At 62.5% G+C, this 52,669-nt stretch carries 70 protein-coding genes and 1 pseudogene (2 of these 71 running past the window's edge); 61 read left to right on the forward strand and 10 right to left on the reverse strand.

Features of this window, described 5'->3' with window-relative positions; all coding sequences use genetic code 11:
* The 8 genes in view from BPNPMPFG_RS04370 to BPNPMPFG_RS04405 are tightly spaced (at most 60 nt apart) and all read left to right on the forward strand, a layout consistent with a single transcriptional unit that may run on beyond the window.
* Nucleotides 1-1,023 carry the end of a TnsB C-terminal domain-containing protein gene (locus tag BPNPMPFG_RS04370; protein ID WP_258593393.1) on the forward strand. 1,152 nt of this gene lie to the left of the window's left edge, so 1,023 of the gene's 2,175 nt are visible here — the last part of the coding sequence; its start codon lies beyond the left edge, outside the window; the stop codon is at nt 1,021-1,023.
* 31 nt (nt 1,024-1,054) lie between these two features.
* The gene (locus BPNPMPFG_RS04375) at nt 1,055-1,807 is read left to right on the forward strand and encodes an AAA family ATPase (protein ID WP_258593394.1); all 753 of its coding nucleotides are present in this window, start codon (nt 1,055-1,057) and stop codon (nt 1,805-1,807) included.
* Nucleotides 1,807-2,442 carry a hypothetical protein gene (locus BPNPMPFG_RS04380; protein ID WP_258593395.1) on the forward strand — a complete coding sequence of 212 codons (636 nt, stop codon included), beginning with the start codon at nt 1,807-1,809 and terminating at the stop codon, nt 2,440-2,442. The genes BPNPMPFG_RS04375 and BPNPMPFG_RS04380 overlap by 1 nt, the downstream gene beginning before the upstream one ends.
* A complete protein-coding gene (locus BPNPMPFG_RS04385; protein ID WP_258593396.1) occupies nt 2,439-2,849 on the forward strand; it encodes a MotA/TolQ/ExbB proton channel family protein in 411 nt (136 codons plus the stop codon). The genes BPNPMPFG_RS04380 and BPNPMPFG_RS04385 overlap by 4 nt, the downstream gene beginning before the upstream one ends.
* 60 nt (nt 2,850-2,909) lie before the next feature.
* Nucleotides 2,910-3,230: a hypothetical protein gene (locus BPNPMPFG_RS04390; protein WP_258593397.1), complete on the forward strand. Its 321-nt coding sequence runs from the start codon at nt 2,910-2,912 to the stop codon at nt 3,228-3,230.
* Nucleotides 3,227-3,508 (forward strand): hypothetical protein, encoded by a 282-nt coding sequence (locus tag BPNPMPFG_RS04395; RefSeq protein ID WP_258593398.1) that lies wholly within the window; start codon nt 3,227-3,229, stop codon nt 3,506-3,508. The genes BPNPMPFG_RS04390 and BPNPMPFG_RS04395 overlap by 4 nt, the downstream gene beginning before the upstream one ends.
* Nucleotides 3,495-3,824, forward strand: a complete 330-nt coding sequence (locus BPNPMPFG_RS04400; protein ID WP_258593399.1) for a hypothetical protein — start codon at nt 3,495-3,497, stop codon at nt 3,822-3,824. Before BPNPMPFG_RS04395 ends, BPNPMPFG_RS04400 begins: the two co-directional genes overlap by 14 nt.
* On the forward strand, nt 3,808-4,455 hold the full coding sequence (locus tag BPNPMPFG_RS04405; protein WP_258593400.1) for a DUF3164 family protein: 648 nt from the start codon (nt 3,808-3,810) through the stop codon (nt 4,453-4,455). Before BPNPMPFG_RS04400 ends, BPNPMPFG_RS04405 begins: the two co-directional genes overlap by 17 nt.
* 35 nt (nt 4,456-4,490) lie before the next feature.
* On the opposite strand, the gene BPNPMPFG_RS04410 is transcribed toward BPNPMPFG_RS04405, so the two are convergent.
* Nucleotides 4,491-5,162: a hypothetical protein gene (locus BPNPMPFG_RS04410; protein WP_258593401.1), complete on the reverse strand. Its 672-nt coding sequence runs from the start codon at nt 5,160-5,162 to the stop codon at nt 4,491-4,493.
* Between the two features lie 50 nt (nt 5,163-5,212).
* Between BPNPMPFG_RS04410 and BPNPMPFG_RS04415 the strand changes: the two genes are divergently transcribed.
* From BPNPMPFG_RS04415 to BPNPMPFG_RS04535, 25 genes are all read left to right on the forward strand, one after another.
* On the forward strand, nt 5,213-5,821 hold the full coding sequence (locus BPNPMPFG_RS04415; RefSeq protein ID WP_258593402.1) for a regulatory protein GemA: 609 nt from the start codon (nt 5,213-5,215) through the stop codon (nt 5,819-5,821).
* Complete coding sequence (locus BPNPMPFG_RS04420; protein WP_258593403.1) at nt 5,818-6,063, forward strand: hypothetical protein; 246 nt, start codon at nt 5,818-5,820, stop codon at nt 6,061-6,063. The genes BPNPMPFG_RS04415 and BPNPMPFG_RS04420 overlap by 4 nt, the downstream gene beginning before the upstream one ends.
* Nucleotides 6,060-6,455, forward strand: coding sequence for a helix-turn-helix domain-containing protein (locus tag BPNPMPFG_RS04425; RefSeq protein ID WP_258593404.1), 396 nt, complete (start codon nt 6,060-6,062; stop codon nt 6,453-6,455). The genes BPNPMPFG_RS04420 and BPNPMPFG_RS04425 overlap by 4 nt, the downstream gene beginning before the upstream one ends.
* Before the next feature lie 110 nt (nt 6,456-6,565).
* Nucleotides 6,566-7,336, forward strand: coding sequence for a glycosyl hydrolase 108 family protein (locus BPNPMPFG_RS04430; RefSeq protein ID WP_258593405.1), 771 nt, complete (start codon nt 6,566-6,568; stop codon nt 7,334-7,336).
* Nucleotide 7,337: 1 nt separating this feature from the next.
* A complete protein-coding gene (locus BPNPMPFG_RS04435; RefSeq protein ID WP_258593406.1) occupies nt 7,338-7,865 on the forward strand; it encodes a hypothetical protein in 528 nt (175 codons plus the stop codon).
* Nucleotides 7,862-8,095, forward strand: coding sequence for a TraR/DksA C4-type zinc finger protein (locus BPNPMPFG_RS04440; protein WP_258593407.1), 234 nt, complete (start codon nt 7,862-7,864; stop codon nt 8,093-8,095). The genes BPNPMPFG_RS04435 and BPNPMPFG_RS04440 overlap by 4 nt, the downstream gene beginning before the upstream one ends.
* Nucleotides 8,095-8,466, forward strand: coding sequence for a DUF2730 family protein (locus BPNPMPFG_RS04445; RefSeq protein WP_258593408.1), 372 nt, complete (start codon nt 8,095-8,097; stop codon nt 8,464-8,466). The genes BPNPMPFG_RS04440 and BPNPMPFG_RS04445 overlap by 1 nt, the downstream gene beginning before the upstream one ends.
* The gene (locus BPNPMPFG_RS04450; protein WP_258593409.1) at nt 8,463-8,765 is read left to right on the forward strand and encodes a VpaChn25_0724 family phage protein; all 303 of its coding nucleotides are present in this window, start codon (nt 8,463-8,465) and stop codon (nt 8,763-8,765) included. The genes BPNPMPFG_RS04445 and BPNPMPFG_RS04450 overlap by 4 nt, the downstream gene beginning before the upstream one ends.
* A 1-nt stretch (nt 8,766) precedes the next feature.
* On the forward strand, nt 8,767-9,360 hold the full coding sequence (locus BPNPMPFG_RS04455) for a DUF3486 family protein (RefSeq protein ID WP_258593410.1): 594 nt from the start codon (nt 8,767-8,769) through the stop codon (nt 9,358-9,360).
* 1 nt (nt 9,361) lies between these two features.
* Nucleotides 9,362-11,053 (forward strand): terminase large subunit domain-containing protein, encoded by a 1,692-nt coding sequence (locus BPNPMPFG_RS04460; RefSeq protein ID WP_258593411.1) that lies wholly within the window; start codon nt 9,362-9,364, stop codon nt 11,051-11,053.
* The gene (locus BPNPMPFG_RS04465; RefSeq protein ID WP_258593412.1) at nt 11,053-12,609 is read left to right on the forward strand and encodes a DUF935 domain-containing protein; all 1,557 of its coding nucleotides are present in this window, start codon (nt 11,053-11,055) and stop codon (nt 12,607-12,609) included. The genes BPNPMPFG_RS04460 and BPNPMPFG_RS04465 overlap by 1 nt, the downstream gene beginning before the upstream one ends.
* Before the next feature lie 15 nt (nt 12,610-12,624).
* Entirely contained in the window at nt 12,625-12,777 is a 153-nt protein-coding gene (locus tag BPNPMPFG_RS04470) for a hypothetical protein (protein ID WP_258593413.1), read from the forward strand.
* 3 nt (nt 12,778-12,780) lie between these two features.
* Nucleotides 12,781-13,581 carry a phage head morphogenesis protein gene (locus BPNPMPFG_RS04475; RefSeq protein ID WP_258593414.1) on the forward strand — a complete coding sequence of 267 codons (801 nt, stop codon included), beginning with the start codon at nt 12,781-12,783 and terminating at the stop codon, nt 13,579-13,581.
* A gap of 320 nt (nt 13,582-13,901) precedes the next feature.
* Nucleotides 13,902-15,059 (forward strand): phage protease, encoded by a 1,158-nt coding sequence (locus BPNPMPFG_RS04480; RefSeq protein ID WP_258593415.1) that lies wholly within the window; start codon nt 13,902-13,904, stop codon nt 15,057-15,059.
* A complete protein-coding gene (locus BPNPMPFG_RS04485) occupies nt 15,059-15,469 on the forward strand; it encodes a hypothetical protein (protein ID WP_258593416.1) in 411 nt (136 codons plus the stop codon). Before BPNPMPFG_RS04480 ends, BPNPMPFG_RS04485 begins: the two co-directional genes overlap by 1 nt.
* Nucleotides 15,470-15,477: 8 nt before the next feature.
* The gene (locus BPNPMPFG_RS04490; RefSeq protein WP_258593417.1) at nt 15,478-16,371 is read left to right on the forward strand and encodes a Mu-like prophage major head subunit gpT family protein; all 894 of its coding nucleotides are present in this window, start codon (nt 15,478-15,480) and stop codon (nt 16,369-16,371) included.
* 105 nt (nt 16,372-16,476) lie between these two features.
* On the forward strand, nt 16,477-16,848 hold the full coding sequence (locus BPNPMPFG_RS04495; RefSeq protein ID WP_258593418.1) for an HI1506-related protein: 372 nt from the start codon (nt 16,477-16,479) through the stop codon (nt 16,846-16,848).
* Nucleotides 16,849-16,852: 4 nt separating this feature from the next.
* Nucleotides 16,853-17,284 (forward strand): gp436 family protein, encoded by a 432-nt coding sequence (locus BPNPMPFG_RS04500; protein WP_258593419.1) that lies wholly within the window; start codon nt 16,853-16,855, stop codon nt 17,282-17,284.
* Nucleotides 17,284-17,859 carry a phage virion morphogenesis protein gene (locus BPNPMPFG_RS04505; protein WP_258593420.1) on the forward strand — a complete coding sequence of 192 codons (576 nt, stop codon included), beginning with the start codon at nt 17,284-17,286 and terminating at the stop codon, nt 17,857-17,859. The genes BPNPMPFG_RS04500 and BPNPMPFG_RS04505 overlap by 1 nt, the downstream gene beginning before the upstream one ends.
* Nucleotides 17,856-18,290 (forward strand): phage tail terminator protein, encoded by a 435-nt coding sequence (locus BPNPMPFG_RS04510; protein ID WP_258593421.1) that lies wholly within the window; start codon nt 17,856-17,858, stop codon nt 18,288-18,290. The genes BPNPMPFG_RS04505 and BPNPMPFG_RS04510 overlap by 4 nt, the downstream gene beginning before the upstream one ends.
* 1 nt (nt 18,291) lies before the next feature.
* The gene (locus tag BPNPMPFG_RS04515; RefSeq protein ID WP_258593422.1) at nt 18,292-18,477 is read left to right on the forward strand and encodes a hypothetical protein; all 186 of its coding nucleotides are present in this window, start codon (nt 18,292-18,294) and stop codon (nt 18,475-18,477) included.
* Nucleotides 18,478-18,480: 3 nt separating this feature from the next.
* Nucleotides 18,481-19,413: a phage tail tube protein gene (locus BPNPMPFG_RS04520; protein ID WP_258593423.1), complete on the forward strand. Its 933-nt coding sequence runs from the start codon at nt 18,481-18,483 to the stop codon at nt 19,411-19,413.
* A gap of 51 nt (nt 19,414-19,464) precedes the next feature.
* Nucleotides 19,465-19,839, forward strand: a complete 375-nt coding sequence (locus BPNPMPFG_RS04525) for a hypothetical protein (RefSeq protein ID WP_258593424.1) — start codon at nt 19,465-19,467, stop codon at nt 19,837-19,839.
* Complete coding sequence (locus BPNPMPFG_RS04530) at nt 19,791-20,243, forward strand: DUF1799 domain-containing protein (protein WP_258593425.1); 453 nt, start codon at nt 19,791-19,793, stop codon at nt 20,241-20,243. The genes BPNPMPFG_RS04525 and BPNPMPFG_RS04530 overlap by 49 nt, the downstream gene beginning before the upstream one ends.
* A complete protein-coding gene (locus BPNPMPFG_RS04535) occupies nt 20,240-21,619 on the forward strand; it encodes a phage tail length tape measure family protein (RefSeq protein WP_258593426.1) in 1,380 nt (459 codons plus the stop codon). Before BPNPMPFG_RS04530 ends, BPNPMPFG_RS04535 begins: the two co-directional genes overlap by 4 nt.
* 5 nt (nt 21,620-21,624) lie before the next feature.
* Here BPNPMPFG_RS04535 and BPNPMPFG_RS04540 read toward each other — a convergent pair whose 3' ends face one another.
* Entirely contained in the window at nt 21,625-23,688 is a 2,064-nt protein-coding gene (locus BPNPMPFG_RS04540; protein WP_258593427.1) for a recombinase family protein, read from the reverse strand.
* Nucleotides 23,689-24,061: 373 nt separating this feature from the next.
* Between BPNPMPFG_RS04540 and BPNPMPFG_RS04545 the strand changes: the two genes are divergently transcribed.
* Genes BPNPMPFG_RS04545 through BPNPMPFG_RS04605 form a run of 13 tightly spaced genes read left to right on the forward strand, consistent with a single transcriptional unit; the run spans nt 24,062 to nt 34,169 of the window.
* Nucleotides 24,062-26,071: a hypothetical protein gene (locus BPNPMPFG_RS04545; RefSeq protein WP_258593428.1), complete on the forward strand. Its 2,010-nt coding sequence runs from the start codon at nt 24,062-24,064 to the stop codon at nt 26,069-26,071.
* Nucleotides 26,071-26,724: a hypothetical protein gene (locus tag BPNPMPFG_RS04550; RefSeq protein WP_258593429.1), complete on the forward strand. Its 654-nt coding sequence runs from the start codon at nt 26,071-26,073 to the stop codon at nt 26,722-26,724. The genes BPNPMPFG_RS04545 and BPNPMPFG_RS04550 overlap by 1 nt, the downstream gene beginning before the upstream one ends.
* Entirely contained in the window at nt 26,721-27,335 is a 615-nt protein-coding gene (locus BPNPMPFG_RS04555) for a DUF2163 domain-containing protein (RefSeq protein ID WP_258593430.1), read from the forward strand. Before BPNPMPFG_RS04550 ends, BPNPMPFG_RS04555 begins: the two co-directional genes overlap by 4 nt.
* Nucleotides 27,328-27,738, forward strand: a complete 411-nt coding sequence (locus tag BPNPMPFG_RS04560) for a DUF6950 family protein (protein WP_258593431.1) — start codon at nt 27,328-27,330, stop codon at nt 27,736-27,738. Before BPNPMPFG_RS04555 ends, BPNPMPFG_RS04560 begins: the two co-directional genes overlap by 8 nt.
* Nucleotides 27,735-30,314 (forward strand): phage tail protein, encoded by a 2,580-nt coding sequence (locus BPNPMPFG_RS04565; protein ID WP_258593432.1) that lies wholly within the window; start codon nt 27,735-27,737, stop codon nt 30,312-30,314. The genes BPNPMPFG_RS04560 and BPNPMPFG_RS04565 overlap by 4 nt, the downstream gene beginning before the upstream one ends.
* Complete coding sequence (locus BPNPMPFG_RS04570) at nt 30,314-30,709, forward strand: hypothetical protein (protein ID WP_258593433.1); 396 nt, start codon at nt 30,314-30,316, stop codon at nt 30,707-30,709. The genes BPNPMPFG_RS04565 and BPNPMPFG_RS04570 overlap by 1 nt, the downstream gene beginning before the upstream one ends.
* Nucleotides 30,706-31,101 (forward strand): hypothetical protein, encoded by a 396-nt coding sequence (locus tag BPNPMPFG_RS04575; RefSeq protein WP_258593434.1) that lies wholly within the window; start codon nt 30,706-30,708, stop codon nt 31,099-31,101. Before BPNPMPFG_RS04570 ends, BPNPMPFG_RS04575 begins: the two co-directional genes overlap by 4 nt.
* Nucleotides 31,102-31,548: a hypothetical protein gene (locus BPNPMPFG_RS04580; protein WP_258593435.1), complete on the forward strand. Its 447-nt coding sequence runs from the start codon at nt 31,102-31,104 to the stop codon at nt 31,546-31,548. It abuts the gene before it with no gap.
* Nucleotides 31,549-31,562: 14 nt separating this feature from the next.
* Nucleotides 31,563-31,943: a hypothetical protein gene (locus tag BPNPMPFG_RS04585; RefSeq protein ID WP_258593436.1), complete on the forward strand. Its 381-nt coding sequence runs from the start codon at nt 31,563-31,565 to the stop codon at nt 31,941-31,943.
* Nucleotides 31,924-32,256 carry a hypothetical protein gene (locus BPNPMPFG_RS04590; protein WP_258593437.1) on the forward strand — a complete coding sequence of 111 codons (333 nt, stop codon included), beginning with the start codon at nt 31,924-31,926 and terminating at the stop codon, nt 32,254-32,256. Before BPNPMPFG_RS04585 ends, BPNPMPFG_RS04590 begins: the two co-directional genes overlap by 20 nt.
* Nucleotides 32,253-32,630 (forward strand): hypothetical protein, encoded by a 378-nt coding sequence (locus tag BPNPMPFG_RS04595; protein WP_258593438.1) that lies wholly within the window; start codon nt 32,253-32,255, stop codon nt 32,628-32,630. The genes BPNPMPFG_RS04590 and BPNPMPFG_RS04595 overlap by 4 nt, the downstream gene beginning before the upstream one ends.
* A 2-nt stretch (nt 32,631-32,632) precedes the next feature.
* The gene (locus BPNPMPFG_RS04600; RefSeq protein WP_258593439.1) at nt 32,633-33,550 is read left to right on the forward strand and encodes a hypothetical protein; all 918 of its coding nucleotides are present in this window, start codon (nt 32,633-32,635) and stop codon (nt 33,548-33,550) included.
* Between the two features lie 10 nt (nt 33,551-33,560).
* Nucleotides 33,561-34,169 (forward strand): DUF4376 domain-containing protein, encoded by a 609-nt coding sequence (locus BPNPMPFG_RS04605; protein WP_258593441.1) that lies wholly within the window; start codon nt 33,561-33,563, stop codon nt 34,167-34,169.
* Between the two features lie 13 nt (nt 34,170-34,182).
* On the opposite strand, the gene BPNPMPFG_RS04610 is transcribed toward BPNPMPFG_RS04605, so the two are convergent.
* Together BPNPMPFG_RS04610 and BPNPMPFG_RS04615 are read right to left on the reverse strand one after the other, a co-directional pair.
* A complete protein-coding gene (locus BPNPMPFG_RS04610) occupies nt 34,183-35,748 on the reverse strand; it encodes a glucosyltransferase domain-containing protein (RefSeq protein WP_258593443.1) in 1,566 nt (521 codons plus the stop codon).
* 38 nt (nt 35,749-35,786) lie between these two features.
* Nucleotides 35,787-36,761, reverse strand: coding sequence for a glycosyltransferase family 2 protein (locus tag BPNPMPFG_RS04615; protein WP_258593444.1), 975 nt, complete (start codon nt 36,759-36,761; stop codon nt 35,787-35,789).
* A 98-nt stretch (nt 36,762-36,859) separates the two neighbouring features.
* Here BPNPMPFG_RS04615 and BPNPMPFG_RS04620 point away from each other — a divergent pair, with 98 nt between their 5' ends.
* From BPNPMPFG_RS04620 to BPNPMPFG_RS04630, 3 genes are all read left to right on the forward strand, one after another.
* Entirely contained in the window at nt 36,860-37,561 is a 702-nt protein-coding gene (locus tag BPNPMPFG_RS04620) for a class I SAM-dependent methyltransferase (protein ID WP_258593445.1), read from the forward strand.
* The gene (locus tag BPNPMPFG_RS04625; protein ID WP_258593446.1) at nt 37,562-37,957 is read left to right on the forward strand and encodes a GtrA family protein; all 396 of its coding nucleotides are present in this window, start codon (nt 37,562-37,564) and stop codon (nt 37,955-37,957) included. It begins immediately after the preceding gene.
* A 313-nt stretch (nt 37,958-38,270) separates the two neighbouring features.
* Nucleotides 38,271-38,459, forward strand: coding sequence for a hypothetical protein (locus BPNPMPFG_RS04630; RefSeq protein ID WP_258593448.1), 189 nt, complete (start codon nt 38,271-38,273; stop codon nt 38,457-38,459).
* A gap of 56 nt (nt 38,460-38,515) precedes the next feature.
* Here BPNPMPFG_RS04630 and BPNPMPFG_RS04635 read toward each other — a convergent pair whose 3' ends face one another.
* Nucleotides 38,516-39,040: a DUF982 domain-containing protein gene (locus BPNPMPFG_RS04635; protein ID WP_258593450.1), complete on the reverse strand. Its 525-nt coding sequence runs from the start codon at nt 39,038-39,040 to the stop codon at nt 38,516-38,518.
* Between BPNPMPFG_RS04635 and BPNPMPFG_RS04640 the strand changes: the two genes are divergently transcribed.
* The 4 genes from BPNPMPFG_RS04640 to BPNPMPFG_RS04655 all read left to right on the forward strand — a co-directional run bounded on the left by BPNPMPFG_RS04640 (nt 39,039) and on the right by BPNPMPFG_RS04655 (nt 42,169).
* Nucleotides 39,039-39,296 (forward strand): PepSY domain-containing protein, encoded by a 258-nt coding sequence (locus BPNPMPFG_RS04640; protein ID WP_258593452.1) that lies wholly within the window; start codon nt 39,039-39,041, stop codon nt 39,294-39,296. The two genes, BPNPMPFG_RS04635 and BPNPMPFG_RS04640, sit on opposite strands and share 2 nt — an antisense overlap.
* Nucleotides 39,297-39,575: 279 nt before the next feature.
* Nucleotides 39,576-40,520: an IS110 family RNA-guided transposase gene (locus BPNPMPFG_RS04645; RefSeq protein ID WP_258590634.1), complete on the forward strand. Its 945-nt coding sequence runs from the start codon at nt 39,576-39,578 to the stop codon at nt 40,518-40,520.
* 313 nt (nt 40,521-40,833) lie between these two features.
* A complete protein-coding gene (locus BPNPMPFG_RS04650) occupies nt 40,834-41,571 on the forward strand; it encodes a lysozyme inhibitor LprI family protein (protein WP_258593454.1) in 738 nt (245 codons plus the stop codon).
* A gap of 115 nt (nt 41,572-41,686) precedes the next feature.
* Nucleotides 41,687-42,169, forward strand: a complete 483-nt coding sequence (locus tag BPNPMPFG_RS04655) for a hypothetical protein (RefSeq protein ID WP_258597061.1) — start codon at nt 41,687-41,689, stop codon at nt 42,167-42,169.
* A 23-nt stretch (nt 42,170-42,192) separates the two neighbouring features.
* On the opposite strand, the gene BPNPMPFG_RS04660 is transcribed toward BPNPMPFG_RS04655, so the two are convergent.
* Together BPNPMPFG_RS04660 and BPNPMPFG_RS04665 are read right to left on the reverse strand one after the other, a co-directional pair.
* On the reverse strand, nt 42,193-44,079 hold the full coding sequence (locus tag BPNPMPFG_RS04660) for a L,D-transpeptidase family protein (protein ID WP_258593455.1): 1,887 nt from the start codon (nt 44,077-44,079) through the stop codon (nt 42,193-42,195).
* A gap of 210 nt (nt 44,080-44,289) precedes the next feature.
* Nucleotides 44,290-45,051, reverse strand: a complete 762-nt coding sequence (locus tag BPNPMPFG_RS04665; protein ID WP_258593457.1) for a 3-oxoacyl-ACP reductase family protein — start codon at nt 45,049-45,051, stop codon at nt 44,290-44,292.
* A gap of 99 nt (nt 45,052-45,150) precedes the next feature.
* Here BPNPMPFG_RS04665 and BPNPMPFG_RS04670 point away from each other — a divergent pair, with 99 nt between their 5' ends.
* Nucleotides 45,151-45,765, forward strand: coding sequence for a TetR/AcrR family transcriptional regulator (locus tag BPNPMPFG_RS04670; protein WP_258593458.1), 615 nt, complete (start codon nt 45,151-45,153; stop codon nt 45,763-45,765).
* A gap of 127 nt (nt 45,766-45,892) precedes the next feature.
* Nucleotides 45,893-46,288 (forward strand): rhodanese-like domain-containing protein, encoded by a 396-nt coding sequence (locus BPNPMPFG_RS04675; RefSeq protein ID WP_258593459.1) that lies wholly within the window; start codon nt 45,893-45,895, stop codon nt 46,286-46,288.
* 13 nt (nt 46,289-46,301) lie between these two features.
* On the opposite strand, the gene BPNPMPFG_RS04680 is transcribed toward BPNPMPFG_RS04675, so the two are convergent.
* Nucleotides 46,302-47,213, reverse strand: a complete 912-nt coding sequence (locus BPNPMPFG_RS04680; protein ID WP_258593460.1) for an alpha/beta hydrolase — start codon at nt 47,211-47,213, stop codon at nt 46,302-46,304.
* Nucleotides 47,214-47,260: 47 nt separating this feature from the next.
* On the opposite strand from BPNPMPFG_RS04680, the gene BPNPMPFG_RS04685 reads away from it, so the two are divergent.
* The gene (locus BPNPMPFG_RS04685; RefSeq protein ID WP_136622585.1) at nt 47,261-47,713 is read left to right on the forward strand and encodes a MarR family winged helix-turn-helix transcriptional regulator; all 453 of its coding nucleotides are present in this window, start codon (nt 47,261-47,263) and stop codon (nt 47,711-47,713) included.
* 18 nt (nt 47,714-47,731) lie between these two features.
* On the opposite strand, the gene BPNPMPFG_RS04690 is transcribed toward BPNPMPFG_RS04685, so the two are convergent.
* Both BPNPMPFG_RS04690 and BPNPMPFG_RS04695 read right to left on the reverse strand, forming a co-directional pair.
* Entirely contained in the window at nt 47,732-48,343 is a 612-nt protein-coding gene (locus BPNPMPFG_RS04690) for a pyridoxamine 5'-phosphate oxidase family protein (protein WP_258593462.1), read from the reverse strand.
* Between the two features lie 72 nt (nt 48,344-48,415).
* Nucleotides 48,416-48,769 (reverse strand): gamma-butyrobetaine hydroxylase family protein, encoded by a 354-nt coding sequence (locus BPNPMPFG_RS04695; protein ID WP_258593464.1) that lies wholly within the window; start codon nt 48,767-48,769, stop codon nt 48,416-48,418.
* Between the two features lie 200 nt (nt 48,770-48,969).
* Here BPNPMPFG_RS04695 and moaA point away from each other — a divergent pair, with 200 nt between their 5' ends.
* The 5 genes and pseudogenes from moaA to mobA all read left to right on the forward strand — a co-directional run.
* Nucleotides 48,970-49,965 carry a GTP 3',8-cyclase MoaA gene (gene moaA / locus BPNPMPFG_RS04700; RefSeq protein ID WP_258593465.1) on the forward strand — a complete coding sequence of 332 codons (996 nt, stop codon included), beginning with the start codon at nt 48,970-48,972 and terminating at the stop codon, nt 49,963-49,965.
* A gap of 50 nt (nt 49,966-50,015) precedes the next feature.
* Nucleotides 50,016-50,489, forward strand: a complete 474-nt coding sequence (locus tag BPNPMPFG_RS04705; RefSeq protein WP_258593466.1) for a hypothetical protein — start codon at nt 50,016-50,018, stop codon at nt 50,487-50,489.
* Between the two features lie 118 nt (nt 50,490-50,607).
* Entirely contained in the window at nt 50,608-50,967 is a 360-nt protein-coding gene (locus tag BPNPMPFG_RS04710) for a hypothetical protein (protein ID WP_258593468.1), read from the forward strand.
* Nucleotides 50,968-51,085: 118 nt separating this feature from the next.
* Nucleotides 51,086-52,007, forward strand: a pseudogene (locus BPNPMPFG_RS04715) (DMT family transporter).
* Between the two features lie 176 nt (nt 52,008-52,183).
* Nucleotides 52,184-52,669 carry the 5' portion of a molybdenum cofactor guanylyltransferase MobA gene (gene mobA / locus BPNPMPFG_RS04720; RefSeq protein ID WP_258593470.1) on the forward strand. The gene runs 147 nt beyond the window's last position, so only the first 486 of its 633 coding nucleotides appear in the window; it begins with the start codon at nt 52,184-52,186; the stop codon falls past the right edge of the window.

Consider the following 52,669-nt stretch of genomic DNA (forward strand, 5'->3'; position numbering starts at 1 on the left):
GGCATCGGCACCTTCCAACGCAAGGTCGGCCCGCATCTGCCGGGCTTCATCGGCCATGACGTGACCGACCGCAAAGCGATCGAAAGCAAGAAGGCTTACGCCCAGCGGCTCGGCGAAAGCGACGCCGATACGTTCGGCGTGACGCTCACCGCAAGGGAGCTTCAGGACAAGGTCGATGAATGGGCTGACATCAAGTACCAGAACACTCCGCATGAGGGGCTGGACAGACGCACGCCCTTCCAGGCCGCCCTGGCGTCGACGCGCACGATCCGCAAGGTCGATGAACGCGCCCTTGACCTGCTGCTGATGCCCGTGGCCGGCGGCGGTGGCCGCCGCATCGTCCAGAAGCAGGGCATCGAGATCAACCGCTACCACTACATGCCGGAAAGGATCATGCCCGGCACCGAGGTGCTCGTGCGGATGAACACCGAGGACCTCGGGCGGGTGCATGCCTTCACCCTGGATGGCGGCGAGTATCTCGGCGATGCGATCTGCCCCGAGCTGTCCGGCCTGAACCCCCAACAAGTCGCGGCCCAACGCAAGGCTGCCGCCAAGGCGTTTCATGAGGAAAGCACCGCGCCAATCCGCGCCAAAATGAGACAAATCGATCGCGGCGGCCCGGCGATCGACCGGCTGCTGGAGGTCGCGCGACGCGAAGTGCCGAACGTCATCGCGCTGCCGAAGCGCGAGGAGGTCCACGAGACGCCGCAGATCGTAGCGGCCATCACCGCGATGGAGAGCCGGACGCGGCCGCCCGAGACCAAGCTGTCCGGCCGCGCGGCGGAGATCCATGCCGAGCTTCAGGTCCAGCAGATCGCAGCGCCGCCCGGCGTGACGATGCTGCGCACCGAGGAAACGCCGCAACAGCGCTTTCGCCGCGCGCTCGACATGCGCTCGCGCCTGGAGGCCGGCGAGCGCCTCTCCGATCAGGAGCTGCTCTGGCTGGGCGGCTACGAGGCCGGTCCCGAATTCAAGGGGCTGAAGGCCATGTACGACGACTTTGGCGGCGTCATGAGCATGTGACCGACAATAAGCGAAACGAGGAACCATACGAATGACTTCAAATCATCTGCGCGTCAACCCTTCCGGCACCATCGCGCCGATCAAGAACGTCGCTGCCTGTCGCGCGCTGGTCGAGGCGCTGATCACCGCTCCGGCGCATGTTCCCAATGTCGGCATGTTCTCCGGGTTCTCGGGCTACGGCAAGACCATGGCTGCCGACTATTGCCGCAACACGACCGGCGCGATCATGATCGAGGTGTTCGACAGCTGGACGCGCAAGAAGTTCTGCGCCAGCCTGCTGATCGAACTCGGCGTGCCGAAGCCACGCGGCTCGCTCTCCGACATGATGGATGAAATCGTCGAGCGGCTCGGCGACGATCCGCGCCTGATCATCATCGACGAGGCGCACACGGCCGTCGACCGCTCCATGGTCGAGCTGATCCGGCAGATCAACAAGCTGGCGCATGCACCGATGCTGCTGGTCGGCGAGGAAGACCTGCCGAAGAAATTGTCGGCTTTCGAAAATGCGGACAATCTCGTGCTGGAGCGGGTGCTGGCGCAACCGTGCGATCTCGATGACGCCCGCGCCCTGGCTCGCCTTTATGTCCCGCGCGTCGAGATAGCCGATGATCTTTTGGCGGCGTTCGTGCGCGAGACCGGGGGGCGGGCACGGCGCATCGTGTCGACGCTGCAGGCTGCAAACACCTGGGCCGTGAACACCGGCTCGGCCGAGATCGACGCTTCCAGCTATCGCGGGCGCATCGTGACCGGGGCGCTGCCGACGCGCCGCCAGAGGGCCGCCTGATGGCTCTGGTCCTGAAACTCACCGTCACCAAGGCGGAGCCGGTGCTGCGCGGCCAGGAGCATGTCTGGCGCGTGATCCGAACGCTCGGCGCCGACGATCGCCACTTCAGCGCTGGACAGGTGGTTTCCGTCTCGCAGGAACCACATTTCGGCGCGGTCACCACGTTCCTTCGCCGGCTGATGCTGGCGGGGTTCGTCGAGCGGGTCGAAGCAGGCCGCTCCACGAATGGCAGGCTGGAAAATCGGTACAGGCTGCTGCGCAGCCCGGAGCAGACGCCGCGTGTCTCCCGCGACGGCGCCATCGAGCGTCCGACATCGGCACGCCAGCAGATGTGGAACATCATGCGTGGCGCCGCCGGGCGCTCCGGCTTCACCTATCTCGACCTGATGGTGCTGGCATCGACCGAGCATGTGCCGATCGCCGCCAACACCGCCAAAAGCTTCATCCAGGAAATCAAGGCCGCGTATCTGCTCCAGATCGACCATGGCGGTCCCGGCCGGCCAGCGACCTGGCGCCTTCGCCCGGCGCGCAACACCGGGCCGCTGCCTCCAATGGTCCTGCGGGCCAAGATCGTATTCGACCAGAACACCGCCGGCATCGCCGGCGACGTCATAGCCGAGGAGGAATTGGCATGAACCGGGGTCCAGCCAAACACTCACGGCCGGCAGGGCCGACGTTTTTCGAGAAGGTGAACGCGGCCTTCGGCAACCCGCCGGACTGGCTGGTCGAGCTGGCGACGTTCGCCGATCGCGAAGGCTTGGCCGGCGCCGAACGCCGCGTCGGCTACAGCCGCTCGGCGGTGTCGAGCATCCTTGCCGGCAAATACCGTGGCGATCTCGGCCGCGTCGAGCAGATGGTGCGCGGCGCGCTGATGGCCGAAACGGTCGGCTGCCCGGTTCTCGGCGAGATTGGCCGCAACCGGTGCCTGGAGTGGCAGAAGAAGCCATTCGCCGCGACGTCGTCGCATCGCATGACAATGTACCGCGCGTGCCGGGCGGGCTGCGAGCATGCGCGGCGTAACGCTGGTGACGATCATGAATAGCGCCGTCTCCCACATTGGGCATCGCACCTGCAAAACCTGCCCCCAAAGGAGGAAATAGCCATGGGCGAAAGACTGTCTTTGGCGCTCTCGGACGGCCTGTCCGAACTGCGCGACCTGATTTCAGACTATCAGCACGAACCCCGCACCCTCGACCCCGAAGACGCCCGCGTGCTCTGCGAGTGCATCGCGGAACTTCATTCCAAGGCGCGCGAGATCGAGAACCGGTTGAGCTGCAAGGTCTGGAACGACCAGGCGCGAACAGAGCGAGACGCCGAGGCCGAGCGCATCGCCGAGGCGGCGTTCCGGCCGGGATCGAATATCCGCTTGTTTCCCGCGATCCAGCGTCCGTTCTCGGACGGCCGACCGGGAGGTCGCGCGTGAGCAGCCTGCAGGAAGCCGAAGCCCGCGCGGCGCAGATCGTCAAGCAGCTGGTCCCGGCTCTGACGGCCGAGCTGATCAAAAAGCCGGAGCCTCGCCCGCTGACGCCGCAGGAAGAGGCGATCATGATCGCTTGCGGCGAGGTAGGCCGCGCGGTCGATCGTTTCGATGCGGTCAGATACACGGCAGCCGAGCGCCGGGCGCGCGTCTGCGTGGAAACCGCCGCCCGCAACCTTCGCAAACTGATCGACCTGCGGGAGGCCAAGCATGCCCGCAAGTGAGGCCCTTTTAGCCGCGGTCTCCCGGCTCGACATGATCGAGCTTTGCAGCCGCATCATCACCAATCCCGAACGCAACGCGCCGAGGGCAACCGTCGCCGAGGTCTATGCCCTGGCCAAGGCCACGGAAGGCCTGTGGGCGATCGCCCTTGAAACTCACATCCTGCTCGCGGCTCTCGAAACAGTGCCCTGGACCGTGTCGGCCGACATCGAATGCCAGAAGCGGGTTGACCGTCAGTTGGCCACCGTCCGCGACCTTCTCACGCCACTGAGCCCAATCCCCACCCGACAGGAGAACGACCATGCAAGCAGCAACTGAAACCTCCGCCACCGGCGCGATCATGGTCGGCGAGAAATTCTACATGCCCGACGCCAAGGGCAACCTGGTCCCGGTCGAGGCAATCAAGGCCGCCGACAAACTGGAAGACGAAACCGTGCGCAAGATCATCGGGCATGCGGTCGAACTGTCCGCCCAGGTCGCCCGGTTCAAGGAACACACGTTCGACGATCTCTCCGCTTTTGAGGCGCTGCTCGCCCAGGATTACGGTGCGAGCAAGGGCGGCGCCAAGGGCAACAAGACCTTCATGACCTTCGACGGCCTGAAGAAGGTGTCGGTGCAGGTGGCCGACCTGATCGATTTCGGCTCGCAGCTGCAGATCGCCAAGGGCCTGATCGACGAGTGCCTTACGGAATGGTCAGCAGACAGCCGGACCGAAATCCGGTCGATCATCTCGCGCGCCTTCAACGTCGAGAAGCAGGGCCAGATCAACCGAACCGAGATCTTCATGCTGCTGCGCCTCGACATCGAGGACCAGCGCTGGCAGCGCGCCATGGAGGCTATCCGCGACGCCATGCGCGTCATCGGCTCCAAAACCTATGTCCGCTGCTACGAGCGTGACCGCCAGGATGCGGAGTGGCGGGCGGTCACCATCGATCTGGCGAAGGCGTAGCTGCAATGGGCAAACTCACGCGTTCTGATAAGCCGTCACGCGGTTGGTTTGGTATCCATCTTGACCAAATAGCCGGCGACAATCGCGCTGGCCGACTTCGCGGCACTGATGTCGTGAACAAATCTCTGAAAACGCAGTTTGCCCTCGCCATTGAGGTCACCGCTCTTGAATTCATCATGTATCGCATCGCGAGATGCGGCGATTTTCGTTACTCTTTTGCTCAGGGTTTCAAATACCGCAGCGGCTCGTCCGTCCAGCAGTTCCTTGGCACTCGTTGCATTAATTTCTCGGAAGAGTTCGATCAATTCATCGGCAGCGAGAATGGCATCGACGGCATTGTCGAACGCGAACATGTCGACTGCTCGATCGGACAAGCGAAAGCCGGCTGCCTCAAGTTCTTCGAACGATTTGATCCAGTTTACCAGCCGGGTTTTAGCGGTCCATTGCACGCGAGCAATACGCCGGCGTTCGTCGCGCAGTGTCAAATCGACCAATTGCAAGTGACGTTCTTTCTGGCCGATATCAGAGACTCGCATTTGACTAACGGTCCAGGCGGCAGCGGCGATAGCGAGAACGCCTGTGATCAAGGTCTCCCACTGGAGACGCTCCGGCCAGCTATTCAGCGGCGACAGCATTTCGCCGGCAAGAAAGCCGACCACTGCAGCAGTAAGCGCCAATACCACCTTATTCAGTCGATCGTTCCCCACGCTTTTCCTCCCTCAACGTCCACCGCATCATACACAGGAGGGTCAAGGTTGTGAGCGCCCTCGCAGCAATCCACGTCGCCAACAAGCATCTCTGTCTCGACGACGACGCTGCTCGCGACCTATACGAGCGGGTGACCGGCAAGCGCAGCCTGCGCCAGATGAACGACAGGGAACATCAGCGCATCATCGAAGAGCAGCGCCGGCAGGGTTTCAAGCCCGCTGAAAAGGGCCTTCAAGGGCCGTTCGCCAAGAAGCTCCAGGCGCTGTGGATTGCCGCCTGGAACCTTGGCATCGTCCGCGACCGCACCGATGCCGCGATGCTGTCCTTCGTCAAGCGGCAGACCAGCATCGAGCACACTCGCTTTCTCCTGGACGCCGATGATGCCGCCAAGGCTATCGACGCGCTCAAGGCATGGATGACGCGGGAGGCCGGCGTCGACTGGAGCCAAAGCGTTGCCACCGCCGATTGGCTTCGGCCTGCCGGTGCAAAAATTGCACTCGCCCAATGGCAGGTTCTTTCGGTTTTCAAGGCGGTCGACCCGAAAGGCCTCCGGCAGTTCGTTTGGGACAACGCCAAGCCGCTCGACCAGATGACCGACCGCGACTGGCCAGCCGTGATGAACACCCTCGGCGACATGGTCAGGAAGGCGAAAGCGTGAGCGTGCGTCGTCGTCACACCGGCCGGGTCAAGATCGACTTCGCCAAGATCGAGGCCTTCGCGGCGTCCGAGCTGGCCAGCAATGCGCTCGCAGCGGCAAAGGACTGCGAGTGGACCCTGACCAAGCATTCCGCGCTCTACCGCTGCCGCAGCGGCCTCTACACGCTGTGCCTGATCTGGCGTGGGCCGAACCGCGAGACGCTCACCACCACCATGCGCGGCCTCAAGCTGGAGGTGGCGTGAGCGACCACGATCCCGATCGCGCCTGGTTCTCGCCTCTGCTGAACAAGATCGCAGAGGTTGCCGGCGATCGGGCCGCGCTCATCCTAGGGCGCGACAAGGCTTGTGAGACGGTCTACATCCCGCGCCGGGTCGGGCCGAGCCATTGGTTGAGCAAGCTGGTCGGCGAGGAAGCCGCATCCGCCCTGGCCAGCGAGTTCGGCCCGACCAAGCTGGAAATCCCTCCGGCACTCAACGGCCAGAAACGCAAGCGCCGGGCGGCGATTGCCCAAATGACCGACAAGGGTTATTCAATCAACAAGATCACGCGGACGCTCGGCGTCGCGCGGTCTACCGTCAAGGATCATCGCCGCCGCATGCGCCGCGATGACGACGATCAGGGCTCTCTGTTCTAGCCCGTAGGGCGATTTCGCCCCCATGATCATTTCCCGCTGAAAGACCAGTGTCGGGCCTCAATCGGCCGGCGATTTTTGTCTCCGGCCTTTGTCGCACCCGGAGACCTTCGATGCAGTCGAACTTTGCAGCAGCACTTGCCATCACTCTGGCATATGAGGGCGGCTACTCCACCATCAGGAGCGACCCCGGCAACTGGACCGGCGGCAAGGTCGGCAGCGGTATGCTGAAGGGCACGAAATACGGCATCGCCGCCTCGGCGCATCCCGATCTCGACATCAAGAGCCTGACGCTCGCCGACGCCGGCAAGATTTACAAACCGCAATACTGGGACAAGGTGAGCGGCGATCGCCTGGCGTCGGGCGTCGACCTGGTCACCTGGGACTATGCCGTGAACTCCGGCCCGTCCCGCGCCTGGTCGGTGCTGCTGGCCTCGATCGGCGGCTCCGATGTCCAGACGGTCCAAAGGGTCTGCGCGAAACGGCTAGGCTTCCTGCAATCGCTGGCGATCTGGAAGACGTTCAAGGGCGGCTGGTCATCCCGAGTCGCGTCCGTGGAGGCGAAAGGCGTTGCCTGGGCGCTCGCTGCCCTCAGGGGGCCAGCAGCGGTGAAGGCTGGGCTGATCGACGAACAGGCGGCTGCGAAGAAAGCCGCGACCAAGAACACCGCCGCCGCCAGCACGACAGGTGCGGCAACGACTGTCGGCGGCGGCGATGCCGCGCTGAACCCGCAGCATGCCGACCAGCTTGCGGGTTGGGTGCTTGGCGGGCTCCTTGGCGTCGCCGCGATCGTCGTCGTGTTTCTCATCGTGCGAGCCATCATCCACAAGCAGCGCGCCGACGCTTACGCGGCCGAGGCGGCAGCCGTCGTGACGGGAGCGTAAAATGGAGGCCGTTGTCGCAAGCGTTCTGCTCGATGTCGCCGCCAAGGTCGGCGCGCCACTGGTCAAGGGATTGCTGGAGAAGATCGGGCTCGGCGGTGCGGCCGGCGAGATCGCCGGCACCGTCATCGACAGCGTGGCCGAAAAGCTCGGTGTCGCGCCCAGCGAGATCCCGAACCAGCCTACCGGCGCAGTGGAGGCGGCGGTCAAAGCGACAGAGGCCGAAACGCCGGACCTGGTCATGGCCTGGGCAAGGCAGCAGGAGCTTTCCAATCAGCTCCAGCTGGCCGAGATGAACAAGGCGGGGGAGCCGACCTGGACGTGGGCGTGGCGGCCGGCCTGGATGTGGTTCCTCGGCTTCCTGTTCCTGTTCCGCCTGGTGCTGGTCCCGATCGCCGATGCCGCCCTCGGTTCGAATGTCGCCGCCACCGTCGACCTCGGCACCATGATGACGCTGACCACCTGGTTCATGGCGCTCTACATGGGCGGCCACACGGTCAAGGACGCTATCACGAAGTGGGCGGGCAAGTGAGCGTCTCCAACCGCGCCTTCGAACTCGCCGATCGCCGCGCCGAGGAAGAGCGCGCTGCCGGCATCCGGCGCGTCCAGCAGGCGATCCGCTCGGCGATCGAAGTCACAGTCTCGCCGTTCTGCGACTGCGGCGAACCCATCCCCGACGCCCGCCGCCAGGCTGTGCCGAACGCCATCCGGTGCATCGACTGCGAAACCTTCGTCGAACGACAGAACCGGAGAAGTGCCTGATGGATTTGAACCTGCTCATGCCTTGGCTCGGCGCTGCGGCGTTGATCCTATCGCTCGGCAACACGGTCAACGGCTTCTTCACGTCAGGTGCCAAGCAGACCGCCAAGGATCTGACCACGACAAAAAACGATCTGGTGGGGCTGATCTCGACGCTCACCAAACTTGTCGAGGATCAGGATCGCAGGTTGCAGGCCGTCGAGATCGAGATGAAGCATCTGCCCGACGCAAAATCCTTCATGGAACTTCGACTGTCGATCTCCGACATGGCCGGAAAAATGGGCCGGCTGGAAGAGAGCCAGCTGGGCGTGTCCCGGACAGTGCGACGCGTGGAAAACTTCCTGATGAAGCAAGGGGCGAGTGAAGAGGAATGAGCGGCACTTTCGATGACTACCTGACTGCTGACGCGCGCCTGGTCATCTTGCGCGAGCTGAACCAGCAGACGGACGGCCGTCTCAATGAGGTGATGCTGACGAAGGCACTCGACGGCTTCGGTCACAACCGCTCGCGCGAGTGGGTCCGCACCCAGTTGCGCAAGCTCGCCGAGCTGGGCGCGGTCAGAGTGACGGAGGTCGGCACCGTCATGGTCGCGGCCGTCACCCGCAGCGGCGTCGACCACGTTGAACGGCGGTCGATCATCGAGGGCGTGGCGCGTCCCTCGCCGGAGGCCTGATATGGCGCGCAAAGGCCGTGGACAACTTTCACTAATCGAGCGTCTGCCCGAAGAGTGCGGCCCGATCATCAGTTGGGCCGCTACCGCCCTGCAGGACCGCGACCGCACCCAGACCGAGATCTACGAAGAATTCTTCCTGAAGATGCAGGCCTTGCAGGCCGAGCACAAAGGCGAGCTGGAATTCGTCATCCCGTCCTTCTCGGCGTTCAACCGCTATTCGATCAAGCTGGCGATGATGACGCGCCGGCTGGAGGACACCCGCGAGATCGCCGCCACCATCTCCAAGCGGTTCGACGCGCAAAGCTCCGATGATCTCACCCTGATCGCGGCCGAGGCAATCAAGACGCTGGTGTTCGAGCTGCTGACCGATGCCGGCGAAAGCGGGCTGGCGCCGATCGGCGCCATGCAGCTTGCCACGGCACTGAAGATGGCCACGCAGGCGCAGAGCGTTTCCAGCGATCGCCGGACCAAGGTGGCGAAGGAATTCAAGGCCGATGTCGAGAAGGCCGTCGACACCGTGGCCAAGGCCAAGGGCATGTCGGCGGATACCGCCGAGGCGATCAAGGCGCAGATCCTCGGCGTGAAGGCCTCCTGAGATGAGCGGTCCGATCCCACAAGAGGACTGGGTCAGGGTTCGCCGCGAAAGCGTGGCGAACCTCGACCATGTCATTGCCAGCGTCGGCCTGCCCAACGTGCTTCTCGGCTATCAGGGGCGCACTGTCTCGCTTCTCGAAAGCACGGCCGTCCGCGTGCTGTTCATCGAGAAGAGCCGGCGCATCGGCGAGACCTGGGCGCTGGCCTCTTATGCCGTGCTGCGCGCCGGCCGCGCCAAGGATGCGGGCGGCATGGACGCCATGTACATCTCCTATTCGCAGGAGATGACGCGGGAATTCATCGACGCTTGTGCCATGTGGGCGCGGGCCTTTGCCCAGGCTGCCGTTGCCCAGGAAGAATTCCTGTTCGACGACACCGATCCTGCCCATCCGGAAGAGACCCGGCAGATCAAGGCGTTCCGCATCCAGTTCGCGTCCGGCTTCGAGATCCTGGCCTTGTCGTCAGCGCCGCGCACCCTTCGCGGCAAGCAGGGCCTGGTCATCATCGACGAGGCGGCGTTCGTCGACAGCCTGAAGGAACTGCTGAAGGCGGCGCTGGCCAACCTGATGTGGGGCGGCCAGGTCGTGGTCTGCTCGACCCATAACGGCTCCGACAACGAATTCAACGTCCAGGTCCAGGACATCCTCGGCGGTCGATCGAAGTACAGCCACCTCAAGATCGATTTCGACCAGGCGCTGCTGGAGGGCCTTTACGAGCGCATCTGTCTGGTCACTGGCCGCGAGTGGTCGCCCGAGGCCGAAGCGGAGTGGCGCCAGGGGATCATAGATTTCTACGGCGACGGCGCCGACGAGGAGCTTTTCTGCGTTCCGTCCATGGGCTCCGGCGCGTGGCTGACGACGCCGCTGATCGAAGCGCGCATGACGCTGACGCCGGAAGAGGCCCCGGTCATCCGCATCGATCTGCCGCTCGACTTCCTGCAACGGCCCGAGCTGGAGCGCCGTCATCTGATGGCGCCGCATCTGGACGCCATCAAGGTGGCGCTCGACGGGTTGGACGAAAACCGCCAGCACGCCTTCGGCTATGACCCGGCGCGCAAGGCCGACCCGGCGATCATGTCATTGCTGTCGATCGACAAAGTGCTGCGGCGCAAGGCAGCGCTAACCGTCGAGCTGCGCAACGTGCCTTTCCAGGAGCAGAAGGAAATCGCCACGCTGATGTTGCGTACGGCGCCGCGCCTCTGCGGTGCGGCGATCGACGCGACCGGCCTCGGCATGAACCTTTCCGAGGATCTCGGTCGCCTCTTCGGCCTGCATACCGAGCAGACGCCGGGCGGCCTGGTCTGGCAGATCACCCTTAGCCAGAACTGGTACAACGAGAATTTCCCGCCGCTTAAAACCGCCTTTGAAGACGACAACATCGCGCTGACCAGGGACGCCGAGCATGCGGTGGATCTCCGCCTGGTCAAGGTGATCAGGGGCATCCCATCAATTCCGCCGGAGCGCGTCGGCACAGCCGGAGCGAAGCGGCACGGCGACTTCGCGGTTGCCCTGGTGCTCGCCTACTTCGCTAGCCGCATGCAGTGGCACGAATACGACTATGTGCGGGCGCCGATCGCCAAGAGCCGGTTCGAAGAGCGCGCCCAGGGCGGAGGCGACGGCTGGCGCGATCGGCCTGACCAGAAATCAGGCGGCTTTCGTCTCGCATCGCTTCGCCGCAGCTCAGGGATCTTCTGATGGCAATGACCTGGTACGATGCCTTCGGCCGCAGGGTCGACCTCACAGCTCTGAAAGAGGAGCAGGCCGCGCCCGTCGTTGGCAGCGTGCGCCGGCATGACGCGCTGCACCCGGCCGCCGGCCTCACGCCAGGGCGGCTTGCCCAGATCCTGCGTGACTCGATCGACGGCGACCCTGAGAACTATCTCGCCCTGGCCGAGGACATGGAAGAGCGCGACCCGCATTACGGTTCGGTTCTTTCCACTCGCAAGAGCCAGGTGGCGGGCCTCGACATCACGGTCGAAGCAGCCGGCGACGACACGAAGAGCATCGAGATCGCCGACATGGTGCGCGAATATGTCGGCCGCGACGAATTCGAGATCGAGCTACGCGACATCCTCGACGCGACCGGAAAGGGCTTCTCCTGCACTGAAATCGTCTGGGACACCTCGGAGAGCCAGTGGCGGCCCAAGCGGCTTGCCTGGCGAGATCCGCGCTGGTTCCTCTTCGATCGGGTCGATGGCGAGACGCCGCTGCTGCGCAACGGCGGCACCAATGACCCTTTGAAGCCGTTCGGCTGGATCTTCCATTCCTTCAAGGCCAAGTCCGGACTGCCCATTCGCGGCGGCCTGGCGCGTGGTGTGGCCTGGCAGTTTCTGTTCAAGAGCTTCACGGCCAAGGATTGGGCGATCTTCTGCGAGGCCTATGGCCAGCCGCTGCGGCTTGGCAAATACGATGCCGGCGCCAGCGAGGCGGACAAGGAAAAGCTGCTTGAGGCGGTGACCAACATCGGCACCGACTATTCGGCGATCGTGCCGGTGTCGATGGCGATCGAATTCATCAAAGCGGATATCGCCGGCAGCCACGAACTTTACGAAAAGCGCGCCGACTGGCTCGACCGTCAGGTTTCCAAGCTGGTCCTCGGCCAGACATCGACCACGGACGCCCAGAAGGGCAGCTACGCGGTCGGCAAAGTGCATGACGGCGTGCGGGACGATATCGAGAAGGCTGATGCCAAGGCGCTTTCCGCCACGCTCAACCGGGACTTTACCCGCCCCTTTGTCGATCTCAATCATGGGCCGCAAACGAAGTACCCAAAGATCCGTATCGGCCGGCCGGACGAAGTTGACGTCGAAGCGCTGGTCAAGAACGTCACCGCCCTGGTGCCGCTCGGCCTACCCGTCAGCAAGAAAACCATGCTCGACAAGATCGGCCTTCCCGAGCCCAAGGCAGGCGAGGAGCTGCTGGTCGCGGCAAAGGTAGCCGCGCCGGTCGATCCAAATGCCAACCCCGCGCAACTGCCGCCGAAGTCAGGGGTGGCCGTCAATTCGGTTGGCGGTGTGAAGCGCGACGCGATCGAGCGCGCGGCCGCCGAGATGATGGGCGACTGGATGCCGTTGGTCTCGCCGATCGTCGCCGGCCTCGAAGCCGAGATCGCCGCTGCCTCTTCCGTCGAGGACGTGAAAGCGCTGCTGGCGAAGCGCTTCGAAGGCCTCGACGCGGCGGCGATGACGGAGCTGCTGGCGAACTCGGCTTTTGTTGCTCGCCTTGCGGGCGTGGTTGACGATCAGCTCTGATAGGGGAAAATTTCGATGACGTATCTCTTCCTGTTTTTCGCTTTCGGCGCGCTGGCCGGCATCCTCCACAATTCGTTGCGCCGCAACGGGCATGGCATGGCCTGCAGTGCCGTCATGCTGGTCATCTGGATAGCCGCCGCTCTCTGGTGGTCGGGCCGGATCGGCTGAAGCGTGGATGCCATTCTAACGCCGCTGCCGCCGCGCGACGCGATCGCCGCGCTGTTCGCGCGCGGCCAGCGGCTCGACCCGGAATTCTCCTGGCTGGACACCTGGCAGGACGTGCATGCCCGCAGCTTCACGGTGGCGAAGTCGGCCGGCTTCGACATCCTGGACGATATCTACAAGGGTCTGCTGAAGGCACTTTCCGAGGGCAAGACCTTCCGCCAGTTCGCGGCCGAGCTGACGCCGCTGCTCCAGGACAAGGGTTGGTGGGGACAGCAGCCGGCCTTCGACCCGCTGACCGGAGAGACGCGCTGGTCGCAGCTCGGCAGCACCAGGCGGCTGACCACGATCTTCGACGTCAACATGCGCGTGAGCTACGCCGCCGGCCACTGGTCGACCTTCGAACGCAACAAGGCTGCGCGGCCGTTTCTTCGCTATGTCCATCTGGAGGGCCAGGAACATTCGCGCCCGCTTCATGCCCTCTGGCATAACACCGTGTTGCTGGTCGACCATCCCTGGTGGAACACCCATGCCTGCCCAAATGGCTGGAACTGCCATTGCACGCTGCAGAGCCTCAGCCAGCGCGATATCGATCGCCTCGTGCGCGAGGGCGAGGTGCTGAAATTCGAACCCGTGCCAGGCACGATGCGCAAGTTCGTCAACAACCGAACCGGCGAGGTCACAACCGTGCCTGACGGCATCGATCCGGGCTGGGCTTACAACCCTGGCAAGGCCGGCTACCTCTCGGTCGTCGCGGACGATCTGGCGCGAAAGACCGGTGCCTCCGATTGGGTGCCGCGCCCGTCCTGACCGCCTCGCAGGATCGCCGCACAGGCGCGCAGCGACCCGTTGGCGCGGGGCGTTGGTGCCGGAAGCGGCGTTTCGCGCCCTAGACCCGTTCAAAACCGATTTTAAGGCCTATCCCTCCCGCATCGAGCCAATTTCGAAAACCGATTTTTGGCAGCCTTGCCGATCGGCCACCTCTCGGCTACCGTCGAAGCGCCTATTCGCCGCTTGAGCGCATCCCACAGTCGAAGCTCGCGGCGAGCACCCCAACAAACCATCGGATAGCGGACGGAGGGCGAATTCGGCCTCCCGACTTAATGGCAGCGGCAAGCAATTGTCCGGCGATGCACAACGCACTTGCCGCCCTCCTTTCGGCCGCCCTGGTCGCCTCGCACTCGACTGCGCTCACCGCAGCCGATGCCGATGGTGAAAAATGGGTGCAGTTGGTGCCGGCCGGCACGTTCTCCGGTCGCAATGGTCAAGGTCCTTGGACCACCGGCGACAAGGCGTCGATGGAAACGATCGTCGCCAATACCCGTCAGTTGGCCGGCTCGACCGAGCCCGTCATCGACTATGACCATCAGGCTGTCTTCGCGGCCGTGCCTGGCGTCGGCGGCAGGGCGCCAGCTGCCGGCTGGATCAAGGAGTTCAAGGTTCGAGACGACGGCATCTGGGGCCGCGTCAAATGGACCGCTTCGGCTGCATCCGCGATCAAGGCGGAAGAGTACCGCTATCTCTCGCCGGTCTTCTTCCACGAAAAGACCACCGGCCGGGTGCTCGCCATCCGCATGGCCGGACTGACCAACACGCCAAACCTCGACCTGGTCGCGGTCGCGGCGAGTGCATTTTTTCCCCTCAACAACCAAACCGGAGACAGCATGGACAAGATCCTTGCGGCCCTTAATCTTGCCAAGGGCACGAACGAAGACGGTGTCGTTGCCGCAATCAACGCGCACCTGACCAGCAGCACGGCGATTGCCAGGGCCGCTGGCCTCACCGAGACGGCCAAGCCGGAAGAGATCCTGGCTGCGGTCAATTCGATCGTCACCGACCGCACCAAGTTCGCCCAGGCCGCCGGCCTGGCGGCGACGGCCAAGGCCGACGAGATCGTCACGGCCGTTCAGTCGGCGATCGCTGGCAAGGTCGACCCGACGAAGTTCGTGCCGATCGCTGCGGTGACCGAACTGCAGACCCGGCTGAACAAGCTGGAAAGCACGGTCGGCGACGACAAGGCCGAGGAAGCCGTCAACAGTGCCATGAAGGCGGGCAAGCTGATCCCGGCGCTGAAGGAGTGGGGTTTGTCCCTGTTCAAAGCCGATCCGACCAAATTCGAGACGTTTGTCGGCTCGGCGCCGGTCCTGACCGACCCGCAGCTCAAGACGCCCAAGAAGGGCGAAACCGCCGAGGCGCTCGATGAAGCGCAGCTCGCCATCTGCTCGGCCCTGGGCATTTCCCCGGCCGAGTATCGGAAAACGATTGCCGCTGAACAGGAGGCACGCTGATGGCTGCGCTTACAAAGGGCCGCAACACGCTGGAGCGCTCCGGTAACATTTCCGAGCCGCCGGTCAAGGGCGCGACCAAGATCTACGCCGGAGGCCTGACCGCCATCGACGGTTCGGGCCGCGCGGTCCCGATGACGACGGCCGTCGGCCTGGTCGGTCTCGGCCGGGCCGAACAGAGCGTCGACAATTCGGCCGGCGCTGATGGCGACAAAAACGTGCGCGTCGGGCGCGGCATCTACCAGTTCGCCAACTCCTCGGCTGGCGATCTGATCACCCGCAATGACATCGGCGCCACCTGCCACGGCATCGACGATCAGACGGTGGCCAAGACCAACGGCACGAACACCCGTTCGCCTGCCGGAAAAATCCACGACGTGGACGCCAACGGCGTCTGGGTCAAGTTCAACTAGGGGTCACCATGAAGATCAACTCCGCCTCCCTCGACGCCCTGCGCGTCGGCTTTAAAACCACCTTCCAAGCGAGCCTGGGCGCTGCTGCATCACAGCAAGCTCGCGTCGCAATGAAGGTGACTTCTACCGCCAAGTCGGAAAAATACGGCTGGCTGGCCAACATTCCCGGCATCCGGGAGTGGATCGGCGATCGTCTCGTCCAGAACCTCGGCGAGTACGACTACGAGATCAAGAACCGGCCGTTCGAGCAAACGATCGGCGTCGACCGCGACGACATCGATGACGACACTCTCGGCACTTATGGCCCGCTGTTCCAGATGATGGGCGACAACGTCGGGTTATTCCCCGACACGTTGGTCTGGCCTCTGCTGAAGGCCGGCTTCTCTACCAACTGTTTTGACGGTCAATTCTTCTTCGACACCGACCATCCCGTCATCCAGGCCGATGGCTCGACAGCAACGGTCGCCAACACCGATGGTGGCGCCGGAACGCCCTGGTATCTGTTGTGCACCAAGAAGCCGATCAAGCCGATCATCTACCAGGAGCGCAAGCCTTTCGACTTCGTGTCGAAGGACAAGCCGACCGATGACAACGTCTTCAACCAGAAGAAATTCCTCTACGGCGTCGACGGTCGAGCAAATGTCGGCTTCGGCCTCTGGCAGCTCGGTTGGGGCTCGAAGCAAACCTTGAATGCCGCGAACTACGCAATCGCCAGGGCGGCGATCGCCAGCTTCCGGGCTGACTATGGCCAGCCTCTTGGCCTCATTCCTGATCTTCTCGTCGTCCCTCCTACACTGGAGGGCGCCGGCAAGGCCGTCTTGTCCTCACAACTGGTCAATGGCGGCGAAACCAACCCGTGGGCAGGCACGGCCGAGTTGCTGATGGTTCCCTGGCTGGCCTGATCAAAGAGCCCAAATCCCCCAAGCCCGCCGGCCACGAGCCGGCGGGTCTTTCGGAAGCAGCTGGACGCTGGCTGCTTCCGAAAGACCCGAAGAGAGGACTGAAGCATGAGAACCCCGAAAACCGCGCGCATCAACCCCGAGAGCGACGACCAGGGCGTAGCCGGCGATCTGGCCGGCTACGCAGGCCTGCATCGTCTCCTGGCGGTGGCTGCTGCTCAACTCGCCGATAGCACCCTCGACCCACAGGAGGCCCTGAAAGCCAAGTTCCCAAACCTGCTGGCCGCGCTTGAGAAGGCGCACGCTGATGGTGTGCCTGAGCCAACGGGTCTCCGCGTTGTCGCGATGCGGGAAGGTTTCTGGCGCGGTGGCATCGCGCACTCGCGCGCTCCCGCCGTCCATGCCTTTGAGCATTTCACGTCAGCCGAGCAGCTGGAACAGATCTTTGGCGAGTCCTTGCTGGTCGTGGAGCTGATCTGACCTGATGAGCTACGCCGTCAAACAGGATCTGATCGACCGGTTCGGCGAAAAGGAGCTGCGGGAGCTGACCGACCGCACCAACCGGCCGCCGACGACGATCGACGACACGGTGGTCGGCCGCGCCCTGGCTGACGCCACGGCCCTGATCGACGGCTATGTCGCCAAGAAGTACAGCCTGCCGCTGGTGACCGTGCCGGACATCCTGGTGAAGATGGCTGCGGATATCGCGCGCTACTATCTGCATGGCAAAGCCGCCGACAAGGACAGCCCGGTCACCGCCGCCTACAACCAGGCTGTCGCCTGGCTGAAGGATGTCGCCAAGGGCCTGGTCGAGCTCGATGACGGCGGCGAGACGCCGGAGCCGGCCGGCGGCGGTGGCATCAAGACCAGCGCGCCGAACCGCGAGTTCACCCGCAACAGCCTCAGGGGTTTCTGATGGCTGACGGGATCAAGCTCGTTCTCAACGATAAGCGGGTCCTCGCTCGGCTCGACCAGCTCGCGCGCGCCGCCGAAAATCCGGCAGGCGCCATGGAGGCGATCGGCCTCTACATGGTCGGCGCCACACAGCGACGGTTTCAGCGCGAGACCGGGCCTGACGGGCAGAAATGGCAGCGGCTGTCGGCGCGCACCGCCAATCGCCGTGTCGGCCGCTCCCAGCGTGGCTATGGGCACATCCTGCGGCTCAATCTGCGGCTCTACTCAAGCATCGCCTACTTGGCCGATCCTGATCGCGTCGAGATCGGCACCAACATGGCCTATGCGGCTGCGCATCAGCTCGGCGCCGAAATCAAGATCCCGGCGCGCGAGCAGGACATCCACCTGGGCGACACCAATCGCGGCAAGCGGTTCGTCAAGGCGTCGCGCAAGCGCAAGCAGACCCTGCGCGTGAAGATCGGCGGCCACACCATCACCATCCCGGCGCGGCCCTATCTCGGCGTCGATACGGAAGACCAGGCCGAGATCCTCGCTATCGCCGAAGACTTCCTGCGGACGGAGGCCGGCGAGCAATGAGCCTGGTCTCTGAACTGATCGCGAGACTAAAGCCCGGTGGTGGCGAGGATGCCTTCGCGCTCGTCGAAGGCGCGACCGAGTTCGCGGCGATCGACAGCGTTCCGACCGCGATGCCGGCGGCCTACGTCATGACGCTCCGCGAAGCATCCGACGCAAACAGCCGCGCCACCGGCCGGGTGTTGCAGCGGTTGGAGGCCGACATCGCCGTCGTGATCATCACCAGCAACCTGTCCGACGTTCCCGGCAGTGCCGTCTCGTCCGACGTCGAGGATCTCAAGGCCTGGGTGCGCGGGCGCCTGGTCGGATACGAGGCGCCGAGTTCCGCAGATCCGATCGAACACGTCTCGGGCGAACTGCTCAAAACCAAGAATGGCACCGTCTGGTTCGAAGACGTCTTTGGTGCCGCCAGCTACCTCACGGAGAACAGTTGAAATGGCGCAGATCACGACGCCGCTCGCGGGCGGCAGCTACATCCGAAACAAGGACGGCAGCCTGAAACAGGTCGCCGGTACCGAGCCGGCGGCCGCGCCGGCTGCGGCCGTCGAAGCCGCGGTCGTTTCGGCGCAAACCACCGAAGCCAGTGAGGTCGTCACCGACCCGTCCAAGAAGGGGAAATAACCGATGCCGGAGGATTTCCGTCGTTTCAAGAAACTCGCCGCCTTGCTCAAGATGGAGACGGTGGAAGGCACGGACGCGACCCCCACCGGGCTCGCCAACTTCATCCAGCTTAGCGACGTGACCTTCACGCCAATGGCCGGCGATGAAGAAGCCCGCAACCTCATGCAGCCGAAACTTGGCCACCAGGGCGTCTATCTGACAGGCAACTACATCCAGGCTCAGTTCTCGGTCGAGATGGCCGGCTCCGGCGTCCTGGGCACTCCGCCAGCCTGGGGGCCGCTGCTTCGCTCATGCGGCTTCGCTGAGACGATCACTGTCGCCACAGACGTTCAATACGACCTGGTGCATGACAATTTCGAGAGCAGCACGTTGTACTGGAACGAGGACAAGGTGAGGCACATTGCTCTCGGCGTGCGCGGTACGGCCACTCTAAGCTTCATACCGAAGAAGATCCCGCGCTTTCAATTCACTTTGAAAGGGCTCGAAGGCACCATCACCGATACAGCTCTTCCTACGGTCGACAGGTCTATGTGGATCGATGCGGTTCCGGTCTCTAAGGCAGTCACGACCATGTCACTACATGGCTGGCCGGCAGTCTCCGAGAGCCTGAACCTCGACTTGGCCAACCAGGTGGTTCCGCGTCACCTGATCGGCAAGGAAAACGTGGCGATCACCGACCGGCAGGCCACGGGCACTACTGTTGTCGAAGCAAAGACGCTGGCGACCATCAACTGGTTTGCCATTGCCAAGGCCCACACCAAAGGCCCGTTGGCGCTTACGCATGGAAATGTCGTCGGCAACCGCGTCGGGGTCACCGCCGACGCCATCCAGATCGGCCGGCCTGCATCCGGCCAGACCGACAACATCCGCAACTACTCACTGCCGCTGATGGTCACCAGCCTCGGTTCGAACGAGCTGAAGATCACCGTCACTTGAAGGCGGTTTGAGCCGCCTTTCAACGCCCTTTGAAGCTTAGGAAAACGTGCCATGAAATTCGTACCGACCGCTGAATACACCTACTGGTGGCCGATCAAGGTCAAGATGCCACATCCAGACAAGTCGGGCCTGTGGATCACTGAAACGTTCGAGATGCAGTTCGCCTCCGTGACCTCGGACGAGGCGGGACGTATCCGGAAAGAACTCGCCGAGTTGAGGGGCGACGAGCGCACCAGCCATGAGCATGATCAGTTGCTCAACGCTTGCCGCGATTGGCGCGGCGTCGTCGATGACGACAAGAAGGCGATCGCCTTCGACCGCGAACTCCTGGTCACCATGCTGAAGGCCGGCCCCTGGTACCGCCAGGGCATTTATGAGTGCTACGGCAACTCCCTCATCAGCGACGCGGCACGAACGGGAAACTGAAAGAGGCCGCGCGCGCCTGGGCACTGTCGAGAACCGGCCAGACCGATCCGACAGCGCCATCGCGGCCCGATCACCAGGTGCGGATGGATGCGGAGGCGCTGGGCGTTCCAGCCGAGAGCCTGCCCGAGGCCGCAAACGACGAAGAGATCGACGTGTTCAACGTTTGGGACATCAACATGCCGGTAGTGCGGTTGTTTCTCGACTGCGAGACGCAATGGCGGGTGGTCGCGCGTGGCATGGTCGGCATCCTTCACTATGTCGGCATCGACTATGCCTCGGCGTCGGCTCTCCTCGAGGCGCGTTCGCGCAGCGAGCAGCGCAAGCATCCGGCGCGATGGATCTTCCGGGATCTCCGTGAAATGGAGCGCGCCGCTATCCCGATCTTGAACGAGGCCGGCCTGTGACGCTGAACCTCGCCCTGGTCATTTCCGGCGAAGCCTCGGGCGCAAAGCGCGCCTCGGCCGAGACGGCGGCCGGCGTCCGCGAAGTCGGCGTCGAGGCCGGCCGCTCGGCCGCCGCCATCACGGCCGCCAATGACCAGGCTATCGCGTCGTCGCGACGGGTGACCGAAGCGCTGGTTGGGCAGACGGCGGCTCAGCGGCAGCTGCAGGCCGGCGTCGAACGGATGATCTCGGCGGGCACGCCGACCGACGATGCGAGCTATCGCCAGCGCGCGGCCGATATCGCGGCCTACGGCAACAGTCTCGACGCATTGCGAGGGCGCTTCAATCCGCTCTTTGCCGCGTCGAAGCAGTATGAAGCCGAGCTGAATGACCTCAACGACGCGCACCGCCTCGGCGCGTTCACCAGCGTCAAGGAATATGACCTCGCACTGGAAGGCCTGAATTCCCGCTACACAATGCTCGCCCAAGGGCACGCGCGGACAGTTGGCGGGCTCGGAAGTGTCGGCGGTGCCGCGCAACTGACATCCTTCCAACTGTTGAACCTGTCACGCCAGGGCAACGACGTCGTCACCATGTGGCTGCTCGGCGCTCCGGCCATGCAGATCTTCGCCTCGCAGGCCGGCCAGGTCTACGATGCGCTTGAGAGCGGCCCCAGGGGCCTGAAGGGCTCGCTGGCCGGCATCGTCACCGGAGTTAGGTCAGCCGCCACCGCTTTGGGCAGCTTCATGCTGACGCCCCAGGGAATAGCCGTGGCGGCGGGTGCTGCTGTCGTGGCGGGCGTCACAACCTACATTCTTTCGACGAAGCAGCAGGTGAAGAGCCTCGACGATCTCCTGACACAGCACGCGGACGTGCTGCGCGGCATCGGCGATATCTACGAGAGCATCGGCCAGAAGGCCAAGGATGCGTTTTCGGGCGAGAGCGTGAACGGCCTTCGACTGCTTTCGTCGTCGACACAGGCGGGTCTTCAGATCCAGATCGCCAACCAGACCCAAGCAGCAATGGGCGACCTTGGTCGGTTCATCAATCCCGGTAAAAGCGCTGGCGGCTTCTTTGCGGCGAGCGGCGAGTTTAAGGAATTCGCCGATGAGATCGCCTATCTGAGAAAAACGGCAAGGGACGGTACGCCGGACATCGTCGGTTTTATCAAGAGGGTGGAGGACAAGTGGGCGCTCGATGCCAACAATGCCGCTCTCACCGTCAGCGCCGGCAAGCTGAAGGAGTTGTTCAAAGATGCCGACGCGGCTGCCCGAGCGCTTCAGCAGCTCAAGATCATCCAGGACGAACTGGCGAGAAATGTCGGACCGGGCAACATTCCCCTTCGCAGAGGCAATCTGTCGACCGAGGATATGGGATCGTACGATCTATCATGTTGATACCCTTATTCGGTAGCAGGTGGGTTAAAGTCGAGGTGTTGCCGCACGCCGGATTTGAGCTCTTGTATTGCGGCGATTGTTGCAGCGGCATCTGGAAACAGAACGCGTTTGTGAAGGGCGTTTTGGCGGACACTGATCACGCCATTGCGGATTCGATGCCGGATCCAGGAGCGAGAAACGTCCGCTGCCATCGCTAGTTCAGACACCGTTAGCCACCCGGGAATGTGGTGAGAGCGGGCTGGTGTAGACTGCCTCAATACGCGATGGCGTTGTCGGACGATCTGGACTGTGCGCACAGGAACGTAGCTGCGGCGCGGTGAGCGGAAGCCTTCCTTAGTCAGTTTGGCCGCTATCGCCGCGTCGTCGTCCCCTTGATGAGCCAGTTCGAGCAGCCGGACCTCCATCTCGGCGCCGCGAGACAGGGCGCTCAAGGCATGCACCCTCGGCTCGACCTCGCGTTCGGTAACTTCACCGCCTCGCCAAACGATGCGGATCGTAATCCGATCTCGGACCACCCGTTGCAGGATCACTTTGTCGATCAGGCTGCGTAGTAAGGCTTTCTTGCGTCCCCACTCTATGTCAGGTCTCTGCCAAAATTCGGGAAGTTGCGAACCGGCAGCGATAAAATCATTCTGTTCTGTCGGCGTCAGATCATCAGATTGACTTTGCATTGCGCGACGGCGCTCAAGTGCATCCTCCGCTTGACGAAGCTCACGCAGAGCCCCCTCCCAACGGCGCTCCAACTCGGCCGCAATCAGGCGATTGTCAGGGTCAACCCGATTGTATTGCCGTTCTGCGAGCAGCGCTTGATAACGCAGCCGCTTGATCTGCTGCTCTTCAGCGCGCTCAAAAGCCTCGTCTGCCTGCTGACGAGCATCTTTGGCGTGCATCAACTCGGCCAACTCGGCCGGACTGGCCGCCGCGAAGAGGGCCTCAACGACGCGGGCGTCGATGGGATCGGCTGGCAAATGCTGGCATAAGGCTCCGCCCTGGCTGCGTGCCAGGAAGTTGCAGACGTAACGATTGCCGTTCTTGTATTCGACGCCCATTTTATGGCCGCATCGCCCGCACCAGACAATGCCTTGCAACACCGCCGCGCCATCACGCGGCGCACCGCGTGTCTGGTTTCGTCGGTATTCAGCGTGATTGTCGCTCAGCATGGTCTGGATCCGCTCGTAACGCTCCCAATCGCAATAAGCAGGATAACGGTCTTTAACTACGATTTTCCACTCTGCCATTGGCCGGCGTCGCGAGATGATTTTACCACTCGCATACCTGGCGTGACAGGACTGGGTGCGGCCATAGACGAAGGCGCCGGCATAGGCCGGGTTCTTCAACATCCCGGCAAGCATGTTGGCAGTTGGGACGCGCCAGACAACGTCGCCAAATCGATTTCGCCGCGGTATGGTGAGCGCACGATCCCGCAAGGAACGGATCACTTTTCCGACGGTGCCCAACTCCCAAAATGCAGAGAATATCAGGGCAATCCGGTCCTGCACTTCCTGGTTTGAATCCTTCATCACGACACCATTGGTATCCCGCTCCAACCCGGCTGGTAACAGCAAAGCCAACTCACCCCGTTCAGCCTTGCTGAGCAGACCAGCCGTCAGGCGGCCACGAAGCGTGTGCAATTCCACTTCCGAGATCGTACCCTTCAGGCCAAGCAACAGGCGCCCGTTGGCCGAGCCCGGGTCGTAAATTCCGTCGCGGTCGCCGATGAGGCATTGCCGATAGCCGCATAAATCGAGGAGTGGGTACCAATCGGAACAATTGCGGGCAAGCCGTGTCACTTCATACGAGAGAACGATGCCAACTTCACCCAATGTGACGCGTCCAAGGAGATCTTTGAAGCCGGCACGGTGAGCCGCCGCAGCTCCACTCTGGCCAAGGTCCGCGTCGATCACTTCGATATTGGTGTCGTCCCAGCCGAGATCCCCCGCACGCTGATGCAATGCATACTGCAGCCGCAGGCTTTCCTGGTTGTTGACCATCTGATGTGGTGTCGATTGCCGGATGTAAATCACGGCTTTTCGGCACAAATGCTGGGTTGTTATCAGATCCGACATCATGGCTCGCCCTCCAGAGAACCATGCGGTTCCGATCGGGGTGATTCGGTTTCTGACGTCAGGCTATCATGCTCAGCCATATCGCCGGAACTTCGCGGCGCCTGCGCCTTTGCGCAACTGACCAGGCGAATAAAATCGCGAACGCTCGCAGTCGAAAGCTTGGCTGACGGCGAATCTGGTGCCGATGGATACAGATTGGTGGCCGAGATCGGAATCTTCAGGAGAACATCATCGCGGTAAACGACAAGAAGCTGACGATAGGCGCCGGCGCCGCTCGGTCCTGCCGCTAAAATGAAATCGCGCCCATAAAGAGGGTGTGCCGGATCAGTAACTGTTATGCGCTGATCATCTCCAAATCTAATTGGGGCATTAAGATGTGTGCTCGTACGACCAGTATCTTGCTGGTCAGCGCGTTTCGGCGCAGCGAGCACAACAGGCCTTCGAAGCGCAGCAGCAAGCACTCTATGCCAAGTCGCCAGCCGAATTGGCGGCGGCCGCCAGGGCACAAGCAAGCGCGCAGTACAACGACAACGAAAATCCTGCCGCCCGCGCCGACCGGATCGAAACTGCCGGCAAGCTGGCTCTGGCGACCGCAAACAACACGCTGTCTGAAGCCCAGAAGGAGCGCGCCCGCTCGCTCGACCAGACGCTTGCCGGACAGCAGCTCGATATCAGCCTGATCGGCAAGACCGCAGGCGAGACGGCTCGGCTGCGGTTGGAGTTCGACCAGATCGCCCAGGTGCGCGCCGAAGCCGCGCGCAACAACGTCGCGGTCGACGAGGCCGAGATCCTGCGTATCAAACAAAAGGCAGCCGAATACGGCAAAGTCGCTGACGCTGCCGCCCGCGCCAATCTAGCCCACGACCTATCCTTCGAGCGCGACCAGCTCTTCCGTTCGCCGCAGGACCAGGACGTCGCCTCGCGGCTCCAGTCGGCCGGGCTGCCGGTCGACCTCAATTCCTATGAGGCCGGTCTGATCCGCGCCAATCAGCAGCTCGAAATCCAGCGCAAGCAATGGGAAGACATCCGCGATGTCGGCCGCGACGCCATCGATACGCTGCTCGACCCGGACAGCTGGAATAATTTCGGCGACGCGGCCAAGAAGATCGGCCTCGACATCCTGGGCGAGTTCACGAAGCTAAGCCTGAACAACCCGCTGAAGAACCTGTTCTATGGCGACAATTTGCCGACGCTGGACAGCGCTGGCGGCATCGGCGGCTTCATCGGCACGCTGCTCGGGGGCGATTTCGCAGGCGGCGCCAGCAAGTCGGTCGGCGCGATGTCGGTCAACGCCGGCAGCGTCGTCGTCACCGGCTCGATCGGCGCCACCGGCAGCCTCGGCAGCCTCGCTTCCAATGTCACGAAACTGCTGACAGGCGGCAACGACAACAGCGCGGCCGGCGCTGGCAACATGTCGCTGTTCGCCAGTGCCATCAAGTCGATCGAGAGCAGCGGCAACTATTCGGCCGTTGGTCCGGTCCTCGGCAACGGCGACCAGGCGCTCGGCGCGTACCAGGTGATGAAGAGCAATCTTCAGTCGTGGACGCAAGAGGCGTTCGGCAAGGCGATGTCGGCCAGCCAGTTCCTCGCCGATCCCGGCGCCCAGGACGCCGTGTTCCAGCAGCAGTTCGGCAAGCTCCTGTCCAAGTTCGGCAATTCGCAGGATGCGGCCTCGGCGTGGTTCACCGGCGGGCCGCTGTCGAAAAACGCCGGTGCGACCGACGTGCTGGGCACCACCGGCTCCGCCTATGTCGACAAGTTCAACGCCGCGCTGGCGAACCTCGACAGCACGACGACGGCGGCGACGAAGAGCCTCGGCGGCTTCGGCAGCGGCCTCGGTCAGCTCGGCAACGCGCTCAACCAGTTTCCGGCGGCACCGTCCCTGGGCGGCGGCGGCCTCGGCAGCTGGCTTAGCAGCCTTCTTGGCGGCGGCATGTCGCTGTCACCGGCCGCTGCCGGAGACATCGCGTCGGGCTCTTGGGGCCTCTTCGACATAGGCGGCTATACCGGCGACGGCCCAAGGCGCAAGCCGGCCGGCATCGTCCATGCCGGCGAAGTGGTCTGGAGCCAGGACGATGTTTCGCGGGCCGGCGGCGTTGGCGTGGTCGAAGCCATGCGGCTCGGCCGGCGCGGCTACGCCACCGGCGGCGCGGCGATCGAGGGCGGCTTCGCGATGCCAGCGACGGGCACCTATGGCGGCGGGCCGACCTGGTCGAGCAACGGCGGTTCGCAAACTCGGGAAGTCCTGCATCGCATCGTCGTCGAGGAAGGCCCGATGTTCCGGACCACCATCCGATCGGAAAGCCAGGATGTGGCCGTCGAGGTCGTGCGCGGCAACGACGCGGCCAGGGCCGACTATTACAACGCCGGAGGCAACCCGCGCTGATGGCCACGATCATTGATCTTCCCGATATCGTCGGCTGGGAGAAATGCAGCTTTGACCCTGTGCGTGTTCGCACGCTCGACCGCATGGAAGGGCGGCGCACCGAAAGCATCAGCATGCCGACCGGCTGGTGGACCGCGTCCTACACGCCCGGATTTCTGTTTCCTGTCGACATGGGCAAGATGGACGCCTTCATGATGTGTGCCGGCGACGATGGCGAGGTGTTCCGCGCCTACGACCCGTTCCGGCCGCGCCCGATCCTGATGAACACCGGAGCGCCGCTTTCAGGCGTGAAGGCCGGCGGCGGTGCGTTTGACGGCACGGCTGTCCTGAATTCCATCACCAACAGCCGCACGGTGATCATCAGCGGACTGCCTGCAGGTTTTCAATTCTCGTATGGCGACTACGTGGAATTCCGGCAAAACGGCCTGTCGTCACTGCATCGCATCCGACTGCCGGCGACGGCCAGCAGCGCCGGCCTGGTCACCCTGTCGATCAAATACGGCCTCGACACGCAAAACTTCACCACTGCGGCCGTGGTGCGTCTGGAGAAGCCGTCCTGCCTGATGCAGATCGATCCCGGCTCCTATGACGGAACCAAGTCCACGAAGGATCGCCGGCCGAGCTTCACCGCTGCGGAGGTCTTCAACCCGTGAGCGTGAGCCTAGATCCTGCCGTCGAAGCCCTGGTTGACGCCGGACAGTTCGTCCTACTGGAATTGGTTCGCATCGACCTTTTCGGCAAGGGTGCCGTGCCGCCAAAGACGGTCGGCTACCACCGTGGCGGCCGGCCGTTCACGTTCAATGGCTTGACCTATCTGCCGAACCGCTGGCTGGCGCCAGGCGCGTTCACGGCGTCCGTTGGCCCGGCGCCGACCAAGCGCACCATCGCCTTTTCCTACGCGCCAACGGTCAATGCCGACGACGCGATCGCCAAAATCCGCACCTACAACTATCTCAATGCCCCGGTCATCATCACCAACCTGGCTGGAGATCCAGCAACCGACCAGGTGGCAGGCATCCTCACGTCGATCATCTACAAGATCTACGCGGTGCGCTTTCCCAGAGGCGCGGCGGACAAGGATGGCAACCGCTCGCTGACGGTCGAAATCGACCTGGTGCCACCGGGCCGCTCGACGCGCGGCTCGACGCTGATCAAAATCAGCCCGGCCGACCAGAACTTCGACAACCACGCCACCGAGACCTCGCTCGAATACGTCGCCACCAACGCCACCATCACCGAGGAGTGGGGGCAGCGCAGTGGCTGATCGTTTCCAGATCGTCGACGCGACCCTTAAGGCCGAACTCGCCAAGCCCTATGTCGAGGGCGAGAGCGACTGCTTTTTCCTCGGCAACCAGATGGCGGATGCGCTCGATCCGACGCTCGGCCTGGTCAAGCTCTACTGGCGCGCCTATTCGACGCTTCTTGGCGCGCAGAAGGCCTTGCGCAAGCGCGGCCACAAAACCCTTGCGGATCTCTATGCCACCCACCTGACGCCCTGTGCGCCGGCCGAAGCACAGTTGGGCGACATCGTCATTCTGCAGCTCGCCGACGGTCAGCATGTCGGCATCTGCCTCGGCATGCGCTTTGTCACCAAGACCAGCGCCGGGCGCTCGGATCACTCCATTGCCGATTGCGTTGCCGCGTTTGAAACGGGTCGTGGCGCATGATCTTTGGCGCCATCATCACCGCCGTTGTCGGCCTGTTCAATCTGGGCGCGCTGGCGACCACACTGATCACCGGCGCGCTGTCCTACGCCGTCCGGCTGGGCATCAGCTACCTCTCGCGGCCGAAGGCCCGCAAGTATTCGGCGGTCCAGGGCGAAAGCCAGATCGGCGGCTCGGTGCCGGTCTCCACGCTCTTCGGCATGGGCAAGAACAGCAGCCCGCACCGGCTTTTCTACGCCAAATATGGCGAGGGCAATAAGTACAACGCCGAGGTTTGGCGACTGGCACACGGCTGGTGCGACGGCCTCGAACCCTACGTCTATTTTGGCAGCAAGAAGCACAATCTGATCGAGGCCGACCCGATCGTCGGCGGCAACGAGATCAAGCACTACCATGTCGAAGATTTCGACGCCAAAATCTCGATCCGGTTCTACGACGGCCGGCCCGGCCAAGGTCCTGATGTAAAGCTGGTCGCCGACACGGCTGCGCTCGGTCAGACTTGGAAATCGACGAGCGTCTGCGCCGGCATGACCTACGTCGTGGTCGAGGTCGAATACGACGAAAAGCTCTTTCCCTCGGGCCGGCCGGCGATCCAGTGGGTGATGCGGGGTCTGCGCGAATACGACCCGCGCAAGGACAGCACCGTGGTCGGCGGCTCCGGCCCGCAGCGTATCGACAATCCGGCGACTTGGGTTTTCACCAAGAACCCGGCCGTGCATCGCTTGAATTACGAGCTTGGCCTCAGGGGCATGATCTCCGGCCGCACCCTGATCGGCATGGGCAAGACCCTCGGCCAGCTCGACCTTGCCAGCTACTTCGCGTCGATGAACGTCTGCGACACGCTTCGCAGCGGCAAGCCGACCTATGAATGTGGCCTCTTCGTCAATTCGGATGACGACCATACGCAGATCCTCGCCGAGTTCGAGGACGCGATGGCCGGTTACGCCGTTAACCGGCGCGGCCTGTCCGGCGTCATTGCTGGCGCGCCGCAGATCCCGGTGCTGGAGATCACGGCCGATGATATCCCGCTCGATCGGCCTCGGCCGGACACCCAATACGACAAGTCTGCCGGGGACCTTTACAACCAGCTTTCCGGGCAGTTCACCTCCATCGAAAAGATGTGGGAGGCCGAGAGCCTCAAGCCGATCATCGTCAATGCCGATATCGCGGCCGATGGCGCGCCGCGTGGCACGGCGAACGACTTCCTGCAGGTGTCCGACCCCGACATCGCTCAATACCTCCTGACGATCCGCTATCGCCAGAACCGCAAGGGCGGAACGCAAACCATACCCGTCAGCCGACGTGTCGGCCTGGCTGTGATGGAGGGCGAATGGCTCACGCTTGAGGGCGCCACCTGGCTGGTCACCAAATGGCAGGTCGACGAGAAATTCAGGATCACCTTGGGGCTCTCGGAAACCGGCGCGGACATCTACGCCGAGGGCGGCATCCAGCCCGGCCCGATCGTCATCCCGCCGAGCCCGCCGATCAATCCGTCGATCCTGACCACGGTGCAGAATTTCAGGGTGGAGGTTGGCACCATCGCAGGCGCGGGCGGCCAGCAGGTGCCGACCCTTCGCTTTGCCTGGGACCCGCCCAACGATCCGACGATCACGGCGGTGCGGTTCGACTATGTCATCGGTCCCGATCCGACTGGGCAGACCATCTACCAGGATAAGTGCGACAGCCCTCAGGCGGGGATTTATGAAACGTCGAAGGACGTGCAGCCGGGCGTTTTCTACACCGCCCGTGCCACGATCACGACGGTTCCAGATCGCTTCAAGACGTTCACGGGCTGGCTGACTACCGCACAGGTGACCGCACCTGTTCAGGTCTATCCGCCCGGCCTCATCGCGCTGATCAACCAGAACGTCGATCAGGGGCTCTATTTCGTCGGCCAGGCCGCGCGTGATCTGCAAAACCAGCTGATCCGCAACACCTTGGCGACGGTCGAGCAGGACGGCCGAAACGTCCTCGACAAGCAGGAACTGCGCACGCTGCTGGTCGCGCATGTCGGCGTCTTCGACGCGAAGTACACGGACATCACCACTGTCATTGCCAGCAATATCGACGCGGTCTCGCAGCGCGTCCAGATCAATGAAGCGGCGTTGACGGGCTACAATAGTGTCAATGCGATCTCGACCGCCTTCTCAGCGCAGGCAGCCTCCGTCAGCCTGGTCGATGGCCGCGTCACGGCCGTCAGCAATGCTCTGACTGTTCTGGACACCACGGTCGGCAACTTCTCGGCCTCTGGGCGGCTTCGGATCAACTCGACCGCGACCGAAGCCGGTGCCGTCTCCACCATCGCGTTCAGTACGTCGGCATCGAGCGGCAGCGGAACGGTGACCGCAGCCATGCTGATGTCGGCGACGGCGGGCGGCCAGGCCATCATCGGGTTTGTCGCGGACCTAGTCTATTTCCGCGATGCGTCTGGGAACAAGGAATATCCATTCGCCTTCAGCGGCGGCGTGATGCGGGCGAACTTCGCCAACATCGGCACGATCACGGCTGGCGTCATCAAGAGCCCGGATAACAGGTACGTCAACACTGTCGCCACCGGCACGCAGGAATGGTTTGACTGATGTCGCGCGGCTTCCTGGACGACATCGGCGGATCGAAGCGTCTGCGCATGGCGGTGGCGGGCGCCAATGCCCGCGACATGTCGCTGCCCATGAACAAGGTGGCCTTCGACAGCACATGGTTAGGCACCGCCGGCATCGCCTTCACAGGGACCTTTACGATCTCGGCCAACGCCGCACCGAATACGAGTTTCGTTACCTGGGCCACCCTTGGCGCTCCGCCGCTAGCCGAGATCGCATTCCTGAAATCTGGCTTGTACTCCAACCTTGCCGACGGGGATTTCGGCACCACCGTGGGCATAACGCTCCTGGTCGGAGCGACCGGCATCTCTGGCGACTGCAAGGGCCTGAATTATCCGATCGTCGTCGCCTATGTCGTCTACCGGATTTTCCCATGAAGCGGGGAAAGATCGCTCTTGGAACACCCCTGTTTTTCAGGTTCTCGAAAACAGGCAAAGATGTCGATACGGGCACACAGGCAGATATGCTGATCCATGAGAGCGTCTTCCTCTCACAGATCCTCCAGTCGGGCACAGTCGCAAATCCGGGTAGCCCCACTTTCAGGGCAACGGTTGCGTTCGATCCGTCGCTTATCAACCCACTGCCAATCGTCTACCCCGTTTACTCGGGCAACGTCGCTTTTCCCGGACCCATGGCCTACGTGTCGGGCGCCCATGTTACCATCAAGACGGGCGTCTTCTGGAGCGTTTCGGGCAGCGTTCTGTCGATCCTGTTTCCGGCGATCGTGACCTCGGCACGCTACGCCATCATCAGGCAGGAGGCACCGTAGATGCCTCGCGCACGGTGGGACAAGACCGGCATCGCCATCGCTCGGCTGGGGTTCAATGTCGACACGGCTGGCCAGTCGAATATCCTGTTCAAATCGAACTCGGCGACAAGACGAATTTACATGCAGGGGACGATCGCTTTCGGTGGCGCGGTCACGATCGGCCCTTACAGCAACCACTATCAAAAGAGCACGGTGACTTTTGCGGCGCCCTTCGTGAAGGCCCCGCAAGCGCTTGTCGGCGTCAGGGACAACACCCTCAACAAGTTCATCCTGCCGACCCAGGCCATCGTCGGCGGCGAGACGGTTTCCGGCACCTGGTGGGACTTCTACGAGCCCGTGATCAGTGCCTTCACCTTCACCGACCGGATCGAACTCTACACGCGCTACGCGGCGGTCTCGCCACTTTCACACTTCGCCTACTGCGTTTTCGAGAACTCTGCGGACTGAGGAGAAGAGCATCAATGATTGTCGTTCACGGCAAGGACGGGCGCATCGAGCAGACCCTAAGCATGTATCAAAAGGGCCACGGCAAGCACCTGCAGGACACTGGCGCCACCTTCATCATCGTCCTGGACATCCCGCCGGACGCCTATACGGCCTGGCGCGTGGTCGATGGCCAGCTGGAGCCGCGGCCTCCCTGTGAAGCCACGGTGACCGTCGCCGGCCGGGTCATTTCGCTAGCCGACGTGCCAGCCGGCTCGACCGTCAACGCCTCGATCGACGGCGTGCTCGTAACGGTGACCGAGACTTCGATCGAGATGGACGAGCCCGGTCCCGTCATCATCAGCATTTTCCCGCCCTGGCCAATCATGGAGGCAGTTCATGTCCTTGAAATTGAGTAGAGCCGACATCCTCCGCCCGGAGGCCGAAGCCCGGATCGACTGGCACTATGCGCGGAAGATTAACGACCTGATCGGCCCGCTGGGCGCCCTGCATCAGCGCAAGGTCGCGCGGGCCATGGTGGGGCGGAAACTCGGGGGGCCGCTGATCGTGGACGAGGCCGACCGGCTGGCGATCGTCGCGGAGGCCGCCAAGCAGGACGAAGCCATTGCCGCCCTCGATGCCGAGCGCCGCCGGATGAAGGCCGGTGTGCGCGCGGCGACCACGGCGGCCGAGATCAACGTCATCCTTTCAAGGCTGGAGATCATCCAATGAACGAGCAGAGAACGGTGCAGCTGGAGCCGCTTGTCGTCTTGAACCAGACCGCGCAACTAGCCGACCTCGACCGGGCGACGATGCGCAACCACATCATGCTCCTGGCGCAACGAGAGCATGATCTCGGCGTCATGGCCACGCGGCAGGCAGAAGAGGTCGATCGCCTTCGGAAGGCGCTCGAAATAGCTCTCGTCCTGCCGCCTGAGGATCCCAACGAACCACCAGAGGTGGCAGCGCTACGCAAGTTGGCCAAGAGCGCACTGGCGCCGGCTCAACAGCCCGGCGCGCCGGCAGAGGAGACGCAGCCCAGGGCCGAGCCGACTGAAGCCGAGCAGATCGAAGCGCTGCGCCGGCACGCAATGGGAGAGGGCTGACAATGCCGCTGACAGCTTATTACAGCGCCGGCACGGCGACACTGACCAATGGGTCGGTAAACGTCACCTTCCAGGCGCCTGCCGACATGACGACGGCCAATGTCGCGCCTGGTGACCGGATCGAGGCCGACGACGGCCGAACGGCAACCCTGGCCACTGTCGGCCCCGGCCCGCTGGTGGCCACCCTGGACAAGGCTTTCAAAGGCACCACACAGGCGGCGCAACCCTACAAGATATGGCGCACCTTCGACGCCCAATATCTTATGGAGGGCGCGCGGAACGCGATGACGCTGCTCGGGTCCGGCAGCATCGCGGCGCTTGCTGCGTTAGCTGGCGCGGCCAATCAGGGCATGTATTTCACTGGCCCCGGTGTCCTAGCGGCTTTCTCATTGACGGCCGCCGGCCGTGTGCTTCTGGCCGGTGCCGACGTCGCAGCGCAGCGTGCGACACTCAACGCAGTGAACAAGGCCGGGGACACGATGACCGGCCCGCTCAGGAACACCGGGCTGCCAATGTGTCGGGTGACGCGCAACAACAGCGCCGAAACTTTCGTGGTCAATACGGAGTATGCGCTTCTTGGGTCTTTCAACCTCAATCAGGGCGGGTTCACGGCCGGCGCTGCCACCGCGCCTGCCGGTAGCGGCAACCGCCTCAAAGTGCCCGTCACGGGCTACTATTTTATAGCCATGGGGATTTATACAACGGTGGGCGGAGGTGGTCGCCTCAATGTCATCGTGAACGGGAATCCCATCAACGTCATGGCGTTCGGTACGTCAGCGGTTGCGGGCCAAAAAACGTATGGCTTCGGCGTAGTGCTTTTGAACGCTGGCGATGAGTTGAGCTACTACTGCAATATTGCCGGTGCGCAGGTTTTCACGGCGAGCAATCACACGGACGTCACCGTCATTTATCTCGGCTAGGGGGATCACCATGGCAAAATTTGCAACCTTCAAACCCGATGGCTTTGTGTTCCGTCTTTATGACGAGACGATTTATGGACTGCGGCTTCTGCCCGTCTATGGCGAGGCTCCAAGCCCGAGCGAGGAAAATCCAAACCCCGCGCGGCCAATCGTGAACTGGGCACAGAACCCCGACATTCCAGATGAAGCAATTGCCATCACCGAACAGCAGTGGACTGAGATTTTCAACGCTCCTCATTCGTGGCGATACGAAGCGGGGGCGCTACAGCCCTACGAGCCGCCGGCTACCGCTGACGACGTCAATCGGGAACGGGCGCGCCGGATAACCGCAGGCAAGACCATTGACGGCATTGCCGTCACCGGCCGGGACGAAGATGCGCGCAACATGACGAACCTTGCCCTTGCCGCCCAGTTGCGCCTCGGCCAGGGCGACGCGACGACGCTGACGACGTTCCGGGATGGCTCGAATACCGATCACGACCTGACGCCGCCGCAAGTGTTGGCGCTGTGGCAGGCCTCGGCTGAATACGTCTCGGCGCTCTATGCCGCTTCATGGGCGATCAAGGCCATGGACCCGCTGCCGGTCGACGTGACGGCGGATGGCTTTTGGCCGTCATAAGTCATCGGTTGCGCTACAGGCAAACTATGGCCAATTCGCCCTGAATGGTCGCGGCGTCTTGGGCGGGCCAACGTTGGTGGCTCCTGCAGTATTCCACAGCCGCTGTCTGCCCCTCAGGCTTTGCATACTTGACCGGGATGCCAGTCAACTCGGTTATCATCGGGGCAATCGCCCAAGGGTAAATCCAGTTCGAATCGTTGAACGCAGGAATCCCCGTTGGGATAGACGTTCCGGAATCGGCTGGATAGCCGACTACAGCGATTGTCTTCATGGCGGAGAAGTTTGGTAGGCCCTCCAGCCGCGCCATTAGGCGGATGGCCAAGTTATGGTCCCTCGTCGCGACCCGAGCCTGGTCAACGAAAATCTGATTGTTCGCCGCTATGAACGAGAACACCACCAGACCGAGAGCTGCGGAGAAAACATGCCGTGGGATCACCACGCGGACAGTCAAGGCGACAACGGCTACCCCGGCCCATACAAGGCCGATCTGCGTCAGTATCCTCGGGGGCAGGAAGAGAAGAGTGAACAGTAGCGGGGCGCCCAACATGGCGAAGCCTGCTACGACAGGAGCAGCAACCACGACCACGCCGGCTATTATGGCGCCCCGCATATCGCTCGCGCGGCCAACCAATTCCACCAAGGCCGCGACGACGAATAACAACGGGATTGCGAGTATTGCCTTGGGCAGCAGATTGTTCCCGTAGACGCCGCCGGTTACAAAATGTCCGTACAAGAGGTTGAGCCCGAGTAGCACCCGGCTTGGGATATCTCCAAGGCCGATCATGACGCCTCGGGGATCTGTCCCATATCCATATGTCGAGACCTTGAGCAGGACCATATAGAGTGCGAAGCCGACGAAGAACGTCAGGATTCTGGCATAGAAGGTCCGGTCCCATAGGGTGTAGGAAGCAGGAACATCGTCGCTCTTGATGAAATGCCGGATTGCCCTCAAAGCGAGGTCGAAGCAGAGGAACACCGAAATATAGTTGATAGGGATCTGGTAGAGAGTCAGCCCGACCGCGAACAGCAGAGACGATAGCAATATCCGCCAAAGCCCGGGGCCTGCGACCATGATGGCGGCCACGGACAACACGAAAGCCAGAATGTGGTAAATGGCAATCCCGCGAAACGTCAAAATCTCCGACGTGTAGGGGTGCGCCGCGATGATCACGATGAGAAGCGCCCGGATGAGATCGGGCAGATCGTAGGTCCAAAGTCGAAGGACAGCGTTGCCTATCCATGCGGACAGAATGACCGACGCCACGATACTTATAATCGGGGATCGAACCGGATCAAAGCCGACGAACCCAAACACTTCCGAAAGCCAGTATGTGCCAAAGCGGCCCTGACCAATCAGCGCTCCAGAGAGGGAAGAAAGCCCGTCAATGATCTGACGGTAGTCGTCAACGGCATAAGTGAAATCGAAGGCGGCCTGGGCGCGGGCGAAAGCTACAAGCACAAGCGCAATCAGAAACGATCGGCGCTCGTCCTTTCTGATCAGCAATGGCGCCAGAAGACCGCCGAAAAAGGAATGAAAATCAGATGCCCCCGCTGGATCGCGGCCTACTTTTTCTAGCATTTTAAAAGCCCCCAACCATCAGCCACACCCAGATGTGTTCATACAGCCGTTTCCGTAGGTGGTGAAAACGTGGTCTCGCGAACGACGTACTGCGGCGAGTTATTCAGCCGGATATAGATGCGGCCGATATATTCGCCGAGGATGCCTAGAAAGACCATCTGCAAGCCACCGATCAGGAGAATGGTGGCGATGATAGACGCCCAGCCCGGCTGCATTTCAGGATGCGTCAAGCGCTGGACTACAATCAGCATCAGAAAGATGAGGCTTAGGGCTGCCATGCAGAAGCCGGTCACGGTAGCGATGCGAAGAGGGTAGACAGACGAGCCGGTGGCCATCTTCAGCCATAGTCCAACCGAGCGCCTTAGGTTGTAATTGCCGCGCCCGGTGAAGCGCTCTTGATGGGTGATGTCGATGGCCGCGATTGAGTTTGTCGCGCCAAGGATCAGGCCATCGACGTAAGCGTAGGGGCCATCATAAGCGAGTATGGCATCGACAACCCCACGGCTCATCGCCTTGAACGATGAAAGATACAGGTCTCGAGGTTTTTTCAGAACCCAAGCTGCCACGATATCGTTGAGCCGGCTACCCCACTTCTTCCATGCGGCGTGCTTGCGTTCTTTGTAGTGGGTGTAGCAGACGTCATAGCCGGCCTCGATCTTTTCGGCGAGCGCCAAAATTGCCGAAGGAGGGTGCTGGAGATCGTCGTCCATAACAATGACGATGCGACCGCGTGAATATCTGAGACCCGCCATGGTGGCGTTGTGCTGGCCGAAATTCTTGCGCAGGGAAAGCCCTCGGACCCAATGACATTCTTTGGCGCAGTCCTCAATCACGCTCCAGCTTGCATCGGGGCTGCTATCGTTGACGAGAACCAATTCATATTCGCCGTCATACTTGGTCCCGGCGAGTACATCGCGCACCTGCCGCACCAGTTCAGGAAGAACATCGGCGCTGCGATACACGGGGACAACGATCGATAGGGAGACAAAAGGGACTCTTTTCTGGACGTTCATGGCAATTTCCTCAAAACCGGAAACTTGCAAGGACGCGCTTGTCGCGCGGCTGCTGCCGGTGGTAGTGGGTGGCATGCTATTAGCGGAGAAACTGCAACTTGGGCAAGAACACAAATGGCAATGAGTTCGACGCATATCGCATCTCCTATTCGGAGGCTGTGAACAAGGCGATTTCCTTTTCCGGCTTAAAAGTCGATTTCTTCACGCGCGCCAAGGCCGCACGGCTGCTCGACCTTCTAGGGGGCACGCTAGGACCAGCCGAAAATCTTTCGGTTCTCGACGTAGGCTGCGGTATTGGGAACTACCACGCCTTGCTTCGTGGCAGGATTGGCAGGCTTACGGGCGTCGATCCTTCCTCCGAATGCATCGACGAAGCGAGGCTGAGAAACCCCGACGTGAGCTATCAGATCTCGGATGGAGCAACGTTACCCTTTGAGGATGGCGAGTTTGATGCCGCGTATGCGATCTGCGTCATGCATCATGTACCGCCTGCCAACTGGCTAAAGTTTTCCTCCGAGCTCGCTCGCGTCACTCGCCCCGGCGGCGCGGTGCTGATCTTCGAGCATAACCCATACAACCTTCTGACGCGCCGGGCCGTATCCACGTGCCCATTCGATGAAGACGCGGTCTTGCTAACAAAAAAGCAGGTGGCAGCATATCTCGAAGACGCGGGGCTGACGGACGTTGCGGGCCGCTACATCCTCACGGTTCCGGCTATCGATGGGGCGCTCAGGCGCATGGATGACGCATTCGGCTCGATCCCGCTTGGCGCCCAATATTACGTGATGGGCCGGCGCTAAATGGTGTCTGGCGTGCGCCTTAGACAGATCGCTGTTTTCATTGCAGTCGGCCTCTTTAACACCGGCGCCTACTTCCTCATCGCAAACGGATTGCACCTGATCGTCGGCCTCACCGAGACCTTCTCGGCCTTTTCGGCTTATGTTGCCCTGGTCCCGCTCTCGTTTGTTGGCCACCGAAAGCTTACCTTCGCTTCGAACGGATTGGTGGTTGGTGAGTTGGCCAAGTTCTGTGTCGTGCAGGCAACGAACGTGCTGGTGATCTGGGCGACGACTTACCTCGCGCACAAAGGCTTCTTCTCGGGATGGCAGACATTCGCAGTCATTAGCGTCCTCATCCCGGCGCTGAACTTCCTGACATTTCAGGCATGGGTTTTCGCCCAAAGAGTGACTTCGTAACCCCTCAATAGCTCCAGAACCGCCTCTACGGCGGAAAGGGATACGCCACGACCAACGCACCATCCGGTGCGGCGCTTTTGCTCGACCTGATCCGCTCGGATCAAATGACAGCAGAACAGGTGCGCCATTTGCTCGAAGACAATCCGGAGTTGCTATCAACGACGTTCCCAATATCCGCAAGGTCTTCGCCGGTTTCGATCTGCAGGAGGCGAATGTGCTATATGGCGTTGGGGGCGGCGCAAGACCGGCAAAGGAGCTTATCATCAGCTGCCCTTGATAAAGCGATACCCTTTGCGATGCCAGGGAGGGCAAAGTGGCTACTTTTAAACTAGGTGACGCGGTGAAGGTGAAGCAAATCATCGCTCCGACGATGCTCTGCACCGACGGCGGCAGTGACGGTAAGGCCCAAGTGATTTTGTATAATCCCGTAACCGGCAAATATGAAGAACGCTCCTTTCCTGAGACCTTCCTTGAGCTGGTAGCAGGGCCTGAAGTCTCCTGATGGCTTAGCGTGACGGGTGGCAAGGGCCGGTCGGCAAGGGAGCTGATCATTGCGGGCTAGTGGTCCACGCGCAGCATCCCGCAGGCCTTGGCCGCAGCCAGGAACGCCTTTCTGGCGTCATCGGCCGTCTTGGTTCCCTCGACGGCATCTATGCACGCCTCGACGGCCTTGCGCCACGCGGCACCCTGCTTCTCCCAGGTCAGGAGTTCCTCGGCAGCCGCCTCGACGCTGCTCACCTCGCGGGTCATGCCCACGCGCTTTGTCCTGACGGGAACTGAAGGTGAGAACCAGAGCATCGCGCTAACGAAGCCTTTGACCTTTGAAGGGCCGTTAAACGGTACCGATCTGGTGCCAAATGAAGTTGCGCGGAGGTGCCAACCGATTTTGCGCGCTACATCAAGGCGCTGCTGTAGCTTGTATAGCCCTGGAACTGGCAAACGTTGGAGCCGCGCCGCACCTTTTGGCGCCTCCTTTTTCTCAAGCCGTCGCAAATCGATCGACCGAATCGTCATGCATTGCAGCTGGGGAACAAACCGGCGTGGCAGCGAGTTTCTGTCCGACGCAACTTGAGGGAAAGCCATGTCCAGATTTCTCCTGGCGACAAGCGTCGCCGTTCTTCTCGCCGGCGGGCCGGCTCTTGCAGCGGATAACACTCCGCTGCCGCCACCCAATGCCAAGAAACTGTCCGAAATCCTCGCCAAGGTCGAACAGCGCGACGGCTTTCGCTATGTGAAAGAGGTAGACTGGGACAAAGATGCCTACACGGTCACCTACTACACATCGGACAAGGCCAAGGTCGAAATCACCTATGATCCCGTGACCGCCGAGCCAAAATAAGGGTCGGCGGCGGACCACGTTTCCGACGCGAATTCACTGGCTTCGTTCTCGGCCGTGTCATCGGCCTTTCCGGGTGCTGGCGCCGCCCCTTGTGTGTTTGGAATATGCATAATGGAGGGTGCCACGAACCGGTGGATGTTCCGGTTCGTGGCGGCGGTCGAGAGCCCGTCGCCCCTCAGGTGGCCTAAACCGTAGGTGAGCTGGGGCCCGACCGCCTTCTTTGTGAACCCGAACAGTTGCAAGGGGCAAGCCCCCGCACACAAGGAAGGGATTGAGGAGATGGCTGAAGAGACGGTTCAGGACGTCGGTATTGACGTCGCCAAGTGGTGGCTCGATGTGTCGGTGTTTCAGACGCTAGAACGAGCCCGTTTCGACAACGACAAGGACGGCTGGGCCGAGCTGATCAAGTGGCTGACGGGTCGCAATGTGCGCGCCATCGGCATGGAGCCGAGCGGCGGCTATGAGCGCGGTGTGGCCAAGGCGCTGCGCAAGGCGAACCTGCCGGCCAGGAACGTCAATCCGCACAAGCTGCGCCACTATGCCCGCGCCCTTGGCCGGCTGGCCAAGAACGATCGCATCGATGCGCTGCTGATTGCGCGCTACACCGCCGAACTGCCGACCCGGCCGGTGCGCTGTGACCCAATCGCCGAGCAACTCGCCGATCTGGTCGTTGCCCGCAGGCAGCTCAGCGACGACAAGGTCAGCCTCGCCAACCAGCTCGAGCAGATACGCGAGCCGACGGTCAAGCGCATGTTCACCCGGCGGCTGCGGCGCATCGAGCTCGATATCGCTCTGCTTGCCAAACGGATGGCCGAACTCGTCGCCAGCCAGCCAGCGCTCGCGGCCAGGGATCGCCTGATCCAGTCCTTCTGCGGTGCCGGCCCAGTGTTCAGCCACACCGTGCTTGCTCTGGCTCCCGAGATTGGTGAGGCCTCGCGACGAGAGATCGCAGCCCTTGCCGGCCTCGCGCCCTACGACTTCGACACCGGCACTTTCCGAGGCAAGCGCAGCATCTGGGGTGGCCGTCATGACGTGCGCAGGGTGGTCTACATGGCAGCACTCACCGCCAGTCGCTCCAATCCTGTGCTCAAGGCTTTCCATCAGCGCCTCATTGCAAACGGCAAGGCGCCGAAAGTCGCTCTCATCGCCGTCGCGCGAAAGATACTGACCATCCTCAGTGCCATGATCCGAAACAACGAACCGTGGAACCCAGCCCGACCCTGACAAACACAGTTGCTCACCTGCCTGCCGGCATCCTCTCCCCGTATAGTGATGGGAGAGGGACGCTCGCCGCCGATTTCGCCAATCACCGGCGTTGCGGCCAGCTTCTCTCTCCCCGTTTACGGGGAGAGATGTCCGGCAGGACAGTGAGGGGCGGCGTTGACATCGGCGATTGGTGGTCTCCGCCACCGGTCGAACTTGTCATTGGTCGGAAGCGATTGTCCTGGTCCCGCCCCAAATTGTCCACTGTTTGTGTATGGACTGATGCCAGGGCGTGGGCTGCGCCTTGGGCAATCCCGTTGGCTTGGGGGCAATCATGCGATTTTCCGTTCGAACCTGTTTTTCGGCTGTGCCCGCCATCGTCCTGGCCGGCTCGGTCCTTGGGGCCGCACCGGCGCGGGCTGACGGGCCGTCCTTCGACTGCGGCAAGGCTGGCCTGCCGGCGGAGAAGGCGATCTGTGCCGATCCTCAGCTTTCGGCCATCGACCTGCTCATCTCCAAGGCGTTCAAGGGTTTCGAGCCGGAGTTCGGCGACAAGCGCAAGATCGCTCGTGGGCTGATCGCCGACCGGAATGCCTGCGGGAGCGATGCTGCCTGCATTGTTAGCGCGCAGAACAACGCGCTGCTAACCTATGGCAATGGGCCGTCATGGGTGCAGGATTACAACATCGCGTTGATCGGCAAGAAGGCGCTGGAAGCCGCCGCGCGGAACCCGAAAGGGATTGACCAACCCCTGCCCTCGGCAATCGGGCAATGCGCGTCCACCCATATCGAGACGCTGACCGCGCGGCTTGGCGACGATCCACTGGAAACGGCCAGTCCGGATGCAGGCAGTGCCGCGACATTCACCAATGGCGGCACCGCTGTCTCCTACGATCGCGAAGCAGGCCTGGTCAGTTCGAAAGTCGGCGAACCGGTCGTGATGTGCCTGATGTCGATTCCCAGGGATTGCCCCAAGGGCGATGAGCGTGGTCGGATCTATTATTCCCTAAACCTCGTCGCGAAAGGGACCTGGGCTCTGCCGGACTCACAGCATCTGTGCGGCGGCGCCTGATTGGCTCTGCATCGTGCTCTGCGAAAGTTTGCCAAAGGGTAGCGCTCTGCGCCCCTCCTTGCGCCGGATCGTCTTTGATGGCTGAGTGGGCCGGTTGACTGCGCCGCATGGGGGGATGGGCATGGTGACGGCGAAGCACATATTGAAGCGCGTTTTGATGATGTTTGCCGGCTACTTTGTGTCGGTACTGGTCGGCTTGATCGCAGTCGCTGCGATCTACGCCGCACTCAGTTCGTTGCCGAACGCGCCGGGGTACTTCGACTTCGCGGGCGTTACGCCGCTGGCGGCGCTGGCGGTGCCACCACTCGGCATGTTCATCTATTTCGTGACGATTGTGATTACCGCACTGCAGACACTCATCTTCGCGCTGATTGCCGAATTCTTCGCTCTGCGCAATTTCCTGCTGCACATGGTCTTCGGCGCCGCGGCCGCCGCCGGCGGTTTCTTCCTGATCTGGCCAAGTTCGGCGGAGGACATGGATCCTGAGCGCTGGGCCGACATCGGCATCATCGCCGCTGCCGGCCTTGTCGCCGGATTGGTCTATTGGCTGATCGCCGGGCGGGACGCCGGTTTTCGGCGGCCGCTGTCGGAGCATTAAAAGCAGCCAAGAAGGACTTCTGCTCAACTCGACGGTGAGCGAACCGCCTCGGTGGCGTCCAACGCCTGCTTCAGCTTCGAGTCGCGATCGTAGACGTCGCCGAAATATTCGACCTTGCCGGACATGTCAGGCCAGGCGGTGAAATAGGCGACATAGACCGGGATCTTGCGCGTCACGTCCTCGGTCGAATGCCCGTGCTTCAGCTTCTCAGCGATATCGTCGACCGAGGTGCCGAGCACCGCCGCCGCCATGCCGCGCGGATCCTGCAGTCGCACGCAGCCATGGCTGAGCGCACGCATGTCCTGCTTGAAGAACGATTTCTGCGGCGTGTCGTGCATGTAGATCGCGTGCTTGTTGGGGAACAGGATTTTCAGCTCGCCCAGCGCATTGGCTTCGCTTGGCTGCTGGCGCACATTGAAGGGGATGTTGGCGCCATAGGCACCCCAGTTGACCGCCGACGAAGGGACACGCTTGCCGCGCGAATCGGTCACCTCGTAGCCGGCCCTGTCGAGATAGCCGGGGTCGTTGCGCAGTCTGGGCAGCATCTCGTTGACGATGATCGACTGCGGCACACCCCAATACGGATGGAAGTCGACCTGCTTGATCTGGTCGTAGAAGAAGGCGGTCTGGTTGGTGGTCCGGCCGATGACCGCACGCGTCTTCAGCTTTTCCTCGCCATTGTCGATGTAGCTCGCGGTGAAGGCCGGCTGGTTGATGAAGACACGCGGGCTGCCGAGATCGGAAGGCAGCCAGCGCAGTTCCTCCAGCGCCACCTCAACCTTCAGCAGCCTGTCGGCCTTGGACGTTCCGGCCAGCGACGCGACGGTGCGCGGCCCGATGACGCCATCACCCTTCATGCCTGCCTTCTGCTGCACAGCCTTGATGACCGGAACCAGTTCCGGGTCGTAGAATTGGCTGCTGGCCAGCCGGGACAGGATTTCGCCATAGGCGCCGCCCATTTCGTCGTCCAGATTGCGCGCGATCAAGGTCAGCAGCTTCGGCAATTCCGGGCTGGTTTCGCCGGGCTTCAGCAATAGCTTGGGGTCGACGACGATTTCGTTTTCGGCGCTTGCCTGCAAGGATTCCAGTTCGACGCGCAGCGCCTGGTATTCCGCATTCTGCGGATGCCGCGATTCAAGATAGGTGCGCACTTCCTGGGTATGCGCCAGCGTTTTCAACACGCCTTGCAAGTCGAGCGGCTTGGCCGGGAAATCATAGTAGCCGGTCATGCGGTTGGGTTCGACGCGGCCGTTCTGGGCATCATGGGCATAGCGCAGCACGCGCGCCGACAGCGCCATCTCGAAACGGACGAGTTCTTTCAGTTGCGCATTGGCATCAGTCGTCGATGTGCCGGCAGCGGGCACGTCGACCGTATAGTCGGCGGGCGTGAGGCCGTAGCTTGAAGCCTCGCCGAGCACCCGCACCGCATCCTGCGCGCGGCTGTTGAGGCTGGTTCCGGTCACCCAGATGAAATCCGGATTGGCCGAGTAATAGGCGATCAGCGCCTTGGCGATGTCAGGCTCGGCGTAGAGTTCATAGTCGCTCAAGCCGGCAACCGCATCGCGAAAAGCGGCGCCCGTGGCCGACGGGACGAAAGCGGCGTCCTGTGGCGTCGCCGGCAGCGGTGCCGCGGCCAGTGCCGAAAAGTCGATGCGAACCAGTCGATCGGCCTTGTAGGTGTAATAGGACGGGCCGCTGATTTTCACGCCGCCGCCACCGCCGCCGGCCGGTGCTTTGGGCTTGTGCTTCGGCGGTGGAGGCGGAAATTCACCTTGCGGAGCGTGCTTGATGCCACCCCCGAAAAGCATTTCAAAGAGCCCTTGCGCGCCTGCCTGAGGCACGCCGAAGGCCAGCGTTGCCGAGATCGCCACCAGTGGCATCACGGTTGCTTTCTTTCCGAGGAATTTCATGGATCACCCGCTCCGGTTGTAACCGGTTCCCGTTCCGCATCGCTAGACGATCTCGCTCACCGCATGGCGGATGTAAGGCGCGACTATACCGATTCATACTGATTTCGTTAAGCTTCCATAAATTTTGGAGCGCCTGTTGCAGAACGGTTTCACAACATCGTGACGGCCGGCGCGGGTGTTTCCGCTCCGGCCGGGCAATCCCATCGCGGATCAGGCGTTGGCGCCACCGTCGATGGTCAGCGCGGCGCCGGTGACGAAGCGGCCTTCCGGGCCGGCGAGCCAGGCGACCATGCCGGCGACCTCGTCGGCCTTGCCGAAACGCGGCGTTGCCATCTTCTGCCTCTGGTGCTCGGCATGCGGGCCATCTTGCGGGTTCATGTCGGTGTCGGTCGAGCCTGGATGAACGACGTTGGCCGTGATGCCGCGCGGGCCAAGGTCGCGCGCCAGCGCCTTGGTCAGGCCGACCAGCGCTGCCTTGCTCGCCGAATAGGCGGTGAGGCCGGTGTCGGTGGCGCGCTCGGCGAGATTGCTGCCGATCGAGATGATCCGGCCGCCCTCGCCCATATGGGCCGCCGCCGCCTTGGAGGCGATGAACGAGGCTCTCAGATTGACCTCCATGGTCTCATCGAAATCGGCCAGCGACAATGTCTCGATGGAAGCCGCGCGCCAGATACCGGCACTGTTGACCAGGATGTCGAGCCGACCAAAGGCGGTCGCGACGTCCTCAACCGCCTTATCTATGGCGGCGGCATCCCGGTTGTCGGCCTTGATCGCGATGGCTCGCCCGCCAGCTGCCTCGATTTCCCCAACGATCGCGAGGGCCTGCTCCTCGCCACTGACATAGGTGATCGCAACGCTGGCACCATTGGCCGCGAGCCTTCGCGCGATCGCCGCACCGATGCCACGGCTGCCGCCGGTGATGAGCGCGGCCTTGCCGCCCAGTTGGTTGCCAGCCAGTTGGTTAAATGACATCGATTTCTCCTTTTTGTAGTGATCGATATATAAATACCTGTCAGCCTTGCCCGTCGCCGTCAACTGAATTATGTATCGATCAACACAGAAAAGAGCATCATGTCGGAACGAGGCCGCCCCCGCACCTTCGATCGAACCGCGGCCCTGCGCTGCGCGATGGAGGTTTTTTGGGCCAAAGGCTATGAAGGCGCGTCGATGAGCGACCTGGCCTCAGCCATGGGCATCAATTCGCCCAGCCTTTATGCCGCCTACGGCAGCAAGGAGGCACTGTTCCTTGAGGCGACAGACCTCTATTCACGCACCGAGGGTGCCGACATCTGGCTGGCGCTTGAGAAAGCACCGACCGCGCGGCTGGCGATCGAACAATTTTTGCGCCTGACGGCGAAAGCCTATGCGCAGACCGATCGCCCGCAGGGTTGCCTGATCGCGCTCGGTGCGTTGCATCAGGACTCAAGCCGCGGCGCCATCTGTGACGATCTGCGCCGTCGCCGCGCCGAAAACCATACCGCCCTGCGGAAGCGCCTCGAGCGTGGCGTCGCCGAAGGCGAACTGCCGGCGGGTTTCGACTGCAGCGCTGCCGCCACCTTCTACGCCACGGTCCAGCATGGCATGTCGATCCAGGCCCGCGACGGCGCCTCGCATTCGGCCCTGCTGGCAACCGTGGCCGGCGCGATGGCGGCGTGGCAGGTGATGGCCGGCGCGGACAGAGCGTGACAAACGCCAGCTATTGTGCTGCAAATCCAAGCAGGTTCCGCAAAAGTGTCCCAAGGTTTTGCGATCAGAACCTGCGAAAGACAAGGGAATCTAAGCCAGCCAAATGCGCGGTCGGAGGACAAGTCTCATGAAAAAGGGGTATCGCGAACTGCTGGATGAGGCGAATGCCGAGATCGAGGTTGTGTCGCCGGAGGAAGCCGCCGGGCTGCTCGACGATGAGGAGACCATCTTCGTCGACCTGCGCGATCCACGCGAGGTCGAACGGGACGGCAGGATTCCCGGCGCCAAACATGTCACCCGTGGCATGCTGGAATTCTGGATCGACCCCGAAAGCCCCTACCACAAGCCGTTCTTCGCTTCGGGAAAGAGTTTTGTCTTTTTCTGCGCGGGTGGCTGGCGTTCGGCGCTGGCGACCAAGACGGCGCAGGACATGGGGCTGTCGCCGGTCAAGCACATCCTTGGCGGCTACACCGCCTGGAAGGCGGCCGGACTGCCGGTCGAACCCGGCGAGAAGAAGAAATAGCTTCTATCGCCGCTCAATGCAGCCGCGACGGCTCGCGATGCTCCGCGACGAAGCCGACAGCGCGTTCGACCACGCCTCTGTCGGCGAGGATGCGACGGTGGCCGAGCCCGTCCGCCCAATAGAGCCGCACATGGCCGCCGGCGCCGGCATAGCGTGTCGCGTGATCGGCCGGAACTTCACGATCGTCCGGTGCGTGGATGACCAGGGTCGGCACCGGTGCATGCGCGAGCTGGCGGTCGCCGGTGAATTCGTGCAGCGGCCGGCCGGAAAGGCGTTCGACACGGTCCGCCATGGCGACCTGCGAGCGCGGGCCGACATTGAGCATGCGGCTGAAGTCGGCGAAGATCGCCGGCAGGGAGCTGGGCGCCGCAATCAGCACCAGACGTCCAGCCACCAGCGGCGGGATGTTCTTGACCGAACCGGCGATGGCATTGGCGGCGACGGCGCCGCCGAAGGAATGGCCGATCACCGCCACGAACGGGCCGAACCATTCGCCGGCAACCCGCATCGCATCCACGGCATTGACCATGTTCAGCCGTCGGCCCTGCGACTGGCCATGGCCTGGCAGGTCAAGCGAAACGACCCTGTAGCCGGCGGCGCGATAGCCTTCGATCAGCGCCCGCATGTATTCGGTACGCGAACGCCAGCCATGGACGACAAGCACCGTGCCGGCCGCCGCCCTGCCCGGCTCCGGACGGAATTCGTGCACCATGACGCAGCCGGTTGCGGTCTTCAGCCGATGATGGCGCGCCTCGGTCATGAACTCGGCCGCACGGTCGACGGCGCGGCGTTCGCCATCGCTAAGCGCCTTCACGTTCGGCGTACGGCAGAACAGCTCGAATGCCGCGCGCCCGGTCAGGCGCGGCGCAATGCGCTCGGCCGCACCAAACACCCCCCGGATGACCTTCAGCCCGAATGATGCCATAGTGAGAATCCATCCATACGTTCAAGCATGAACATAATAGTTCAAAGATGAACAATAAACAAGAGCTACCTTGGGACAACCCGCGTTTTCGCAACTGGGTCGCGGTGGCGCGCGCCTGCCATGTGCTTGAGCGCACGCTGGCGATAAAGCTCGCGCCGCTCGATTTGAAGCCGGCGCAGCTCGACGTGCTGATGAACCTCTACCGCCACCCCGGCATGTCGCAGCACGACCTCGCCCGCAAGCTGCTTGTCGGCCGGTCCAACATCACCATGCTTTTGCCGCAGCTGGAGGCGCGTGGCCTGCTGCGTCGCGAAGGCGACGAGAAGGACAAGCGCATCCTGCGGCTTGCCCTGACCGAAGCCGGCGAGGCACTGCTGATGCAGGCGCTGAAAGTGCATATGGCGCTGATCGAGAAGGCGATGAGCCAGTCGACACCGGAACAATGCGACATGATCGGCGAGCAGATGCGCAAGATCTATGAGGTGCTGAAGGAGGCGTAACGGCCCCTTTCAGTCTGCCTACCACATCGATTTCTTCGCCCGTTCCGGCCATTCCTTGTCGTAGGCCTCGCCGTCTATATTCTTGCGGCTGGTGATTTCCAGAATCTGTCCGGGCGTCGGCAGCGACTTCGGATCGACATGCCTCGCCGGATTCCAGAGTTCGGAGCGCACGATGGCACGGGCGCATTGGAAATAGACCGAATCGACGTCGATGACAGTGACCGAGCGTGCCGCCTTGCCGTCGACCGTGAATGACGCGCACAGCGCTGTATCCGTGGTGATATGAGCGCGGCCGTTGATGCGCAGCGTCGTGCCGGAGCCGGGCACCAGAAACAGCAGGCCGACGCGCGGATCGCGAATGATGTTTCGGAGCGAATCGGCACGGTTGTTGCCGCGCCGGTCCGGCATCATCAGCGTTTTCGGATCGACGATGCGCACGAAGCCGGCGAGATCCCCGCGCGGCGAGCAGTCCAGCCCCTCCGGGCCGCTGGTCGCCAGGGCGACAAAGGGCGAAGCCTCGATGAAGGCGGCATATTCGGCAATGACGTGATCGAGTTCCTTGACCAGCGAGGCCTCGCCTGGAACGCCATAGAGTGCCTCGAGCTGCTCGACCGTGGTGATGACGGACATCTTTTTCGTCTCCGAACCTTTGCCGGCGCTACTCCTCATCGATGACGTTTTGACGACAATGACGGGATCAGTCTAGCGGTCGCGGCTCAGGCCTTTTTCCGCAAGCTCGGCGAGATAGGCATTCCAGCGCTCATCCTTCTCGTGGCCGAGCGTATGCAGGTAATTCCAGGTGAAGATGCCGGTGTCGTGAAAATCATCGAAGGTGATGCGCACCGCGTAGTTGCCGACCGGCTCGATCTTGAGGATCGCCACATTGCGTTTGCCGGGAACCGTCACCCGCTGTTCGGGCGAATGGCCCTGCACTTCGGCCGATGGCGAGGCGACACGCAACAGCTCCGCCGGCAGTTCGAACGGCTGATGGCCGGGAAAGATCACCGAGAGCAGTTTGCGGTCTTTCGAGACCCTGAGTTCCTTCGGTGCGGTCATGCTGTTCGATCCCGTATCAATCCACCCTTCCCTACGCCGCTTCGCCAAAGCGGAAAAGGCCTGATGAGGCCGACCGACATGCAATGTCGGCCCAGGGATGTTACCAAAGATCAACACCGTCTATCTTGAATGGCCGGCCGCTTCGTATCACATAGCAGTATATAACGACGCCGTTCGCGGCCACGGGAAACGTTTGAAGCATGGACATGATCGACCCTTTCGGTCGCACGATCAGCTATCTCAGAGTGTCGGTTACCGACCGCTGCGATTTCCGCTGCACCTATTGCATGGCCGAGGACATGGCCTTCCTGCCGAAGAAAGACCTGCTGTCGCTGGAAGAGCTCGACCGGCTGTGCACGGTCTTCATCGAAAAAGGCGTCAGGAGATTGCGCCTCACCGGCGGTGAGCCGCTGGTGCGCAAGAACATCATGCACCTGGTGCGTCAGCTGTCGCGGCATCTCGACAGCGGCGCGCTGGAAGAACTGACGCTGACCACCAACGGCTCGCAGCTTTCGCGCTTCGCCGCCGAGCTCGCCGATTGCGGCGTCAAGCGCATCAACGTTTCGCTCGACACGCTCGACGCCGACAAGTTCCATCAGATCACCCGCTGGGGCCATCTCGGCAAGGTCATGCAAGGCATCGATGCAGCACTTGCGGCCGGGCTGAAGGTGAAGCTGAACGCGGTGGCGCTGAAGGATTTCAACGACGCCGAACTGCCCGAGATGATGCGCTGGGCGCATGGCCGCGGCATGGACCTGACGGTTATCGAAACAATGCCGATGGGCGAGATCGAGGGCGACCGCACGGACCAGTACCTGCCGCTGTCGCTGCTGCGCGCTTCGCTGGAGCGCCAGTTCACGCTGACCGACATTCCCTTCAAGACTGGCGGCCCGGCCCGCTACGCCCATGTCGCCGAGACCGGCGGACGGCTCGGCTTCATCACGCCGATGACGCATAATTTCTGCGAAAGCTGCAACCGGGTTCGGTTGACCTGCACCGGCACGCTCTATATGTGCCTCGGCCAGGAGGATGCGGCCGACCTGCGCGCGCCCTTGCGGGCGTCCGAAGGCAACGAACTGGTCGCCGCGGCAATAGACGAAGCCATCGGCCGCAAGCCGAAAGGCCATGATTTCATCATCGATCGCCGCACCAGCCGCCCCTCCGTTTCGCGGCACATGAGCGTCACCGGCGGGTGATCTTTTCGCCGATCTGGTGCAGGATTGCTTCCAGCGACACGGAGGCATGAATGAAGCGCCATCAGGCAATCGTGGTGATTTTTGCGACAATCGCGGCAGTCCCTTCAATCGCCGCCCCGTTTACCTATGTGAACGAGCGATTCGGCACCGTCTGCACCTTTCCCGACGAGATCTTCGCCGACCGCCAGCCTGAGCCGGACAATGGCGATGGCCAGGAATGGCTGAGTGCCGATGGCGCCAGCCTGATCTGCTCGGGCATCCTCAATATCGATGATGACACGCCGAAGGGCTTCGTCGCGGCCGCGAAAGCCAGCGACGAAGCTGGCTACAAGGTCACCTACAGCAAGGCAGGCAAGGACTGGGCGGTGCTGTCCGGGTTGAAGGATGGCAAGGTCTTCTACGAGCGGCGCCTGTTCGGCCGGGATGGTGTCATCCGCACGGTCTGGGTCGATTACCCGCCAGCCCTGAAGTCGAAATACGATCCGCTGGTCGGCGCTATCGCCGGCAGCCTCAAGGGGCCGTGAGCATTTTCGGTCACACCCCAGAAAAAGTCTGGCCCGCAAGCGGTTAGCGGATTTACCGTCAGCGCGTTCGGGCCTAGCTTCCTGCCGGCAGCGGTTCTTCGCTTAGTGGGGATTACATATGCGCAAACTTCTTCTTTCTATCGCACTGCTTGGCCTCGCCGCCCTGCCGGCGGCGGCCCAGTCGATCGGCGGCACCTACACCGTCGCCGGCACCAATTTCGACGGATCGTCCTATGATGGCCAAGCCACCATTGCGCTGACCAGCGGGACGACCTGCACGATCCACTGGGAGACGGGCGGCACGTCTTCCGATGGCATCTGCATGCGCAACGATGATGCCTTCTCCGCCGGCTATGTCTTGGACAAGGACATCGGCCTCGTCGTCTACAAAGTGATGGAAGATGGCTCGCTGCACGGCCTGTGGACGATCGCCGGCAAGGAAGGCAACGGCACCGAGGTGCTGACGCCGAAGAAGTAAGCCTGCCGCTGTTGCAGCAAGGGCTGGGCCACAGGCAAGGCTGTGGCCCAGCCCTTTGCTGTTGCTGTTCCATGCCCGACTGCTACAGGCTTGATGCAAAGCAGAGCCGGTGGTCATCTTGCCCCTTTCTCCAAATCTTCGCGGCGCGTTGTTCATGGTGGTGGCGATGGCCGGCTTCACCCTCAACGACGCCATATCCAAATATTCGTCGCAAATCGATGAACATGGCGCAAGTCATGCTGATCCGAGGCGCGTTTGCTAGCCTTTTCGTCGGCTTGCTTGCCTGGCGGAGCGGCGCTCTTGTCCGGCTACGCTCGATGCTGGACCCCATGGTTGCGCTGCGCGTGCTCGGCGAGGCCGGCGGCACGGTAACGTTCCTGATCGCGCTCGCCCATTTGCCGATCGCCAGCGTCTCGGCTGTCCTGCAAGCGCTGCCGCTGGCGGTGACGATGGGCGCGGCACTGGTCTTCAATGAGCGCGTCGGCTGGCGACGCTGGCTGGCGATCGCCATCGGATTTGCTGGCGTGCTGATCATCGTGCGGCCCGGCTTCGCAGGGTTCAGCGCCTACTCGCTGGTCGCGTTGGCCTGCGTCGCGTGTTGTGCGGTGCGCGATCTTGCCACCAAGCGGATTCCCAAGGCCATCCCGACCCTTATGGTTTCGACCGCGACAGCACTTGCCATAACCATTGTCGGCGCGGTCCTGTTGTCGCCAATGGGTGGCTGGACACCGATGACGGGAAACAGCACCGCCTTGTTGGCACTTGCCGCGGTGCTTGTGCTCATCGGCTACCAGTTCATCATCATGGCGATGCGGGCGGGCGACATCTCCTTCATCGCGCCGTTCCGCTACACGGCCCTGATCTGGTCGATCCTGCTTGGCCTATTCATCTTCGCCGACATTCCCGATTTGCCGATGATCGTCGGCGCCACGATCATCATCGGTTCTGGCCTTTATGCGCTCTACCGCGAGCGGATTGTCGGGCGGCGCAAGATCGTCGCCGAAAGCACCGGACCGACCATGGTGCCGGACGGAATCTAGCCCGAACATGATCCCGAAAAGTGGAACCCGGTTCTCGGACAAACGGAAACCGTTTGTCCAGGGATCATGCTCAAACAAGGAGAGGGAGCCCCATCCCGGCTCCATAGGGATGGAACAGGCTCCAGTCCATCGAAGGTTCTTGTGATTTCCGGCGGCTGGCGTACAGGCTCGATGGCATGAAGCGAGATGTTGCGGGGATCATTCTGGCTGGCGGCCAGTCCAGACGAATGGGCGGTGGCGACAAGGCCCTGTTGCCGCTTGGCAGCGGTCGCGTGCTTGACCAGGTCCTATCGCGCTTTAGCCCACAGATAGAATCCCAAGCGCTCAGTGCCAATGGCGATCCGGCGCGGTTCTCGCGCTTCGGACTGCCAGTGCTTGCCGACACGGTCACGGGTTTTGCCGGGCCGCTCGCCGGAATCCTGACCGGCCTCGAATGGGCGGCCGCCAACACGGCCTGTAAGGCGGTCGTCACTGCTGCCGGCGACACGCCGTTCCTGCCGCTCGATCTTGTCGAACGGCTGGCCGCCGCCGCCGATCAGTCTCCCGGTTCGATCGCCATCGCTGGTTCGGCCGGCAAGCGGCACCCGACCTTCGCGCTGTGGCCGACGGACTGTCGCGCCGCCTTACGGCGCTTTCTGGTCGATGAGGACGACAGACGGGTT

It is taken from the genome of Mesorhizobium sp. AR07 (genome assembly GCF_024746815.1).
Lineage (GTDB): Bacteria > Pseudomonadota > Alphaproteobacteria > Rhizobiales > Rhizobiaceae > Mesorhizobium.

Coding starts and splice junctions, on each gene's coding strand:
- BPNPMPFG_RS04375 (WP_258593394.1), top strand. CDS start 1,055: ATGACTTCAAATCATCTGCGCGTCAACCCTTCCGGCACCATCGCGCCG.
- BPNPMPFG_RS04380 (WP_258593395.1), top strand. CDS start 1,807: ATGGCTCTGGTCCTGAAACTCACCGTCACCAAGGCGGAGCCGGTGCTG.
- BPNPMPFG_RS04385 (WP_258593396.1), top strand. CDS start 2,439: ATGAACCGGGGTCCAGCCAAACACTCACGGCCGGCAGGGCCGACGTTT.
- BPNPMPFG_RS04390 (WP_258593397.1), top strand. CDS start 2,910: ATGGGCGAAAGACTGTCTTTGGCGCTCTCGGACGGCCTGTCCGAACTG.
- BPNPMPFG_RS04400 (WP_258593399.1), top strand. CDS start 3,495: ATGCCCGCAAGTGAGGCCCTTTTAGCCGCGGTCTCCCGGCTCGACATG.
- BPNPMPFG_RS04405 (WP_258593400.1), top strand. CDS start 3,808: ATGCAAGCAGCAACTGAAACCTCCGCCACCGGCGCGATCATGGTCGGC.
- BPNPMPFG_RS04430 (WP_258593405.1), top strand. CDS start 6,566: ATGCAGTCGAACTTTGCAGCAGCACTTGCCATCACTCTGGCATATGAG.
- BPNPMPFG_RS04435 (WP_258593406.1), top strand. CDS start 7,338: ATGGAGGCCGTTGTCGCAAGCGTTCTGCTCGATGTCGCCGCCAAGGTC.
- BPNPMPFG_RS04445 (WP_258593408.1), top strand. CDS start 8,095: ATGGATTTGAACCTGCTCATGCCTTGGCTCGGCGCTGCGGCGTTGATC.
- BPNPMPFG_RS04450 (WP_258593409.1), top strand. CDS start 8,463: ATGAGCGGCACTTTCGATGACTACCTGACTGCTGACGCGCGCCTGGTC.
- BPNPMPFG_RS04455 (WP_258593410.1), top strand. CDS start 8,767: ATGGCGCGCAAAGGCCGTGGACAACTTTCACTAATCGAGCGTCTGCCC.
- BPNPMPFG_RS04460 (WP_258593411.1), top strand. CDS start 9,362: ATGAGCGGTCCGATCCCACAAGAGGACTGGGTCAGGGTTCGCCGCGAA.
- BPNPMPFG_RS04465 (WP_258593412.1), top strand. CDS start 11,053: ATGGCAATGACCTGGTACGATGCCTTCGGCCGCAGGGTCGACCTCACA.
- BPNPMPFG_RS04470 (WP_258593413.1), top strand. CDS start 12,625: ATGACGTATCTCTTCCTGTTTTTCGCTTTCGGCGCGCTGGCCGGCATC.
- BPNPMPFG_RS04480 (WP_258593415.1), top strand. CDS start 13,902: ATGCACAACGCACTTGCCGCCCTCCTTTCGGCCGCCCTGGTCGCCTCG.
- BPNPMPFG_RS04485 (WP_258593416.1), top strand. CDS start 15,059: ATGGCTGCGCTTACAAAGGGCCGCAACACGCTGGAGCGCTCCGGTAAC.
- BPNPMPFG_RS04490 (WP_258593417.1), top strand. CDS start 15,478: ATGAAGATCAACTCCGCCTCCCTCGACGCCCTGCGCGTCGGCTTTAAA.
- BPNPMPFG_RS04495 (WP_258593418.1), top strand. CDS start 16,477: ATGAGAACCCCGAAAACCGCGCGCATCAACCCCGAGAGCGACGACCAG.
- BPNPMPFG_RS04500 (WP_258593419.1), top strand. CDS start 16,853: ATGAGCTACGCCGTCAAACAGGATCTGATCGACCGGTTCGGCGAAAAG.
- BPNPMPFG_RS04505 (WP_258593420.1), top strand. CDS start 17,284: ATGGCTGACGGGATCAAGCTCGTTCTCAACGATAAGCGGGTCCTCGCT.
- BPNPMPFG_RS04510 (WP_258593421.1), top strand. CDS start 17,856: ATGAGCCTGGTCTCTGAACTGATCGCGAGACTAAAGCCCGGTGGTGGC.
- BPNPMPFG_RS04515 (WP_258593422.1), top strand. CDS start 18,292: ATGGCGCAGATCACGACGCCGCTCGCGGGCGGCAGCTACATCCGAAAC.
- BPNPMPFG_RS04520 (WP_258593423.1), top strand. CDS start 18,481: ATGCCGGAGGATTTCCGTCGTTTCAAGAAACTCGCCGCCTTGCTCAAG.
- BPNPMPFG_RS04525 (WP_258593424.1), top strand. CDS start 19,465: ATGAAATTCGTACCGACCGCTGAATACACCTACTGGTGGCCGATCAAG.
- BPNPMPFG_RS04540 (WP_258593427.1), bottom strand. CDS start 23,688: ATGATGTCGGATCTGATAACAACCCAGCATTTGTGCCGAAAAGCCGTG.
- BPNPMPFG_RS04550 (WP_258593429.1), top strand. CDS start 26,071: ATGGCCACGATCATTGATCTTCCCGATATCGTCGGCTGGGAGAAATGC.
- BPNPMPFG_RS04565 (WP_258593432.1), top strand. CDS start 27,735: ATGATCTTTGGCGCCATCATCACCGCCGTTGTCGGCCTGTTCAATCTG.
- BPNPMPFG_RS04570 (WP_258593433.1), top strand. CDS start 30,314: ATGTCGCGCGGCTTCCTGGACGACATCGGCGGATCGAAGCGTCTGCGC.
- BPNPMPFG_RS04575 (WP_258593434.1), top strand. CDS start 30,706: ATGAAGCGGGGAAAGATCGCTCTTGGAACACCCCTGTTTTTCAGGTTC.
- BPNPMPFG_RS04580 (WP_258593435.1), top strand. CDS start 31,102: ATGCCTCGCGCACGGTGGGACAAGACCGGCATCGCCATCGCTCGGCTG.
- BPNPMPFG_RS04585 (WP_258593436.1), top strand. CDS start 31,563: ATGATTGTCGTTCACGGCAAGGACGGGCGCATCGAGCAGACCCTAAGC.
- BPNPMPFG_RS04590 (WP_258593437.1), top strand. CDS start 31,924: ATGTCCTTGAAATTGAGTAGAGCCGACATCCTCCGCCCGGAGGCCGAA.
- BPNPMPFG_RS04595 (WP_258593438.1), top strand. CDS start 32,253: ATGAACGAGCAGAGAACGGTGCAGCTGGAGCCGCTTGTCGTCTTGAAC.
- BPNPMPFG_RS04600 (WP_258593439.1), top strand. CDS start 32,633: ATGCCGCTGACAGCTTATTACAGCGCCGGCACGGCGACACTGACCAAT.
- BPNPMPFG_RS04605 (WP_258593441.1), top strand. CDS start 33,561: ATGGCAAAATTTGCAACCTTCAAACCCGATGGCTTTGTGTTCCGTCTT.
- BPNPMPFG_RS04610 (WP_258593443.1), bottom strand. CDS start 35,748: ATGCTAGAAAAAGTAGGCCGCGATCCAGCGGGGGCATCTGATTTTCAT.
- BPNPMPFG_RS04615 (WP_258593444.1), bottom strand. CDS start 36,761: ATGAACGTCCAGAAAAGAGTCCCTTTTGTCTCCCTATCGATCGTTGTC.
- BPNPMPFG_RS04625 (WP_258593446.1), top strand. CDS start 37,562: ATGGTGTCTGGCGTGCGCCTTAGACAGATCGCTGTTTTCATTGCAGTC.
- BPNPMPFG_RS04640 (WP_258593452.1), top strand. CDS start 39,039: ATGTCCAGATTTCTCCTGGCGACAAGCGTCGCCGTTCTTCTCGCCGGC.
- BPNPMPFG_RS04635 (WP_258593450.1), bottom strand. CDS start 39,040: ATGGCTTTCCCTCAAGTTGCGTCGGACAGAAACTCGCTGCCACGCCGG.
- BPNPMPFG_RS04645 (WP_258590634.1), top strand. CDS start 39,576: ATGGCTGAAGAGACGGTTCAGGACGTCGGTATTGACGTCGCCAAGTGG.
- BPNPMPFG_RS04650 (WP_258593454.1), top strand. CDS start 40,834: ATGCGATTTTCCGTTCGAACCTGTTTTTCGGCTGTGCCCGCCATCGTC.
- BPNPMPFG_RS04655 (WP_258597061.1), top strand. CDS start 41,687: ATGGGCATGGTGACGGCGAAGCACATATTGAAGCGCGTTTTGATGATG.
- BPNPMPFG_RS04660 (WP_258593455.1), bottom strand. CDS start 44,079: ATGAAATTCCTCGGAAAGAAAGCAACCGTGATGCCACTGGTGGCGATC.
- BPNPMPFG_RS04665 (WP_258593457.1), bottom strand. CDS start 45,051: ATGTCATTTAACCAACTGGCTGGCAACCAACTGGGCGGCAAGGCCGCG.
- BPNPMPFG_RS04670 (WP_258593458.1), top strand. CDS start 45,151: ATGTCGGAACGAGGCCGCCCCCGCACCTTCGATCGAACCGCGGCCCTG.
- BPNPMPFG_RS04675 (WP_258593459.1), top strand. CDS start 45,893: ATGAAAAAGGGGTATCGCGAACTGCTGGATGAGGCGAATGCCGAGATC.
- BPNPMPFG_RS04680 (WP_258593460.1), bottom strand. CDS start 47,213: ATGGCATCATTCGGGCTGAAGGTCATCCGGGGGGTGTTTGGTGCGGCC.
- BPNPMPFG_RS04685 (WP_136622585.1), top strand. CDS start 47,261: ATGAACAATAAACAAGAGCTACCTTGGGACAACCCGCGTTTTCGCAAC.
- BPNPMPFG_RS04690 (WP_258593462.1), bottom strand. CDS start 48,343: ATGTCCGTCATCACCACGGTCGAGCAGCTCGAGGCACTCTATGGCGTT.
- BPNPMPFG_RS04695 (WP_258593464.1), bottom strand. CDS start 48,769: ATGACCGCACCGAAGGAACTCAGGGTCTCGAAAGACCGCAAACTGCTC.
- moaA (WP_258593465.1), top strand. CDS start 48,970: ATGGACATGATCGACCCTTTCGGTCGCACGATCAGCTATCTCAGAGTG.
- BPNPMPFG_RS04705 (WP_258593466.1), top strand. CDS start 50,016: ATGAAGCGCCATCAGGCAATCGTGGTGATTTTTGCGACAATCGCGGCA.
- BPNPMPFG_RS04710 (WP_258593468.1), top strand. CDS start 50,608: ATGCGCAAACTTCTTCTTTCTATCGCACTGCTTGGCCTCGCCGCCCTG.